52 protein-coding genes (1 of these 52 running past the window's edge) are annotated in these 57,671 nt (G+C 44.1%); 28 read left to right on the plus strand and 24 right to left on the minus strand.

The window, feature by feature from the left end:
- Positions 1-115: 115 nt before the first annotated feature.
- The 4 genes from ttcA to AB6D58_RS15545 all read right to left on the minus strand — a co-directional run bounded on the left by ttcA (position 116) and on the right by AB6D58_RS15545 (position 3,772).
- On the minus strand, positions 116-1,009 hold the full coding sequence (gene ttcA, locus AB6D58_RS15530) for a tRNA 2-thiocytidine(32) synthetase TtcA (RefSeq protein ID WP_017059635.1): 894 nt from the start codon (positions 1,007-1,009) through the stop codon (positions 116-118).
- Between the two features lie 320 nt (positions 1,010-1,329).
- Entirely contained in the window at positions 1,330-1,980 is a 651-nt protein-coding gene (locus AB6D58_RS15535; RefSeq protein ID WP_136982679.1) for a DUF2987 domain-containing protein, read from the minus strand.
- 123 nt (positions 1,981-2,103) lie between these two features.
- Entirely contained in the window at positions 2,104-2,952 is an 849-nt protein-coding gene (locus AB6D58_RS15540; RefSeq protein WP_136982678.1) for a glucosaminidase domain-containing protein, read from the minus strand.
- Positions 2,945-3,772, minus strand: coding sequence for a hypothetical protein (locus AB6D58_RS15545; RefSeq protein ID WP_136982677.1), 828 nt, complete (start codon positions 3,770-3,772; stop codon positions 2,945-2,947). Before AB6D58_RS15545 ends, AB6D58_RS15540 begins: the two co-directional genes overlap by 8 nt.
- A gap of 329 nt (positions 3,773-4,101) precedes the next feature.
- Here AB6D58_RS15545 and potA point away from each other — a divergent pair, with 329 nt between their 5' ends.
- The 5 genes from potA (at position 4,102) to AB6D58_RS15570 (ending at position 9,259) form a co-directional block, all read left to right on the plus strand.
- Positions 4,102-5,217: a spermidine/putrescine ABC transporter ATP-binding protein PotA gene (gene potA / locus AB6D58_RS15550; RefSeq protein WP_017059631.1), complete on the plus strand. Its 1,116-nt coding sequence runs from the start codon at positions 4,102-4,104 to the stop codon at positions 5,215-5,217.
- The gene (gene potB / locus AB6D58_RS15555; RefSeq protein ID WP_017059630.1) at positions 5,201-6,058 is read left to right on the plus strand and encodes a spermidine/putrescine ABC transporter permease PotB; all 858 of its coding nucleotides are present in this window, start codon (positions 5,201-5,203) and stop codon (positions 6,056-6,058) included. Before potA ends, potB begins: the two co-directional genes overlap by 17 nt.
- Positions 6,058-6,828 carry a spermidine/putrescine ABC transporter permease PotC gene (gene potC / locus AB6D58_RS15560; RefSeq protein ID WP_004733706.1) on the plus strand — a complete coding sequence of 257 codons (771 nt, stop codon included), beginning with the start codon at positions 6,058-6,060 and terminating at the stop codon, positions 6,826-6,828. Before potB ends, potC begins: the two co-directional genes overlap by 1 nt.
- 148 nt (positions 6,829-6,976) lie before the next feature.
- Positions 6,977-8,011, plus strand: a complete 1,035-nt coding sequence (locus tag AB6D58_RS15565; protein ID WP_017059628.1) for an extracellular solute-binding protein — start codon at positions 6,977-6,979, stop codon at positions 8,009-8,011.
- A 210-nt stretch (positions 8,012-8,221) separates the two neighbouring features.
- The gene (locus AB6D58_RS15570) at positions 8,222-9,259 is read left to right on the plus strand and encodes an extracellular solute-binding protein (RefSeq protein ID WP_017059627.1); all 1,038 of its coding nucleotides are present in this window, start codon (positions 8,222-8,224) and stop codon (positions 9,257-9,259) included.
- Between the two features lie 94 nt (positions 9,260-9,353).
- Here AB6D58_RS15570 and cobB read toward each other — a convergent pair whose 3' ends face one another.
- The 11 genes from cobB to AB6D58_RS15625 all read right to left on the minus strand — a co-directional run bounded on the left by cobB (position 9,354) and on the right by AB6D58_RS15625 (position 20,946).
- The gene (cobB, locus tag AB6D58_RS15575) at positions 9,354-10,088 is read right to left on the minus strand and encodes a Sir2 family NAD+-dependent deacetylase (RefSeq protein WP_017063867.1); all 735 of its coding nucleotides are present in this window, start codon (positions 10,086-10,088) and stop codon (positions 9,354-9,356) included.
- Positions 10,089-10,344: 256 nt separating this feature from the next.
- Positions 10,345-11,565, minus strand: a complete 1,221-nt coding sequence (locus AB6D58_RS15580; protein ID WP_136982676.1) for an ammonium transporter — start codon at positions 11,563-11,565, stop codon at positions 10,345-10,347.
- A gap of 376 nt (positions 11,566-11,941) precedes the next feature.
- Positions 11,942-12,358: a hypothetical protein gene (locus AB6D58_RS15585; protein ID WP_017112083.1), complete on the minus strand. Its 417-nt coding sequence runs from the start codon at positions 12,356-12,358 to the stop codon at positions 11,942-11,944.
- On the minus strand, positions 12,342-13,415 hold the full coding sequence (locus AB6D58_RS15590; protein WP_017068194.1) for a formate dehydrogenase subunit gamma: 1,074 nt from the start codon (positions 13,413-13,415) through the stop codon (positions 12,342-12,344). Before AB6D58_RS15590 ends, AB6D58_RS15585 begins: the two co-directional genes overlap by 17 nt.
- Before the next feature lie 13 nt (positions 13,416-13,428).
- Positions 13,429-14,037: a formate dehydrogenase FDH3 subunit beta gene (gene fdh3B, locus AB6D58_RS15595; protein WP_004742271.1), complete on the minus strand. Its 609-nt coding sequence runs from the start codon at positions 14,035-14,037 to the stop codon at positions 13,429-13,431.
- Positions 14,038-14,048: 11 nt separating this feature from the next.
- Positions 14,049-16,904: a formate dehydrogenase subunit alpha gene (locus tag AB6D58_RS15600; RefSeq protein ID WP_136982675.1), complete on the minus strand. Its 2,856-nt coding sequence runs from the start codon at positions 16,902-16,904 to the stop codon at positions 14,049-14,051.
- 10 nt (positions 16,905-16,914) lie between these two features.
- Positions 16,915-17,115: a twin-arginine translocation signal domain-containing protein gene (locus tag AB6D58_RS15605; RefSeq protein ID WP_008217926.1), complete on the minus strand. Its 201-nt coding sequence runs from the start codon at positions 17,113-17,115 to the stop codon at positions 16,915-16,917.
- Between the two features lie 78 nt (positions 17,116-17,193).
- Complete coding sequence (locus AB6D58_RS15610) at positions 17,194-17,832, minus strand: molecular chaperone (protein WP_017059621.1); 639 nt, start codon at positions 17,830-17,832, stop codon at positions 17,194-17,196.
- Between the two features lie 9 nt (positions 17,833-17,841).
- Positions 17,842-19,509 (minus strand): 4Fe-4S dicluster domain-containing protein, encoded by a 1,668-nt coding sequence (locus AB6D58_RS15615; RefSeq protein ID WP_102320203.1) that lies wholly within the window; start codon positions 19,507-19,509, stop codon positions 17,842-17,844.
- Positions 19,510-19,808: 299 nt separating this feature from the next.
- A complete protein-coding gene (locus AB6D58_RS15620) occupies positions 19,809-20,492 on the minus strand; it encodes a DUF3306 domain-containing protein (RefSeq protein ID WP_372157732.1) in 684 nt (227 codons plus the stop codon).
- Complete coding sequence (locus AB6D58_RS15625) at positions 20,482-20,946, minus strand: DUF3305 domain-containing protein (RefSeq protein WP_017063872.1); 465 nt, start codon at positions 20,944-20,946, stop codon at positions 20,482-20,484. The genes AB6D58_RS15620 and AB6D58_RS15625 overlap by 11 nt, the downstream gene beginning before the upstream one ends.
- Positions 20,947-21,343: 397 nt before the next feature.
- Here AB6D58_RS15625 and AB6D58_RS15630 point away from each other — a divergent pair, with 397 nt between their 5' ends.
- Positions 21,344-22,165 carry a formate dehydrogenase accessory sulfurtransferase FdhD gene (locus AB6D58_RS15630; protein WP_017068189.1) on the plus strand — a complete coding sequence of 274 codons (822 nt, stop codon included), beginning with the start codon at positions 21,344-21,346 and terminating at the stop codon, positions 22,163-22,165.
- A 222-nt stretch (positions 22,166-22,387) separates the two neighbouring features.
- On the opposite strand, the gene AB6D58_RS15635 is transcribed toward AB6D58_RS15630, so the two are convergent.
- Positions 22,388-23,971, minus strand: a complete 1,584-nt coding sequence (locus tag AB6D58_RS15635) for an ABC-F family ATPase (RefSeq protein ID WP_009846736.1) — start codon at positions 23,969-23,971, stop codon at positions 22,388-22,390.
- Between the two features lie 462 nt (positions 23,972-24,433).
- Between AB6D58_RS15635 and AB6D58_RS15640 the strand changes: the two genes are divergently transcribed.
- Both AB6D58_RS15640 and AB6D58_RS15645 read left to right on the plus strand, forming a co-directional pair.
- Complete coding sequence (locus AB6D58_RS15640; protein WP_136982673.1) at positions 24,434-26,779, plus strand: ATP-binding protein; 2,346 nt, start codon at positions 24,434-24,436, stop codon at positions 26,777-26,779.
- A 1-nt stretch (position 26,780) separates the two neighbouring features.
- Positions 26,781-27,668: a mechanosensitive ion channel family protein gene (locus AB6D58_RS15645; RefSeq protein WP_136982672.1), complete on the plus strand. Its 888-nt coding sequence runs from the start codon at positions 26,781-26,783 to the stop codon at positions 27,666-27,668.
- Positions 27,669-28,036: 368 nt separating this feature from the next.
- Here the strand turns inward: AB6D58_RS15645 and AB6D58_RS15650 are convergent, their stop codons facing one another.
- Together AB6D58_RS15650 and AB6D58_RS15655 are read right to left on the minus strand one after the other, a co-directional pair.
- On the minus strand, positions 28,037-30,064 hold the full coding sequence (locus AB6D58_RS15650) for a cache domain-containing protein (RefSeq protein ID WP_017059613.1): 2,028 nt from the start codon (positions 30,062-30,064) through the stop codon (positions 28,037-28,039).
- A complete protein-coding gene (locus tag AB6D58_RS15655) occupies positions 30,054-31,517 on the minus strand; it encodes a sigma-54 dependent transcriptional regulator (RefSeq protein WP_102393729.1) in 1,464 nt (487 codons plus the stop codon). The genes AB6D58_RS15650 and AB6D58_RS15655 overlap by 11 nt, the downstream gene beginning before the upstream one ends.
- 303 nt (positions 31,518-31,820) lie before the next feature.
- On the opposite strand from AB6D58_RS15655, the gene AB6D58_RS15660 reads away from it, so the two are divergent.
- From AB6D58_RS15660 to AB6D58_RS15685, 6 genes are all read left to right on the plus strand, one after another.
- Positions 31,821-32,627, plus strand: coding sequence for a substrate-binding domain-containing protein (locus AB6D58_RS15660; RefSeq protein ID WP_102393728.1), 807 nt, complete (start codon positions 31,821-31,823; stop codon positions 32,625-32,627).
- A gap of 231 nt (positions 32,628-32,858) precedes the next feature.
- A complete protein-coding gene (locus AB6D58_RS15665; RefSeq protein ID WP_017067174.1) occupies positions 32,859-33,557 on the plus strand; it encodes an ABC transporter permease in 699 nt (232 codons plus the stop codon).
- A 10-nt stretch (positions 33,558-33,567) separates the two neighbouring features.
- On the plus strand, positions 33,568-34,287 hold the full coding sequence (locus AB6D58_RS15670) for an energy-coupling factor ABC transporter ATP-binding protein (protein WP_017067175.1): 720 nt from the start codon (positions 33,568-33,570) through the stop codon (positions 34,285-34,287).
- The gene (mobA, locus tag AB6D58_RS15675; RefSeq protein WP_004733776.1) at positions 34,265-34,849 is read left to right on the plus strand and encodes a molybdenum cofactor guanylyltransferase MobA; all 585 of its coding nucleotides are present in this window, start codon (positions 34,265-34,267) and stop codon (positions 34,847-34,849) included. The genes AB6D58_RS15670 and mobA overlap by 23 nt, the downstream gene beginning before the upstream one ends.
- Positions 34,849-36,666: a bifunctional molybdopterin-guanine dinucleotide biosynthesis adaptor protein MobB/molybdopterin molybdotransferase MoeA gene (locus AB6D58_RS15680; protein WP_372157737.1), complete on the plus strand. Its 1,818-nt coding sequence runs from the start codon at positions 34,849-34,851 to the stop codon at positions 36,664-36,666. The genes mobA and AB6D58_RS15680 overlap by 1 nt, the downstream gene beginning before the upstream one ends.
- A 261-nt stretch (positions 36,667-36,927) precedes the next feature.
- The gene (locus AB6D58_RS15685; protein WP_017063882.1) at positions 36,928-37,194 is read left to right on the plus strand and encodes a DUF2960 family protein; all 267 of its coding nucleotides are present in this window, start codon (positions 36,928-36,930) and stop codon (positions 37,192-37,194) included.
- A gap of 186 nt (positions 37,195-37,380) precedes the next feature.
- Here AB6D58_RS15685 and nagK read toward each other — a convergent pair whose 3' ends face one another.
- Positions 37,381-38,289, minus strand: a complete 909-nt coding sequence (gene nagK / locus AB6D58_RS15690; protein ID WP_017068179.1) for an N-acetylglucosamine kinase — start codon at positions 38,287-38,289, stop codon at positions 37,381-37,383.
- A 163-nt stretch (positions 38,290-38,452) separates the two neighbouring features.
- Complete coding sequence (locus tag AB6D58_RS15695; protein ID WP_080582212.1) at positions 38,453-39,199, minus strand: tRNA-uridine aminocarboxypropyltransferase; 747 nt, start codon at positions 39,197-39,199, stop codon at positions 38,453-38,455.
- A 68-nt stretch (positions 39,200-39,267) separates the two neighbouring features.
- Between AB6D58_RS15695 and AB6D58_RS15700 the strand changes: the two genes are divergently transcribed.
- Positions 39,268-40,077 carry a sterol desaturase family protein gene (locus tag AB6D58_RS15700; protein ID WP_017070845.1) on the plus strand — a complete coding sequence of 270 codons (810 nt, stop codon included), beginning with the start codon at positions 39,268-39,270 and terminating at the stop codon, positions 40,075-40,077.
- Between the two features lie 115 nt (positions 40,078-40,192).
- Here AB6D58_RS15700 and AB6D58_RS15705 read toward each other — a convergent pair whose 3' ends face one another.
- Positions 40,193-42,238, minus strand: coding sequence for a methyl-accepting chemotaxis protein (locus AB6D58_RS15705; RefSeq protein WP_136982669.1), 2,046 nt, complete (start codon positions 42,236-42,238; stop codon positions 40,193-40,195).
- A gap of 104 nt (positions 42,239-42,342) precedes the next feature.
- On the opposite strand from AB6D58_RS15705, the gene AB6D58_RS15710 reads away from it, so the two are divergent.
- Positions 42,343-42,828 (plus strand): C40 family peptidase, encoded by a 486-nt coding sequence (locus tag AB6D58_RS15710; RefSeq protein WP_017059602.1) that lies wholly within the window; start codon positions 42,343-42,345, stop codon positions 42,826-42,828.
- A gap of 107 nt (positions 42,829-42,935) precedes the next feature.
- Here AB6D58_RS15710 and AB6D58_RS15715 read toward each other — a convergent pair whose 3' ends face one another.
- A complete protein-coding gene (locus tag AB6D58_RS15715; protein ID WP_010440912.1) occupies positions 42,936-43,280 on the minus strand; it encodes a DUF3802 family protein in 345 nt (114 codons plus the stop codon).
- A gap of 585 nt (positions 43,281-43,865) precedes the next feature.
- Here AB6D58_RS15715 and AB6D58_RS15720 point away from each other — a divergent pair.
- Both AB6D58_RS15720 and AB6D58_RS15725 read left to right on the plus strand, forming a co-directional pair.
- Positions 43,866-44,732 carry a fructosamine kinase family protein gene (locus AB6D58_RS15720; RefSeq protein ID WP_017059601.1) on the plus strand — a complete coding sequence of 289 codons (867 nt, stop codon included), beginning with the start codon at positions 43,866-43,868 and terminating at the stop codon, positions 44,730-44,732.
- A gap of 63 nt (positions 44,733-44,795) precedes the next feature.
- Positions 44,796-44,999, plus strand: a complete 204-nt coding sequence (locus AB6D58_RS15725) for a CPXCG motif-containing cysteine-rich protein (RefSeq protein WP_017059600.1) — start codon at positions 44,796-44,798, stop codon at positions 44,997-44,999.
- Between the two features lie 108 nt (positions 45,000-45,107).
- Here AB6D58_RS15725 and AB6D58_RS15730 read toward each other — a convergent pair whose 3' ends face one another.
- On the minus strand, positions 45,108-45,716 hold the full coding sequence (locus AB6D58_RS15730; protein ID WP_017063887.1) for a riboflavin synthase: 609 nt from the start codon (positions 45,714-45,716) through the stop codon (positions 45,108-45,110).
- A 453-nt stretch (positions 45,717-46,169) separates the two neighbouring features.
- On the opposite strand from AB6D58_RS15730, the gene AB6D58_RS15735 reads away from it, so the two are divergent.
- On the plus strand, positions 46,170-47,540 hold the full coding sequence (locus tag AB6D58_RS15735) for an MATE family efflux transporter (RefSeq protein WP_017063888.1): 1,371 nt from the start codon (positions 46,170-46,172) through the stop codon (positions 47,538-47,540).
- A gap of 101 nt (positions 47,541-47,641) precedes the next feature.
- Here the strand turns inward: AB6D58_RS15735 and AB6D58_RS15740 are convergent, their stop codons facing one another.
- Positions 47,642-48,484 (minus strand): DNA ligase, encoded by an 843-nt coding sequence (locus AB6D58_RS15740; protein ID WP_136978467.1) that lies wholly within the window; start codon positions 48,482-48,484, stop codon positions 47,642-47,644.
- 311 nt (positions 48,485-48,795) lie between these two features.
- Between AB6D58_RS15740 and AB6D58_RS15745 the strand changes: the two genes are divergently transcribed.
- The 9 genes from AB6D58_RS15745 to AB6D58_RS15785 form a co-directional block, all read left to right on the plus strand.
- Entirely contained in the window at positions 48,796-49,125 is a 330-nt protein-coding gene (locus AB6D58_RS15745; protein WP_050621341.1) for an STAS domain-containing protein, read from the plus strand.
- Positions 49,126-49,187: 62 nt separating this feature from the next.
- Positions 49,188-50,024, plus strand: coding sequence for an OmpA family protein (locus tag AB6D58_RS15750; protein ID WP_102320212.1), 837 nt, complete (start codon positions 49,188-49,190; stop codon positions 50,022-50,024).
- Positions 50,021-52,120 (plus strand): SLBB domain-containing protein, encoded by a 2,100-nt coding sequence (locus tag AB6D58_RS15755; protein ID WP_136982668.1) that lies wholly within the window; start codon positions 50,021-50,023, stop codon positions 52,118-52,120. The genes AB6D58_RS15750 and AB6D58_RS15755 overlap by 4 nt, the downstream gene beginning before the upstream one ends.
- On the plus strand, positions 52,120-52,809 hold the full coding sequence (locus AB6D58_RS15760) for a tyrosine-protein kinase family protein (protein ID WP_017059593.1): 690 nt from the start codon (positions 52,120-52,122) through the stop codon (positions 52,807-52,809). Before AB6D58_RS15755 ends, AB6D58_RS15760 begins: the two co-directional genes overlap by 1 nt.
- 554 nt (positions 52,810-53,363) lie before the next feature.
- The gene (locus tag AB6D58_RS15765) at positions 53,364-54,356 is read left to right on the plus strand and encodes an ABC transporter substrate-binding protein (protein ID WP_017059592.1); all 993 of its coding nucleotides are present in this window, start codon (positions 53,364-53,366) and stop codon (positions 54,354-54,356) included.
- A gap of 147 nt (positions 54,357-54,503) precedes the next feature.
- On the plus strand, positions 54,504-55,403 hold the full coding sequence (locus AB6D58_RS15770) for a proline/glycine betaine ABC transporter permease (RefSeq protein ID WP_017059591.1): 900 nt from the start codon (positions 54,504-54,506) through the stop codon (positions 55,401-55,403).
- A complete protein-coding gene (locus AB6D58_RS15775; RefSeq protein WP_017059590.1) occupies positions 55,396-56,628 on the plus strand; it encodes a glycine betaine/L-proline ABC transporter ATP-binding protein in 1,233 nt (410 codons plus the stop codon). The genes AB6D58_RS15770 and AB6D58_RS15775 overlap by 8 nt, the downstream gene beginning before the upstream one ends.
- Before the next feature lie 404 nt (positions 56,629-57,032).
- Entirely contained in the window at positions 57,033-57,437 is a 405-nt protein-coding gene (locus AB6D58_RS15780; protein ID WP_017059589.1) for an Hpt domain-containing protein, read from the plus strand.
- Between the two features lie 223 nt (positions 57,438-57,660).
- A protein-coding gene (locus AB6D58_RS15785; RefSeq protein WP_017059588.1) for a sigma-54 dependent transcriptional regulator crosses the window boundary here: on the plus strand, positions 57,661-57,671 show its beginning. The gene runs 1,501 nt beyond the window's last position; the window shows 11 of its 1,512 coding nt (coding positions 1-11); the start codon lies at positions 57,661-57,663; its stop codon lies beyond the right edge, outside the window.

The following is a 57,671-nucleotide window of genomic DNA, read 5'->3' on the forward strand; positions in this document are numbered from 1 at the left end:
GCTTGTACGGTGGTGTGAGAGGACGGAGGCCGTGAGGCCTCCTCCTACTCGATTATCTAGAGCAACGCCATTCCAAACACAGAATGGCAAACATCATCTTTATCCAATCTAATGGTTAAACATTCGTTACGTCGATGAACATTGACTCATCAATGTTAGATGATGAGATTTCAGCTTCTTCGAATTCGTATGCTTTGCGGTCTTCACTACGGTCCAGTGGAAGGTTCACGAAGTCAAACAGCTCGCGGTCAGCCAGTTGGCTTGGACTTACGTTCTGGATTGATTTGAAGATCTTCTCAACACGACCGGGCGTTTTCTTATCCCAATCAATTAGCATCGCTTTAATGTTCTGACGCTGTAGGTTCTCTTGAGAGCCACATAGGTTACAAGGAATGATTGGGAACTCTTTGTGTTCAGCGTATTTGATTAGGTCCGTTTCACGACAATAAGTCAGTGGACGAATAACAACGTTACGACCATCATCTGAACGAAGCTTTGGTGGCATAGCCTTTAGGCGCGCACCGTGGAACATGTTTAGGAACATGGTTTCAACGATGTCGTCTAGGTGGTGACCCAGTGCGATCTTAGTTGCGCCAATCTTCTCTGCGAATGAGTACAAAGTACCACGACGAAGACGAGAACATAGACCACACGTCGTCTTGCCTTCTGGCACTTTCTCTTTAACCACTGAATACGTGTCTTTATCTACGATGTAGTAAGGAATGTTCAGCGTTTCAAAGTACTCAGGAAGAATGTGTTCAGGGAACCCAGGTTGTTTTTGATCTAGGTTTACTGCCACAACATCAAATTTGATCGGTGCTGCTTCACGTAAACGTAGCAAAATGTCTAGCATCGCAAATGAATCTTTACCGCCACTAATACATGCCATTACTACGTCATTCTCTTCGATCATGTTGTAGTCGATGATGGCATTTCCAACATTTCTTCTCAGACGTTTCTGAAGTTTGTTGAATTCAAGTGTTTCTTTTCTATTATCGTTTTGGTTCATTGCGACTCTCACACCGTCGTATTACCGACTGTAGATTGCTAGTGGGACTGTTTTAGGGCGTGGATTATACGGATTTTTATTTAATGTTGAAATAGTAACGGCAGGATAAACAAGCTGAGTAATAGAAAGATTCTGCTTTTATTGTTCGATAAGCTCCCTAGCTGGTGGAGAAACGCGGCTTCACATGCTCTCGGTTGGTATCGCAGATAAAGAAAAGCAGCCTGATCTTATTCGATGAGGCTGCTTTAAGATATGTCGCAAAAACTTAGGGGAATGATTTCGCTAAGCTTTTACTTCACTAACAATGATTCCGTTAAAAATTATTGCGCGGGAATGTACGGCAATACGCGAACTGTTGGTTCTGGTAACGTGATGCTGTCACTTCCATTTAGTTCTTCTAAGGTGAATTTCGCTCGCCCTTCTTTGATTGGTAGTTGCTTACCATTTGAAAGCTCGATGTTACCTTCCAGCTTATTAGCGAATTCCAGCGTTAACCCTTGGATATCTGGCGTGAACCAACCAGAGAACATGCCGCTGACGTCTTCAAGCATCGCCTGCATCTGTGGCAATAGGTTTTCTATTTGTGCAACTTCTACCGTGCCAGCTAAAGGCTCTTGAGTCATCACAACCAAAGAGTACGCACACTCTTGTTCTTGTGTTTGTACAAAGATAAGAGGATTCGCCGAGCGTAGGTTTTTATCTACCGGTAGAAGCAGTTCATTGGCTGGAGAGACTTTTAGCTCTTCGTAATGTTCTTCTTTTTCCATCCAAGCTTTGCTGATGTGGCAGGTTTGCTGAGCTTGTTGATCAACAAAGAAGACCGCAACTTTGACATCATCATGCCCTTCTTTGGTGTTGTTTTTCAGCTGAGTATAAAGCTTAGAATACGTGAACATGTATTCTTGCGCTGAAGCAGGAAGAGAAACCCCAAGGCTTAATGAGGCTAATAAAGCGAGTGCTATCTTTTTCATTATTATAATCTTGTCGAAGTTGAGCGTTTATAAATAAAAAGAGCAGCCATTGAGCTGCTCTTTTTGTGGCATTACTTGGTATAAGCCGACTATCGAAGGCAACCAAGTTGGTATCAAAATGAGTTACTTTTTCCAGTATACCTCGTTGTGACGGATCATAGCTTGTAAATCAGTCACATAGTCGGAACCTCGCTCAGAATATTTTAACAAGCCATTGGTGAGCTCTGTCGCCGTTGAGGTTGTTAAAAGATCATCACCTTGGGCAGCAAGTTTTGCACGAATCGCTCTTAGATCGGCGTAAGCACGATTACGATTAAGGTTCATGAAGTAACGATGTACGGATTCTTGGCTTGAAGAGAATGTGGCGACTTCATGCGAGCTACCTTCGTTACGTTGTAGCGGAACAAGGCCACAACCTTTGGTGTAACACCAGTGTCCGAAATAGTTGTTGGCTTTAGTAGCGAAACGTGACGTTCCCCAAGCTGACTCATTCGCAGCTTGTGTCAGTACAAGCGCCTCTGGCAGCACATTCACGCGGTTAAGCATCTCTGTCAGCCATGCCTGATCCAAACCTTCACTAGGCACTGGCAAGCTGTATAACTTCCCTAACCTTTTTGCATAAGACGCGTCTTCAGAATCAATACTGCTTAAACCAGACTCAGAGAGCTTAGTTAAAAACGCGCGCTCTTTGGTGATACGCTTGTTTTCAATATTGATGCTTGGACGTAGGAACGAAAAGAACGTGTCCTTTTTCTCATTCACATCTTCGATGGCCGCAAAGTTTGGTGTGCTCGAAGAAACCGTCAAGTCACCAAACTGGTCAGCTGAATTGGAGGTCTGTTCTGTCGTACGTCGACGCTCTTCTTCTTGGTAAATATAAGGACCAATCAGTGAAATAGAGCCAACAAGAGCTAGTGCGGTCACTTTAAGCGCAAGTGATTTACTTGTGCCTGCCTGTGTGTCTTTATGCATCGAACACCTGTGGATTTTTGTTATTGTCGTCGTTATTGCTGTCGTTGTTATCGTCATCGCTCTTTGGACGAACTGAAGCAATCAGTTTCAACTTGATGCCAAACATCTCACGGTAAAGAATACCTTTCACGTGGAAGAAGAACGGAAGAACGAAGATTAAGCCAATGCCGTACATCATCGCAGCCACGATGAACATCAACATAACCATTAGGTAAATAGACGCGACTACAAATATCTTCTTGTTTACCGCTCTTAATGAAAGCAGCAGCGATTGCATTGGCGGCACTTTCTTATCACAAATCAGAAGAATTGAATGGCTGAACGCCAGTGAGAAGTAGATAGACAAGAACGGCAGAATCATACCTGCGATGCCTTGAAGCATTAGGCTAAACAAAGTCACTAGAATCACCGGAACCGTAAACTGCAAACCTTTACCGATGTGGCGTACTTTGGTTTGTAGGCCAGCTGCGTGGCTCATTGCCATTAAACAAATACCGGCATAGATAGGCGCGCTGATCACTTCATAGCTAAAGTTCGCAATAAAAATCGATTCAACGATTTGTGGCGTAAACGACTCTGGGTCGATAACCGCATCCAAGATAACCGCAGGATCACCAAGCTGTAGTTTTAGTGCGATATAAAAGATAGCGAGCTGGACAAACATCAAAGCAATAATCGCTGGGGAAAACGAAAGAAAGTGACTTATTGTATGTTTCCAAGCTTCTTGGAATACAGCCGTTGCTTTGAGCTCATAATCGCCAGAAAGTGCACGGTTGATACTACCGCCCAAATTAAAATCTTTTTCGATGTCGTTGTTCATATTGATACCTAGGTGTGCCGATTAAGCGAAGCCACCTAACTTATTGATAAAAAATTACCTTCATTATACTCATATGTCGGATACAAACTAAAATATGAATCTGTAACAAGGCTTGCTTTTGCGTCTTAATGGTTAATAATTAGACACTTGTTAGGGTGTAAACCCAGTAAATAACAGTATGGTAAAGGATGTTTACTTTTACCTGCGAAATTTTTTATCTTCGAAAGGTAAAAAATGCTTTGAATTCACGTTTTTGGTGATTATGATGCGCGCCTTAAAGGTGTATAGCAACAGGTCTCAAATAGAACCAAGGTGGAGAAAAACAGACGTTGAACGCTAAAAAATCAGTAGGAAAGCCAGTAGTACAGCTAACTGGCATCAGTAAAAGTTTCGATGGTAAGGAAGTCATCGGCAATCTGGATTTAAACGTAAATCATGGTGAGTTTCTCACGATTTTAGGCCCATCAGGTTGTGGTAAAACAACCGTGCTAAGAATGATTGCGGGTTTTGAAACGGCAGATAGTGGTCAAATACTATTAGCTGAACAAAACGTAACCCAAGTTCCTGCTGAACAAAGGCATGTAAACACTGTATTCCAAAGCTATGCCCTATTCCCGCATATGACCGTTTTCGACAATGTGGCATTTGGCTTACGCATGCAGAAAGTTCCAAACAGCGAGATTGAACCTCGTGTAATGGATGCTTTGAAAATGGTGCGTCTAGAACAAATGGCACAACGAAAGCCACACCAGCTATCTGGTGGCCAACAGCAACGTATCGCAATCGCTCGTGCTGTCGTTAATAAGCCTAAAGTTCTTTTGTTGGATGAATCTCTATCTGCTCTGGATTACAAACTACGTAAACAGATGCAAATTGAGCTGAAACAATTACAACGCCAACTTGGTATTACGTTCATTTTTGTAACGCATGACCAAGAAGAAGCGCTGTCTATGTCTGACCGTATTATTGTTATGCGTGATGGCGTGATTGAACAAGACGGAACGCCAAGAGAGATCTACGAAGAGCCTAAGAACCTATTTGTAGCGCGTTTCATTGGTGAAATTAACGTATTCGAAGCGACAGCGAAATCTCGTCAAGATGAAAAACGCATTGTTGCGACAATCGAAGGTGAAGAGTCCATTATCTATCACGATAAAGACGTCACACCGGGTCAAAAACTGCAAGTATTGCTTCGCCCTGAAGATCTTCGTATCGAAGAAATCAAAGAGTCTGAGCAACGCGGTATTGTTGGCCACATTGTCGAGCGAACCTATAAAGGCATGACATTAGATTCAGTTGTAGAACTTGAATCTGGTATGCGTGTCATGGTTAGCGAATTCTTCAACGAAGATGACCCTGATGTTGATCACTCACTGGGCCAAAAAGTTGCAGTAACTTGGGTTGAGAGCTGGGAAGTGGTATTAGAAGATGAGCAAGAAGTTTAATTTACAAAACGCAATTGTTGCTTTAATCACAGGTTGGTTAGTGCTGTTCGTGATGATTCCAAACATCATGATCATCGGTACTAGCTTCTTAACTCGTGATGAAGCGAACTTGATCGAGATGACCTTCACCCTCGATAACTACGTGCGTTTGGCTGACCCGCTGTATTTTAAAGTGTTGATGCACTCTTTCTATATGGCAATTGTCGCAACCCTACTTTGTTTAATTATTGGTTACCCGTTCGCTTACATCGTGGCAAAAATGCCTGCGAAGTGGCGTCCAATCATGTTGTTCCTAGTGATTGTCCCATTTTGGACTAACTCTTTGATTCGTACTTATGGATTGAAGATTGTACTGGGTACGCAAGGTGTCTTGAACAAAAGTTTGTTAGCGCTAGATATCATTGATAAACCGCTACGTATCATGTACTCAGAAACCGCAGTAATGATCGGTTTAGTGTACATCCTACTTCCGTTTATGATTCTGCCGCTGTATTCAGCGATTGAAAAACTGGACGATACGTACTTAGAAGCGGCTAAAGATTTAGGTGCGAACAAACTGCAAACGCTATTGAAAGTTGTACTACCACTAACAATGCCGGGCATTATTGGCGGCTGTTTATTAGTACTACTGCCAGCGTTAGGTATGTTCTACATCTCTGACTTATTAGGCGGAGCTAAGAACCTATTGATTGGTAACGTGATTAAGAGCCAAGTGCTCAACGCTCGAGACTGGCCGTTTGGTGCAGCGACGAGTATCGCACTGACTATGGCAATGGCTGTGATGCTGTATGCCTACTACCGAGCAGGTAAGCTATTGAACAAGAAAGTGGAGCTAGACTAATGGGGCGCACAGTTAAGTTCAGCTTTATGGCGCTGGTATACGCCTTTTTATACCTACCTATTATCGTATTGATCGCTAACTCGTTTAATGCCAATAAGTTTGGTATGAAGTGGGGTGGCTTCACCACTAAATGGTATGACGCGCTTATTAACAACGACAGCCTAATGCAGGCTGCGTGGCACTCGATCAACGTAGCGGTGTTCTCTGCAACAGCCGCAACGATTGTCGGGAGCCTTACAGCAGTAGCCCTATTCCGTTACCAATTCAAAGGTAAAGGCATCGTAAATGGCATGCTGTTCATCGTAATGATGTCTCCGGATATTGTAATGGCGATTTCGCTTCTTGCGCTATTCTTGGTAATGGGTGTGCAACTTGGGTTCTTTACCCTACTTGCTGCTCACATTACCTTCTGTCTACCGTTCGTTGTGGTAACGGTTTACAGTCGCTTGAATGGTTTTGATGTGAAGATGCTAGAAGCCGCAAAAGACTTAGGTGCAAGTGAATGGACGATTCTAAAACAGATCATTCTACCTCTTGCTAAGCCAGCGGTTGCTGCGGGTTGGTTATTGAGCTTCACTCTGTCTTTGGACGATGTGATCATTAGCTCTTTCGTAACCGGCCCAACGTATGAAATCTTACCACTGAAGATTTACTCAATGGTTAAAGTGGGTATCTCTCCTGAGGTAAACGCCCTAGCAACAGTGATGTTAGTGGTGTCGTTAATACTGGTGATCATTTCTCAGTTATTAGCGAGAGAAAAAATCAAGTAAGTCTCCTACTCTATACAGAGACTGGCTTGATTAAGAAGTTAAGAGACTTCAAGTTCAATAAAGTGTTAATCATAAACAGAATGGTAAATTGCCATTCTGTTTTTCTATCTACTGCCTTCGGGCAACGTTTAGTTTGGAGCTAACGTCAATGAAAAAATGGGCTACTCTATTAGCTGGTAGTGCATGTGCGCTTTCAATGTTATCTGCACCATCATTTGCAAAAGATAACAAAGAATTGGTATTCATGAATTGGGGACCTTACATCAACAGTGAGATTCTAGAACAGTTCACTGATGAAACTGGTATCAAGGTGATCTACTCGACTTACGAGTCGAACGAAACCCTGTACGCAAAGCTAAAAACACACAACAAAGGCTATGACCTAGTTGTGCCGTCGACTTACTTCGTATCTAAGATGCGTGACGAAGGTATGCTACAAAAGATCGACAAAACTAAGCTGAACAACTTCAAGAATCTAGATACTAACTATCTAGATAAGCCGTACGACCCAAGCAACGACTACTCTATTCCACACGTAGTTGCGATCACAGGTCTTGCTGTTAACACTGACATGTACGATCCAGAAGATTTCCAAAGCTGGGCTGATCTATGGAAGCCAGAGCTTGAAGGTCAACTGATGATGATGGACGACACTCGTGAAGTGTTCCACATCGCACTGCGTAAGTTAGGTTACTCTGGTAACACAACCAACGAAAAAGAGATCGACGAAGCGTACGCTGAGCTACAAAAGCTTATGCCAAACGTTCTAGTATTTAACTCAGACAACCCAGGCGCGCCTTACATGTCTGGTGAAGTGGGTCTTGGTATGCTGTGGAACGGTTCTGCTGCTGCAGCGCAAAACGAAGGTCTACCAATCAAACTGGTTTTCCCTAAAGAAGGCGGTATCGGTTGGGTTGATAACTTTGCGATTAGCTCTGGTGCGGTAAACGTAGAAGCAGCTCATAAGATGATTGATTTCCTACTTCGCCCTGAAATTGCTGAGCAAATTTCTCGTGACACAGGCTACCTAACGGCCGTTAAAGCGTCTAACGAGAAGTTCAAAGATAGCCCTGCGCTATTCCCATCGCAAGAAGACCTTGATCGTGTTGAATGGCAAGCTGCGGTTGGCGATAAGACAGTGAAGTACGAAGATTACTTCATGAAACTTAAAGCAGGTCAGTAATTTAGCTTATTATCTAACTGTGGCTAAGTAACCAGTTTACTTAACAGGTCAACGTAGATAATCAATAAGTTAAAAATAAGAATATCAATGAATAGGCAGCTTAGGCTGCCTATTTTATTATATCGCTGCTATAATATAGCGCGATTTTTCGAAATCCTTTACCTTGGGTTCACTACCCAGCTCCAAATCAAACAAATGAACGGAACAGTAATGAAAAAAACACTGTATACCGGCGCATTGTGTGCTGCTACTTTACTTTCTACACCCTCTTTCGCAGCTGACCAAGAACTGTATTTTTACAACTGGTCTGAATATATTCCAAATGAAGTACTAGAAGACTTCACAGAAGAGACGGGCATTAAAGTCTACTACTCAACTTATGAGTCTAACGAAAGCATGTACGCTAAGTTAAAAACTCAAGGTACGGGTTACGACTTAGTGGTTCCTTCTACTTACTTCGTTTCTAAGATGCGTAAAGAAGGCATGCTTCAAGAGCTTGATAAAACCAAGCTAAGCCACTTTGCAGATTTGGATCCAAATTACTTAGATAAGCCATTTGACCCAAATAACAACTACTCAATCCCATACATCTGGGGTGCGACGGGTATTGGTATCAACTCAGACATGCTAGACAAGTCTTCAGTTAAAAACTGGGGCGATCTGTGGGATACGCAGTGGGAAGGTCAACTGATGATGATGGATGACTCTCGTGAGGTTTTCCATATCGCTCTATCTAAACTGGGCTACTCTCCAAACACGACTAACCCTGAAGAAATCAAAGAAGCCTACGAAGAACTTCGTAAGCTAATGCCAAACGTATTGGTATTTAACTCAGATTTCCCAGCGAACCCTTACCTAGCAGGTGAAGTGTCTCTTGGTATGCTTTGGAATGGTTCTGCTTACATGGCACGCCAAGAAGGCGCAACGATTGACATTATCTGGCCAGAAAAAGGCGCTATCTTCTGGATGGACAGCCTAGCAATTCCAGCAGGCGCTAAGAACACTGAAGCGGCTCATAAGATGATCGACTTCCTTCTTCGCCCAGAGAACGCTGCGAAAATTGCTCTAGAGATCGGTTACCCGACACCAGTTAAAACCGCTTACCCTCTTCTTCCTAAAGAATTTGCTGAAGACAAGAACGTTTTCCCACCACAATCAGTGATGGATAACGGTGTGTGGCAAGATGAAGTTGGTGAAGCGAGCGTTATTTATGACGAGTACTTCCAAAAACTTAAAGTAAACAACTAAGTTATTGTTAGTTAAGAAGTTAAGTAAAAAAAGCGGCGTAAGCCGCTTTATTTTTTCAGATTCAGAAACTGATGTGTGTTATTAAAGACAAGGCTTAGGCCGTTAAAGAACCTTTCTCTGTACATAATAACTCGCCAACCAGTTTAGGCACCTCGATACTCGCCTTGCCGTAGCGCTTCTCTTCAAATTCACTTTCAACCGCACTTGGTTCGAGGTTTATCTCGATAGTATGTGCACCATGCATTTTCGCATCGTGAACAAAGCCTGCCGCTGGATAAACAACACCTGAAGTTCCGATAGAGATAAACAGATCCGCTTCTTCCAGTGCGGAATAAATGTCGCCCATTCTTAGTGGCATTTCGCCAAACCAAACAATATGTGGACGCATTTGTGCAGGGATTTGGCAGCAATGACAAAGTTCACCCGTTTCAATATCGCCTTTGTGCTCTACAACTTGATTGGATTCACTGCAACGCGCTTTTAAAAGTTCACCATGCATGTGAATAATGTTGTTGCTACCGCCTCTCTCGTGCAAATTGTCGATGTTTTGAGTAATGATGGTAACTTTGCCATCAAGCTTGTCTTCGAGCTCTCCTAGCGCCTTGTGGGCTGAATTGGGCTGAATGCTCTCACTTTGCAGGCCGTGACGACGCTTGTTATAGAAGGCTTGTACCAAGTCAGGATCTTTTGCGAACCCTTCAGGCGTCGCTACATCTTCGATTTTGTGGTTTTCCCATAGCCCGTCTTGTGCTCGGAATGTTTGTATCCCCGACTCTGCAGAGATGCCAGCGCCAGTAAGAATTACGATATTTCGATATGGGAAATGCATATAACGTCCTTTTAGATATGTCACTTTGTAACAGCTTAGCACTGTTCAAATTCCAACAATAGTTTTGGGGATTAGACCATAGTCTTAGGCAACTGAATTCATTGGCTATTTGTGACATAACTCGCTTGATAGTTGTGGTTGTTGTTACTCAAATTCTCTGTTTTGCTATCCATAGAAACAAAAAAGCGACCGAAGCCGCTTAGTTCTGTTCAACAGTTGTCTACTTGATGTGCTTTACCCCACCAAGTGAACAACGTTAGTCTTCGTTGATAGAAGAGATCTTATGGATAGAAAGATCCGCACCGTTGAATTCATCTTCTTCACTTAAGCGTAGGCCTGTTAGTTTGCTCAACACACCGTATACGATTAACGCGCCGACGAAAGCAACAACAACACCTGCGACTGTACCAATCAACTGAGAAGCAAAGCTCACGCCGCCTAGACCCCAGAAAGCTTGTTGGCCGAAGATACCAGCAGCAACGCCACCCCAGGCACCACATACGCCGTGTAGAGGCCATACACCCAGTACATCATCGATCTGTGTTTTGTTTTGCATATAAGTAAATAGGTAAACAAACAGCGCACCTGCCACACCGCCCGTCACCAAAGCGCCAAGTGGGTGCATCAAATCTGAGCCCGCACAGATAGCGACGAGACCAGCCAAAGGACCATTGTGGATGAAGCCCGGGTCATTTTTACCTGCAATTAGAGCCGCAAGAATACCGCCAACCATGGCCATGAGAGAGTTCATTGCCACGAGACCGCTGATGCCATTGATCGCTTGAGCTGACATCACGTTAAAGCCAAACCAACCCACACATAAGATCCAAGAGCCTAGTGCTAAGAATGGGATATTCGATGGTGCGAAGTTGGTGTGTTTGCCTGCACGGATTCGACCTTTACGCATCCCTAAGAAGTAAACTGCGACCAAAGCAATCCAACCACCTACGCCGTGAACCACTACCGAGCCTGCGAAGTCATGGAACACGTAACCAAACTGACCTTCTAGCCAATCTTGGAATCCAAAGTTGCCGTTCCAAATGATGCCTTCAAAAAATGGATAGATGAAACCAACCGTAAACAGTGTCGCAATCAAAATTGGATAGAAACGAGCACGCTCTGCGATACCACCAGAAACAATCGCAGGAATTGCCGCTGCGAATGTCATTAGGAAGAAGAACTTAACCAGTTCATATCCGTTGCCTTGCGAAAGTGTTTCTGCGTCTGCAAAAAAGTGTGCACCGTACGCAACCCAGTAACCGATAAAGAAGTAAGCAATGGCGGAGACACCAAAGTCGGAAAGGATCTTAACCAGCGCGTTGACTTGGTTCTTCTTTCGAACGGTACCGACTTCTAGAAATGCAAAGCCAGCGTGCATCAAGAAAACCATGATGGCGCCGAGTAATAGGAATAAAGTATCTGAACTTTGGGTAAGGGTTTGTACTGCACTATGAACTTGAGTCACCGTTTCACTCATTAAAGCATTCTCCTTCGCTTTATCTGATTTGCACTGATATCGTGCGATTCAATGTTGTAATTAATTAAAGACTCAACAGTGAACGCAAGATGCGTTCCAAGTGTGTGGTGTAATTTTCGTGCAACAGTTTTTGCTTTTAACTTACTGATTAATTGATAATAAATTTATCGGTGCACTTTCTTGGTTCTTAATGAGCGTGAAAATGGAAACAAGAATTGCACCAATTAAGGGAGTTGCACCATATTGAAGCGGTCAATACTATGCTTCATTAAGTTTCGTTGCTGATTAGAAACAAAAAGCCCAATGACCGAAATCATTGGGCTTTCAAAAGGACTATTGTGCTAGATAATTCGCTATCTAGTGAGCCGATACTCGACTACAAGTTTGGACCTGTTGTCGGGTTTTGCGGTAGGTTTTGACTTAAACGCTGCATACCTTGATACATACGAATAAACCAAACCACAATCGCAACACCACCAAACAACATGCCTACATACGGGATGTAGTAAGCGATGTCATCGATAATGTGGTTTTGATACCAGTAATCGTTCACACCAATCAACACCCCATTAGAGGTCGCAACCGTCACGATAAGCACAACAAAGAACGTCAGGTTCAAGAAGAACGAGCGAATCAAGCCGTAGTAATGAGTATCCACTACTTCACCATCTTCGCCTTTGTCTAAACGATAACCCGCGTAGATAATCGCAATCACACCAGAGATAAGACAAGTAAATGGCGTAAAGCAGCTTAGTATGTAAGCGACCCAAATACCTTTATGAGGTTTGTTCATTCTTATTCACCCCTTCCGTTTTCTCTGTTGCTGCGTTAGCGCTTTGTTCAACGCCGTTTTTCTCTTGTTCCATCACTTCTTTGTACCAAAGATCATGGTGCTCTTTAGCCCAAGTCTCATCAACTTCGCCTGTTACCATGCCTTCTAGTGCCCCTTCCATACCGAACAAGCCGATGTAGATGTGGAACACAAAGCCACAGATAAGGATCAAAGCAGCCAACATGTGGACTAGGTTTGAAAGCTCCATATCACGACGCGTTTGACCGAAGATTGGGAAGTCTAAAACCAAGCCACTGATCGCAGCCACACTACCCATTACAATCAATAGCCAGAACAGCGCTTTTTCACCCGCGTTCGAAAACTCTGCAGATGGATGAGAACCTTTATGTTTCCCAACCATACCGCCCAGTTTCATGAACCACTGTACATCGACCATCTTGAAAATAGACTTGCGCCACCACTTGATGAGAACAGCCATCAACAGCACATAGAAAATCGGGCCGATGTAGTTGTGGTATTGCTTCGCCAATAGAACGATGAAGCCCCAAAGGTCTGTTGGAATGTACGGCTTCAAGAAGTGCTTACCGTAAACCAACATCAAACCACTGAACGCCAGTGTTAAGAAGGTAAACGCCATACTCCAGTGCAATGCACGGTCTAGTCGAGACCAACGTTTGATCTTACGGCCTGTTCTTGGCGCGCTTAGCATTAGCGGGCCAATCACAACGTACATCAAAGTCACGAAAGCAATACTGCCAAAGATAGCGACGGCACCGGCTGGTGACATCCACTTCTCTTTCAATATGTACCACGTTTGACCTGGAGTACTGATCAACACACCATGCTCAGCTGATTGAGATGTGGTGTAACCTTCCTCACCGTTTCTCACTTGTCGCCAAAAATCGGCGCCAGCAAGTTGTGTGATTTCTCGTTGAGCAGAGCTCGATTGAGTTTGTGATGAGTTCGTCTCAGATGCATGACTCATAGGAGAAAGCATTGTTAGTGCTGCCAACATTGGCAGCACTACAAGGAAGAGACGCTTAAACATTGTAAGCATATGTCTCTCCTACTTAGCTCTTAGTCGCATCGTAAGAAAGGTCGTTGCCGTCTGTCCAACCTGCACCTTTCGCACCACGTTCAACAACACGCTGACGGAAAACATCAGAAACTTTCTCTGCGTCACCCGCTAGCAGTGCCTTAGTTGAACAAAGCGAAGCACACATTGGCAGTTTGCCTTCAGCAATACGGTTCGCACCGTATTTTTGACGCTCTTCCACAGAACCTGGCTCTGTTTCAGGGCCGCCAGCACAGAAGGTACATTTGTCCATCTTACCGCGCTCACCAAATGCTTCCTGTTTAGGGAATTGAGGTGCGCCAAACGGACAAGCAAACAAGCAGTAACCACAACCGATACATAGATCTTTATTGTGAAGTACGATGCCGTCTTCTGTATGTTCAAAACAGTCTGCAGGACAAACTGCCATACATGGCGCATCAGTACAGTGCATACATGCTACAGAGATAGAGTTTTCACCCGGCTCACCGTCGTTCAGTGTGACAACGCGGCGACGTTGAATACCCCATTCCAGAGCATCATCATTTTCATTCTTACATGCAGTGACACAACCGTTACATTCGATACAACGTTTGGTGTCACAAAGAAATTTCATTCTAGCCATTTTAAGACTCCTTACGCTTTACGAATATTACAAAGGGTTACTTTCGTTTCCTGCATCAACGTGACAGGGTCGTAACCGTATGTGGTTGCTGTATTGGCTGCTTCGCCAATAACGTAAGGATCAGTGCCTTCTGGGTATTTAGAACGCAAATCTTCGCCTTGGAACTTACCACCGAAGTGGAATGGGATGAATGCCAGACCCGGTTTCACACGACGTGTAACCATCGCTTTCACCTTGATACGGCCTTTCTCTGCACCCTCAACCCAAACATCATCGCCATCTTTAAAGCCAATGTCGTTTGCATCTTTAGGGTTCACTTCAACAAACATCTCTTGTTGTAGCTCTGCTAGCCAAGGATTAGAACGTGTCTCTTCACCACCACCTTCGTACTCAACCAAACGACCAGACGTAAGAATAATCGGGTATTCACCAGACTTATCTTGGTCTTGAATGGATTTGTAAAGCGTAGGAACACGGAAGATTGCTTCCTTGTCATCCCACGTTGGGTAGTCAGCAACTAGATCTCGACGTGGTGTGTAAAGTGGCTCACGGTGTAGTGGCACTCTGTCTGGGAATGTCCAAACAATCGCACGTGCTTTCGCATTACCAAATGGGATACAGCCGTGTTTAATTGCCACACGTTGGATACCACCTGAAACGTCAGTCTTCCAGTTTTTGCCTTCAGCAGCCGCTTTCTCTTCTGCAGTTAGATCATCCCACCAACCCAGTTGTTTCAGTAGTTTGTCACTGAACTCTGGGTAGCCGTCTTTGATCTCACAGCCTTTCGAGTAGCTGTCTTCTGCCAGTAGGCTTTGACCTTCAAACTCAACACCAAAACGAGTACGGAAGTTACCACCACCTTCAGCAACCGTCTTAGACGTATCGTAAAGGATGTGTGTACCCGGATGTTTCATCTCTGGTGTGCCCCAACATGGCCAAGGTAGACCGTAAGTCTCGCCATTTGCTGGACCCCCTTCTGCTTCTAGAGACGTTTTGTGGAATGTGTGCCAATTCTGTTGGTGTTCTTTCAAACGCTCAGGGCTTTGGCCTGTGTAGCCGATTGTCCACATACCTTTGTTGAATTCACGTGTAATATCTTCAATCAGTGGTTGGTTGTTCTCAACACGGATGTTTTTGAACAGCTGATCAGAGAAACCAAGCTTCTTAGAAAGCAGGTACATGATTTCGTGGTCAGGTTTAGATTCGAATAGAGGATCAACAACCTTGTCACGCCACTGTAGAGAACGGTTTGACGCCGTTACACTGCCGTAGGTTTCAAACTGAGTCGTTGCTGGTAGCAGGTAAACGCCGTCGGTACGATCATTCATTACCGCTGCAACCGTTGGGTATGGGTCAACAATAACCATCATATCCAGCTTCTGCATCGCTTTTTTCATCTCTGGACCACGAGTTTGAGAGTTCACCGCGTGACCCCAGTAGAACATGGCACGGATGTTTTCGCGTTGGCGAATCTTGTCTTTGTCTTCAAGTACGCCATCAACCCAACGAGATACAGGAATACCTGCACTGTTCATTGGTTTTTGACCGCCGTATGCGTTGTCGTCGAAACGGCCTTTCACCCAGTCAAAGTCGATATCCCAAACTTTTGACCAGTGACGCCAAGAACCTTCAGACAAGCCGTAGTAGCCTGGAAGTGTGTCTGACAGTACGCCAAGGTCAGTTGCGCCCTGTACGTTATCGTGACCACGGAAGATGTTTGCACCGCCGCCTGATTTACCGATGTTACCTAGCGCAAGCTCAAGTACACAGTAAGCGCGTGTGTTGTTGTTACCAGTCGTGTGCTGAGTACCACCCATACACCAAACGATACAACCCGGACGGTTTTCAGAAAGTAGTTTCGCGGTGTGGTATACGTCTTTTTCACTAACACCAGTTACGCGTTCAACTTCTGCTGGGTTCCACTTCGCGACTTCTTCACGGATCTCGTCCATGCCGAATACACGTTGTTTAATGAACTCTTTGTCTTCCCATTGGTTTGCAAAGACGTGCCATAACACACCCCAGATAAACGCAACGTCAGAACCTGGACGAAGAGAAACGTAGTGATCTGATTTCGCAGCAGTACGCGTACGACGAGGATCCGCAACAACGATCTTACAGTTGTTCTTCTCTTTCGCGATCAAGATGTGTTGCATCGCTACTGGGTGAGCTTCTGCTGGGTTTGAACCAATGAACAGCATCGATTTACAGTTGTGCATGTCATTGAACGAGTTTGTCATTGCACCGTAACCCCAAGTGTTCGCAACTCCGGCTACTGTGGTTGAGTGACAAATACGTGCTTGGTGGTCAACGTTGTTGGTGCCCCAAAGCGAAGCCATCTTACGGAATGCATAAGCTTGCTCGTTACTGTGTTTCGCACTACCTAGGAAGTAAACTGAATCAGGGCCAGACTCTTTACGAAGTTCTAGCGCTTTGTTACCGATCTCTTCAATCGCTTGTTCCCAAGAAAGCTTCTTCCACTTACCGCCTTCCAATTTCATTGGGTACTTAAGACGACGTTCACCGTGGCCGTGCTCACGAAGTGCTGCACCTTTCGCACAGTGTCCACCAGCGTTGAATGGGTGATCGAATGCAGGCTCTTGACCTGTCCATACGCCATTTTGAACTTCAGCGTAGATACCACAACCCACAGAACAGTGAGAACAGATAGTACGTTTCACTTCTGTTTTCGCTTCTGGATCGACTGATTTAGCCTGTGCTTTCTTCATCATACCTGGTGCAAATAGACTTGCGCCTACCACTGCGCCACCAGCAGCTAATGAAGTGTTTTTCATGAAGGCACGTCGAGACACACCTAGCTGATTGGTTTCTTTGCTCACACTATCGGAGCGTTTGACAAGTTTCATCCGTTATCTCCTAAAGTGTGTCGTAGTAATCGCGAATGTGTTGCGTCTCACGATACCCTGTCTTCTTCACGTCTTCTTTCGAAATTTCAACAGTTTCTGAAGCGGTTGCCACTTTAGTTGTACCAGCGACAACGGCACCAGCAACGGCTGCAGTCGTCAAGCCTTTGAGTAGATCCCTACGGCTTGTATTTATATCTTTATTATCTTTCATCATTGCTTCCTTACCTTACGGTAGATCTTTTTTTGGAGGCTTAATGCCCCTCTATCGATATAATCGCGTACTGCTCGATTACTCGTAATCAGTGACGTTTTTCACATCAATCTTTAATTTGTGCTTACTGCTTTTTGTATTCACGCTAAAACGCACTTGTTCTAACGTTAAGAATGCTTCACATAGTTGAGCGGCCGATTTGTAGAAGTTCGCGCTTTCTGCCCCTTCAAGCTGACGCGTGAAAGAGTTAAACCAAGGGCCAAGGTGCTTATTGAATACCGCCTGTTGCAGTGCTTCTTCTTCAGCCGTTAGCATCGCCATCACTTCACACAGTGCTGCGATATGATCTTCCGGCTCTTTCACTTGATCGTCACGCTCAATGCCTAAAAGCTCTAAGTCATGACGAATCTCTGCCAATGGTTTTTCCATCATGGCGCCAGTGCGATGCCAAGAACCAAATGGAACGACTTCTCCACGCCCAATACCGATGAACAAATCTTGATATTCGTCTTCAAGAGCTTCACGGTTTGATTCTGTTGCCGCTTGTTGAATGGCAATCCAAGCCTTTTGCATTGCGCTTTCAGACGCTTCAATATCGAGTGTTTTTAGAAAGTCGATCACCTCTTCAGAAGGTGCGCTGCGAAACAGTGCGGATAGAACCAAATAGATCTCAGTTCTTAGTGTCTGTTCTTGTGCCTGATCCAAATTCGTTTCCAAGGCTAACTCCTAGTATTTCAATTGTTTCAATGGGTCTTGAGCCATTGAATCGAACATATCCACCACACGGCAGTCTTCACACATAGCAATACGATTAATCGCTGCTTCATCTGAAAAGTGAGAGTGACCGCGTAACTTGTTCTGTAACATGTCAATCATAGACTGAGGTGCGAATGGCTTATGACAACGAATACATTCCGCTGCTTTCTCTTCATGAATTACAACAGCCTTCTGACGCTCTTCTTTAACCCAATTCATGCGAGGCGTTAGAGTCAGAACATTTTCAGGACATGCTTTTTCACACAAGCCACATTGAATACAGTCTTGTTCTACAAACTTAAGTGATGGAGACGCGCCGTCGGTATGAAGCGCACGTGTCGGACACACAGCCACACAACTCATACACAAAGTACAATCTTTGCTTTCACACGAAACGTTGCCGTAAGGTGCGTTTGACGGAAGCTCAACAATATTTTCAACAGGAATACGAGCTGAAGACATCGCATCAAGTGCTGTAAATAGACGTTGGCGCTTGTTGCCTTGAAGATCGCCAAGTGCAAGGTCGAATGAATCCACACAAAGTGTTGGAGGACCTTCACGTAGAGATTCTAAGTACAGAATATCGATGGTTTCTTTTGGAATACCGATTTGGTCTAGCAGTTCTTGTGCGATCCCTACTTCGTTATTCAGAACTCGAATGATCGTTTCTGGCATAAAGCGAGATGCGGCAAACAGAACCTGAGTTGCGCCATTAACTAAAGCTGCAAACCAAGTATCGATACCAATAGATGGCAGTTCTTCTACGACAATTGGAATCACGTTATCTGGTAGCGCTTTAAGAGCCATCACGTTGTAAGTCTCATGACGTGAGCTACAGATAAGTACGATTGGATCCAGACCACCCGCTTGCTCGTAGTTAGCTAGCGTACGTTCAATGAATTTTTGAGTATCGTCAGGGTTAGGTAATGCGTAAGAGATAGCTTCTGTCGGACAGCTCGTTGCACACGTACCCACGCCTTGACATAGGTAAGGGTTAATCTCGATCTTATGACCCGTCTTATCTGAGCCTTCACTTGAAAGTGCACCAGCAGGACAAGCATCAACACAACGCTCACAACCTTTAACACCACGAGAACTGTGTGCACATAGGTCTGTGTCCAAACGGAAGAACTTAGGCTTATCAAACGTGCCCATTAACGTAGGAATTTCTTCTAACGCTTCAGCCAGTTTTGGATAACCACGACCTACTGGGTAATAACCAGGAACAGGCACTTCTTCAGTCATGCAGCTATTCAGACATAAGTCCAAAACCACATCAAAACAGTCATGATTGATTGCTACTTTTGCAAGGTTATTGGTTCGGCCTTTGTTTTCGATTAGAACTTCGAACGTACCAAGGAACCCTGAAACCTGAACAGCATTTGCGTAGTAAAGCTCTGACTCAGTATTCGTTGCCTTCACACCATCTGTCGAAAGCAGTGTTAGGCTTGTTAACTGAGGTAATTGAGCCGCAGCACTTTCAATGATCGCAGTTGGACCAATAACAAGTGTATTACCGCCGCTTTCGTAGCTAACAGTAGGTGGAATCAGATTTGTTAACTCAACTGTATTTTCAAATGCATACAGTCTTGCTTTAGCGTTATTTGAATTTGCTTGTTCTAATAATTGTTTAAGCATTGCTCAGTTCCATCTTTGGACATGGATAATCTGTTCAACCTTTATTGTAGTAAGCGAGAGAGAACTTGCTGAGTAATCCGTTAACAACTAACCCTTTAGCCAGTGTGTCGTTCGTCAGACCGTGAACTCGTCTATCTACAAAAAAGTTGATAATGAACGTTATTTTGCAAATGCCATGCCAATTTAATATACATTATATTTCAGTGATTTAATCCTATATAACGTTTATTGTGCGTATAAAAAAACCGCTTGAGACATTTTGTCGCAAGCGGCTCATTGAGTGTTTAGTCAAAATGTACCTATTCTTTGTGTGGTATATTTTGTCCCATCTTTTTCAGGTCAGCTTCGTCTGACATTGTAGCGTCAACATCTGATACTGTATTTTTATACAGTTTATTTTCTTGTTCTGTTATTTCGTCAATTTCTGACGTTTCAAGTTCATTATCAGATACCTCAATATCGCTTTCAGAATTTTCTAAAACTTCACCTTCGTCTTTATTATCAATGATTTGCTCTTCTTCTGGCGCAGTTTCTTCTTCCGTTTTGTCTTTAACCCAATCACGCAAGGTTTCCGCAACCCCTTCAGAAAGAGACTTTAAATTACTGTAATCGTCGTCGTAATCATCTAAACCATCACGAACGTTGAACTCTTCTGAGAGGAATAATTTACGCAATGCCGCTTTTTTTACGCTTTCTGAAGCTTCTGACACCAATAATTGAGCAACAGACAAGTCTTCAGTCGTTTCTGATGCTATCTCCTGAGAGTCAATAGTTTGAGAATCGACAGCGTGTTCTGGAGACTCTTTTTCCAAAGTTCCACGTTCTAGTGACTCCGATGTTTCTGCGTCTATAGATGAAGCAGCAAACGAAGTCTTTGCGGAAGTAAGCTCAGTTTCCTCAAGCGTTTGTTGCGCTTCTATAGGTTGGTCGGTTGATTCATCAAGCTTTCGTTGAGACCAACGGCTAAAAAAGTTAGTTGCCATTTGATCGACCCGCGCCTTTACGTTTCTTACGTCTTGCTTCTAATAACTCACCATGACGACCGATGAACGCTTCCATCCAAGCTTGTACAGGTAACGGAATGTCGTATGAAAGGACTTGGTTGTCACCGTCCATGTATTGCCCTGCAACGGTTTGTGATGCTGTAAGTAACTGAATGACGGGCTTAACGCCTGAATCGACATTATCCATCACTAAGAAAAGCTTAGGTTGCTGAGAGCTTAGATTGAAGCGGTAGTCGGTACGTTCGTCTTTGTGTAACTGAAGCAAACATACGTCTGGGGTTTCATGTTCAGGTGATAATTCAAAACCGATGAGTTCCCATTGAGTTGTTACCCAAATGCCAGTTTTGATCTCTTTCTCTATTCTTTGGACACCTATTGGCCAAGCTGATTCTGTTTTTTCGTAGTGTTCTTGGAATTCTTTTATCTCAGACATACTGCACCCAATTGATTTTCTTTATTCTGATCGTACGTAGGACATTTTGTACTTCGCATAATCATATACCCTCTACAAAGCAATAAACACGCCAATACATTTTAAGTCCTGCTCCGTCTTTAGTGCGTTTGTCGTAAAGTTACCCCTATAACGTTAGTCGATCGCGCTGGTTTGAGACAGTTAGTCTCGGTGAACTCTCATATTTTGCGCTATTTTAATCGAATGCTTCATGTTTTCTCGAATAGCCGCTATTTTGGAATGAGAATTGCTAAATGCTTGAGTTAAAGCTAAGACTGACTAAGTGACAGAGAACGCATGTATTCTAAAGAGTCGTATGATGACTCTTGCCTAACTTCTTATCCCTTATAATCGCTATCTCATTAAGTAGGACGTGACTGTGGTAAAACCAAACATAATAAAAACCAGTGAAAACCCACTTCAGACCATCGAAGTTGAAGTGTTTGATGAATATGGCGAAAAGCTAACGAAACAAATTGCGTGCGAGCGCCCTCTTACCGTTATGTTGAACTGGAAAGAGATCGTAACTCTAATGACATTGGGTTCACGCCCGGAAGCATTAGTCTTGGGTTATTTGAAAAACCAAAGCTTCCTTTCTGATCCAGAAGCCGTTGAATCAATCATCATCGACTGGGAAACCAGCTCAGCAGCGGTTATCACCAAAGAAGATACGAGCCAACTTGAGCAAGCGCTTAAGAAGAAGACAGTTACCTCTGGCTGTGGCCAAGGTACCATGTATGGCAACGTGATGAAGCAATTGGAAGATTACCAAGTGCCTCAAACCAAGATTAAGCAATCTGAAATCTATACGGCTCTAGAAGCGCTGACTCATTATAACGACACCTACAAGAAAGCGGGTGCGGTTCATGGCTGTGCTGTTTGCAAAGACGACAAGGTTCTATCGTTTGTTGAAGATGTTGGCCGACACAATGCCGTTGATACATTGGCTGGTGAGATGTGGCTTAACAAAGAGACAGGTGAAGATAAGATCTTCTACACCACAGGCCGTTTAACGTCTGAGATGGTGATTAAGGTTGCGCAGATGGGAATCCCTGTTCTACTGTCACGCTCTGGCGTTACACAAATGGGCTTAGATTTAGCGCAGAAGTTCGGCATCACTACGATTGCTCGCGCTAAAGGTTTACGCTTCCAAGTGTTCACGGGTGCAGACAAGATTGACTTTGATGTGAAAGGTGAATAATCAGCAGTCGGAAAAAAGCGTAGGTTTGATTGGTGATTCACTAACCGCTTCTAATTGTAAAGTTCTGATGTAAATAGTTAGTGACCCATCAAGGATAAATACATAGAAACTTAGCTAGATACAAAAACGCCGTCATGCTTTTTAGTATGACGGCGTTTTTAATTTTCAATTTATAGCTTAATTTCCAACGCATAGAGTTGAAAACTAAGGCTAACTTAAAGCTTAGCCGCGTGCTTTCAAGAACTCAGCGTAAGTACCGCGGAAATCGTTGATCTTGCCATCTTTGATTTCAAGGATACGAGTTGCAAGCGAGTCTACGAATACACGGTCGTGAGATACGAAGAACAATGTGCCTTTGTAGTTCTCAAGAGCCAAGTTAAGCGCTTCGATAGATTCCATATCCATGTGGTTTGTTGGCTCATCCATTAGCAGGATGTTTGGTTTATGCATCATGATCTTACCAAGAAGCATACGACCTTGCTCACCACCAGAGATAACCTTTACAGATTTCTTAATGTCGTCTTGACCAAATAGCATACGACCTAGGAAGCCACGAACAACTTGCTCGTCTTCGCCTTCTTGGCGCCATTGGCTCATCCAATCAAACAAGTTCATGTCTGTCTCGAAATCGTGTGCGTGATCTTGAGCGTAGTAACCGATGTTTGAGTTTTCAGACCACTTGTACTCACCTGTGCGAGGCTCAAGAGCGCCAGCTAGTGTGTTAAGTAGTGTTGTTTTACCCACACCGTTCTCACCGATGATAGCAACACGCTCACCTACTTCGAAAATACCGTCGAACTTGTTGTATAGGTCTTCTTCAAAACCTTGAGATAGGTTTTCAACCACAAGTGCGTTACGGAATAGCTCTTTAGACTGTTCGAAACGGATGAATGGGTTTTGACGGCTAGACGCTTTAACTTCGTCTAGTTGGATCTTATCGATCTGCTTAGCACGTGACGTTGCTTGCTTCGCTTTAGATGCGTTAGCAGAGAAACGAGATACGAACGTTTGAAGTTCAGCAATTTGTGCTTTCTTCTTAGCGTTGTCAGACAGTAGACGCTCACGAGCTTGAGTCGCAGCCGTCATGTACTCATCGTAGTTACCTGGGAATAGACGAAGTTCGCCGTAATCAAGGTCAGCCATGTGTGTACAAACAGAGTTTAGGAAGTGACGGTCGTGCGAAATGATGATCATTGTGCAGTTACGTTGGTTTAGCGTGTCTTCCAACCACTTGATGGTGTCCATGTCCAGGTTGTTCGTTGGTTCGTCAAGAAGCATGATATGCGGGTCTGCAAACAGTACTTGAGACAATAGAACACGAAGTTTCCAACCCGGTGCTACTTCGCTCATCAGACCGAAGTGCATTGATTCTTCAATACCTACCGCTAGAAGAAGCTCACCAGCTTTAGCTTCTGCCATGTAACCGTCCATTTCAGCGAACTGAACTTCAAGGTCAGCCACTTTCATGCCGTCTTCTTCGCTCATTTCTGGCAAAGAGTAAATGCGGTCACGCTCTTGCTTAATAGCCCAAAGCTCTTTGTGACCCATGATAACCGTGTCGATTACCGTGAATTCTTCGTAAGCAAACTGGTCTTGGTTTAGCTTAGCAACGCGCTCGTTTGGATCGTAGCTTACGTTACCAGCACTTGGCTCAAGTTCACCAGATAGGATCTTCATGAACGTCGATTTACCACAGCCATTCGCGCCGATTAAACCGTAGCGGTTGCCTTCGCCGAACTTAACTGAAATATTTTCGAAAAGTGGCTTAGCGCCGAATTGTTGGGTGATATTTGCTGTGGAGATCAATGCCATTACCTTTTTAATGTGAAAAACGCCGCAACGTTACTTGTTCAGGGCTTTAACTGCAAGTATTGATTGCAATTACTGGCCATTAAGTGAGTGATAACCTAGCCAAATCATAGTTTGAACTGACTCACATTTTTGGTTTTCTATTTATCGCCGTAAAACCGTCGATTTTAAGGAAAAACAAAATATCGAACAGCGCACCATAATGGGCGGTATATAACGTCCCAAATCATGCCAACCATTGAATATATCGTATGCTGATTGGTCACAGTAAAAGCCAACCCGATCAACGCAACAGAAGACATAATAAAGATGCTCAAATACTAGCCTAATCCCTGACAATTTCATGACAAAATCGCTCGAAACAGGAATAAAGTACTCGCCCCCGACACGGGGTTGGATTTCACAAAGTCAGATTATCTAACTATAGTAATCCTAACCTCATAATTCTAAGAGACTTTTATGCGTTCACTATCGCGCTTCTTAATCCTCACTTTGGCCATTCTCTCTTGGCCTAGTCATGCCAACTTGGAATATGACTTACAATCTCAGCCGCAGGTATCCGATTCTGCTGTTGATCTCGATGATCGAATTGATTCGTTACCCGACCCCCTCTTTATGGAACCGTCGGACAGACGCCAAGTCAATATATTGCTCGCTGAAGTGCTACAAGTTCAAAAGCAGGAAATCAAAACCTTCGAGCAACAGATAAAAGCCTACAGAGCGAACAACGACGCCGATCAATGGTTTGCCGTTCAAACCAGTTACGTCACTTTGAATAGCTTGAATGTGAGCAAGCAACACCTGTTAGAGCAGACGAATTCCGCTAATAAAGAGCGCCTAACGGGTTTTGGCCCCTACGGCGTAACTCAATTTAAGCAAGAGTGGGAATTAACCAAGCTCAACATTGAGTATCTTGTTTACTTCCAAATTCGTAGCTTTAAAGCGCTCGTTAAAGACATCTTTATTTCGCCAGTGCCTGTGATTGGTGCATCGTTAAAAGTGTTGTTTATCTATTTTGGTTTAGCGTGGTGGCTTGCCAATAGCACTCGTTTGATTGAGTTGTTCAGAATTAATTTTCTTGAAGCGAAAACGAACCCTCCATTTTTAGTACGTGTGATCTGGTACATCAGCCGCGCTGATCGTGCGATTGCTTGGTTAATTGCGATTACGCTTTCTCTAAGAGTGCTCTCCAGCATCCCTAGCCTGCAACACCTGATTTTCCTTGAGATCTTCACTTGGTGGATTCTAGGTGGTTCGATTGCTATCAGCTTTATTTTGGAATTTGCGTATCGTTTGGGCCGCACATCTAATCAAGAAGTGATTGCGCTGCGCCTATCGACCATTCGCCGTTATGTTTGGAGCTTCATTGTTGCGGGTGTGACTTTGCAAATATCGAGTATCACGCTAGGCAAAGGCACTATCTATAGCTGGATCTACAGCGCCCTATTTTTCTGGTTTGTACTGGTTACCATTTCAGTGCTTAGATTATGGCGTGCGAAAGTCTTCGATACGCTGCAACACATCTCTGATCGTCCGGTATGGGTGAACTGGGCAGTAAACCGCAAGGATACCTTCTTACTTAATATATTGGCGACGGCCATTGGCATCGTATGGTTGAGTGTTTACAACTTCCAACACCGCATCATGGCCTTACTGTCTAATTACACACTGTTTAGCCAAGCTTTGGCGTACCTGTTTAGAATTGAAGTGGCTAAGCAGTCTGACCTTGACAAGAATCAGCAAAACTTGGTTCGAATCAAAGGCGATCAAACCTATGAATACATTCTTCCGGGTAATATCGACAGTACGTTGATAGATTACGCGGGAGATGAAATTAAGCAGTTATCACGCTACTTAATGTCAGACAGCCCGGCTATCTGTATTGTGTCTGGCGAACGTGGTGTCGGCGCGACAACGCTGCTATATACCTTACTGCACAAAGTCTTTAACGCTGAGCCTGTATACGTGAGTTGCCCTTATGCGGGTTACCAAGAGCTTTTAGCGCATTTAGCCGTGAGCATTGGCTTGGACGAAGAAGCGACTGAAATTCAAATATTAGCGCATCTTCGTAAGAGCAATACCACTTACCTTATCGCGATTGATAACGCACAACGACTGGTGCAACCAATGGTCGGTGGCCTGTCTGATTTGATTCGTTTGACCAACCTTCTGCGTCGTTCTAAAAAGAACCACCGTGTCGTGATATCGATCGCCAAATCAAGCTGGCGGTTTGTCGATCGAGCGCGTGGCGAACGTTTGCTGTTTGACTTGGTGTGTTTCCTTCCGCGTTGGACAGAGAAACAAGTCGGTGAGCTTCTAAATAGCCGTATTAATACGGAGCTTGAGAAGCCGTTATCGTTTGATGGTTTGGTGGTGCCTAAACAGTGGGACCAAGATGACATGAGCGAGGAAGATCGCGCACGCCAAGGCTTCTACCGAATCTTGTGGCATTACTCTGATGGTAACCCTACCGTTGCGTTGCGCTTCTTCCGACTCTCATTGAATCGAAACAAAGAGACAGATCAAGCCGTGGTGCGCTTGTTCCATGTACCAGAAGCACAAGAACTAGAAAACATGCCAAAACCTATGCTGGCTGTGCTTCGTTCTATCGTGCAGTTGGAAATCGCGTCTCCGGAAGTCTTGTCTGATTGTACGCAGCTAAGCACGGCTGAGATAACCGGCATTCTGCGTTACTTTGAAAGCCGTGGTTATATTGGTTGGCATGAAGAAAAGGCTCGAATTTCCGAGCATTGGTTCCGCCACATTACTAACGTTCTCGACCGTCAACATCTACTGGTGAAGTAAAATGAAGAAGTTATTTATCCTACTATTTGTTGGCTTGGCAAGTGCTGTCAGTTTCCCGATCTTTGCGACGGAAGAGTTAGCCAATGTAGAAAACATCTCAAAGATAGCGAGTCTAGTGCGATGGAGCGGCGTGTTCTTCTCCATGATCGTTATTGCTGCGATGTGGTTACTGCTTAAGTTTATCAACTCGATGGTGACCAGTTTTGGTAGCCAATTCGTGCAATACCGAATGCTGCTACAGAAACTGCAGTCGTTTACTCAGTTCTTTATCTATGTGAGCACAGGTCTTATCGTGTTCATGATGAGCTTTAGAATCAACGACCAAATACTGGCTTTGATTGGTGGTACCCTCGCCGTGTCAGTCGGCTTTGCGCTTAAAGATTTGGCAGCTTCATTCATCGCGGGCATCACGGTAATGATTGATAGGCCCTTTCAAGTTGGTGACCGCGTCACGTTCGAAGGCAACTACGGTGATATCATTACCATTGGTTTGCGTTCAGTGCGAATGAGAACCCTGAACGATGACATCATTACCATTCCGAACAACAAGTTCTTAAATGAAGTGACCACCAGTGGTAACTACGGTGCGTTGGACATGCAGGTGGTGATTCCGTTTTACGTTGGTATGGATGAAGACATCACCCTAGCCCGCGATCTGATTCAAGAAGCGGCGTCTTCAAGTCGTTATATCCACTTGCCGAAACCTGTAACGGTTTTGGTTAAACAGACGATTACCGATAACTACCTAGCAATACAGCTAACTTGTAAGGCTTACGTTGTGGATACTGCGTATGAGAAGCTGTTTGAAACCGACATTACTTTGCGTGTGATGAAAGAGTTTAAGAAGCACAACATCAACCCACCGAAAATTTCAGTAGCGGCGTATTAGGCTTGATGCTTTAGACGTTTGTTGCTTATAGCAAATGACTAGCCATAAATAAAAACACCTCCGAACTTATCGCAAGTGCGGAGGTGTTTTTTATGAGCTTTTTATCTTTAAGCTAATAGTCCTATTGATGCTAAACCTTAAAGTATTTCAATTGCTCGGTAAGGTGTTCTGTAATGTTCGCCATTTTCTGACTGTCTTCTGCGAGCGATTGTGAGGCTTGGAGTACCTCATTTGCAGCGAGTTGAGATTTGGTTTGCGATAGATTAGTAGTGCAGAATTTTCGTGCTTGGGCTAAAACGTTCGTGTAATAGCCCAAGCGCGTTAGAAATATTATCAGATGATAATATCAGTGAATGAGTTCTTAGAACTTATAGGTTTGATACAAGCAATTGAGGTGTCGCTTTCTGTTGAAGATAGATACTAAAGCAACTTCCCTTACCTACCTCAGATTCAACTCGGATCTCGCCGCCAGTTTGGCTCAAGATACTCTGAGATACTGACAACCCTAAGCCCGTGCCATCTCGTTTGGTGGTATAGAAAGGCGAGAAGATACGTTTCAGTTGTTCTTCCTTAATACCGCAGCCTTCATCTTGAACATGAACGATAGCGCCATGAGACACACCATTTTCAACCCAGTCTTCACTCGAAATGGTTAACGTGCCCTGACCGTCCATTGCATGAATCGCGTTCATTTGTAGGTTAACCAGAATCTGTAGCAATTGGTTTCGATTGACCTCGACTGAGGTTTTAGCGTTCAGCTGCGATACGTACACAATGCCTTTCTTCTTCGCACCTGTTTTTACGAGCGTAATACTTTCATCCACTATTGGGTTGATATGTTGCCACGTAATTTCGTCTTGTACGCCGCCGTGACGGCTGTATTGAAGCAGGCTTCGTGTGATATTTCGAATTCGGTCAATCTGCTCCATGATCGCGTGGACTTCCTCATCTACACGGCTCACTTCATCGCCCAGTTCAAACTTCATCAGTTCAACGTTGCCAAGAATCACGGCGGTTGGGTTATTGATCTCATGAGCAATACCTGCCGTTAATTCACCTAACGCGGCCAGTTTTTCATTGACCACCAGCTTATCTCTGGCTTGATTGAGAAGCTTGATGTGCAGTTCAAGTTCTTCAGTTTTCTCTTTCAAACTCGCGGTACGAGAATGCACTTTGCACTCTAGTTCAGACGCCGCTTGTTGAATCTCTTGATTACGCTCGTGCAGTAGATCCAACATCTTATCGAACTGTTTAGCGAGCAGTGTCAGTTCGTGTTGATCATCCAAACCTAGCGTACCAATTCGCTTGTCTTGCCCCATCTGTACTAGCTTCACCACTTTATGAATGCGTTCGATTGGGTTGAAAAGATCACGTGCGCCACGGTGAACGATCAAACCGGATGCCAACAGAAGCAACACAATGGTAATGCTAATTTCGCCAAGGTTGGTTAAGTACGTTTCTATCAGCGGCCAAATCAAATAACCGGTGTAAAGCATACCAATCACATTATTAAACTGGTCATGGATTGGTTGGTAAGCTGTGATGTACCAAGCATCGTAAACATACGCTCGATCTAGCCACTCTTTACCTTCATTCAAGACTTTCGAGTGAACCTCGTGAGAAACACGTGTACCAATGGCGCGCCCTACACTGTCTTCACTGCTCAAAGGCACGTTGGTGCTAACACGAAGATCATCAAGGAAAACCGTGACCGTTCCTATATGACGATTAAAACCTTCTCGTTGTGGATAGATAAGGTTACTGATTTGGTCAACAAGTTGAGTACTGTTATTCAGTAAGATCCCACCATCCAGAAAACCAATCACATGATCATGTTCATCTTTGATGGATACAACGGTTCGGCTTACCAATCCGCGAGTCTCGACCTCTTGCCCGTTGAGCATCGGAACTTCCGCTTTTTTAGCGAGGTCACGATCGAGATAATTGAGTTCATTACGGCTTAAGACACTGAAAAATGAAGGCTTGTGAGTTAAGTTTAGATATTCGAGTTTCTTTTCCATGCTCTCGACACTGCGCCAGCGCAGAAAATCGAGCTCATAGCGAGATTTGTTCTCAGACACCCAGCGAGTTAGCTCTTCGTGTGAAAGATCACTCGCGAGTTTGGTTCGAAAGTTATAAGACTCGGCGAACGCACGAACGTTGTATGCTTGCTGATTTTGGATCAGGTGAATACTGTTATCGGCAACATCCAAGCGTTCATCAACATCAATCAGAGCGCCCTGCCACGTGTAATGTATTGACCAATACAGTGTGATAGCCACAAGCGCGCACAAGGTCAGAATGATCGGAGCTGATGTTAGGAATAATAATCGGTAGCGAACCATGGTTTTGAATCGGAACGCCCACTTTGACCACCAACGACGTCTAATCGGCATATTCAGAGCCTTCTGTGTTCCAATCTTTGTACTTACGCTCTAGCGTTTTACGTGCGACGCCAAGATCTCTTGCAGCTGCCGATTTATTGCCATCATGAAAACTAACCAGCTGTTCTATATGAGATTTTTCTACTTCTTTGAGTGTCCAAGTGTTTGGATAACCCTCGGCAGCGTCTGCATTATTCAAGTTTGGCATTTCCGCACCATGTGACACCGTCACTGAAATGCTAGCGGGAACAGGATCACCATTAATCTCGCGCCAATAGTGTGCTGGTGGCTTGTCTAAAAGAATGCATCGTTCGACTAAGTTTTTAAGTTCACGAATATTTCCCGGCCATTCGTATTCGTTCAACGCCAAGATGTCTTCATGTGCCCAATTTGGAACTGGCATGCCAAGCTCGCTCGATAAAAGACGAGTAAAGTATGGAACAAGTTCAATCAGGTCTGACGGGCGCTCTCTCAATGGCACCACATCAATCTTAAGTACATTGAGTCGGTAGAACAGATCGCGGCGGAAGTGCCCTTTATCGACCTCTTCTTGAAGATTTCGGTTGGTCGCCGCCACCACTCGTACGTCAACGGAAATTTCCTTCTCGCTACCGACTGGACGAATGGTTCTTTGCTCTAACACGCGTAACAATGCAGCTTGCATTGGCAGTGGCATTTCACCAATTTCATCAAGGAACAAGGTGCCACCACTTGCGACTCGGAAAAGACCTTCACGGTTTTTCTTCGCACCAGTAAATGCGCCTGATGTATGTCCAAACAGTTCACTTTCTAGAAGCTCTGGAGCAATCGCACCACAGTTGATTGGCACAAATGGACCTGTGCGTTTACTGGCTTCATGTACACCACGAGCAACCAGCTCTTTGCCGGTACCCGACTCACCTTCTATCAAGACGGACGCTCGAGACGGTGCAAATTGACTGATCAGCAATTTAAGTTGTTTGGTCTTGTCTGAATTGCCAATCAGTTCAGTCTTGATATGACGACTCACATCACGCTTCAACGCGTACTGCATTCTTTGGTCGAGTCGCTTATCCATACAACGCAGAACCGCTTGTATCATCTGTTCGAGGTTGAATGGCTTAAGAATAAAATCTGAAGCACCAAGCTTAAGCGCAGATATCGTCATCTCTAAATCAGCATAACCTGTCATGAAAATCACATCGGCACGTTTGTCGTTGTCGTTAAACGCCTCTTCCCACTCAATACCAGACCGACCTGGCAGATTGATATCAAGAACAATGAGATCAAAATGCTCGCTCGAACGCAGTATTTCGGCTTCTTCAACCGACCCCGCACTCGATACCTTGCCAAAGAACTTACCCAGTGCTTTCTTTAAAATAGCCTGCATACCCATTTCATCATCCACAACCAAGACGGAAAACGCTTGATATTGAGTCAATGTGTTCGGGTTGAGGTTGGGTGCAGATGAACTAGGTAAAGACATAATGATTAGCCGGTGGGGAAAGTTGGGACAGAGTGTACCAATTAACCTTTTGTGCAACAGGGACAATGTGCGACATTTTGTCCTAGCTCATGTTTTGATTCATTTTAGAGGGCTAAATGACGCAGTTTTGTCCGAAATAACAGCAATTTAATGAGATCTGATGCATGATTTATTGGCATTAAGATTGCTTATAAGGTGTAGATTTCTAATTACAACAATTAGCGTCTTATGCACATGCCCTTTTTTGAGCCCTTTAAAACTGAAGGCATGTCATTCATTTATAACAGAATGGACATAATAATAATGAAAGCAATTCCCCTAACTATTGCAGCTCTATCTATCGTCAGTTATACGGCTAGCAGCGCGGAAGACACCATCCATATCAAATTGGCAACAACCACAAGTACCTATCACTCTGGTCTACTTGACTACTTATTACCTGAGTTCGAAAAAGATTCTGGTATCAAAGTTGATGTTCTAGCGGCGGGTACAGGTAAATCACTTCGTATGGGTGAGAATGGCGATGTAGACCTAGTGATGACTCACGCACCAAAGGCTGAAGCGAATTTCGTTGAACAAGGTTACGGGGTTCTACCTCGCAAGCTGATGTACAACGACTTTGTCATTGTTGGTCCTCAAAGCGATCCGGCGAAGATTGAATCTCAAAAAGCAGTGACTGATGTGTTCAAAGCAATCGCGAACAATAACGTGACCTTCGTTTCTCGTGGTGACGATTCTGGTACTCATAAGAAAGAGATGGGTATTTGGGCACAAACTAAAATGGAACCAAACTTCGGTGGTTATCGCAGTGTTGGTCAAGGCATGGGCCCTACTCTGAACATGGCGTCAGAGATGCAAGGCTACACCATGACAGACCGTGGTACTTGGTTGGCTTACCAAAACAAATTGGATCTTAAAATCCTTTTCCAAGGTGACAAGAACCTGTTTAACCCTTACCAAGTGATTCTTGTTAATCCAGAACGCTACCCGAGCATTAACTACCAAGCAGCGAAAGTATTCAGTGATTGGCTGGTTAACCCTAAAGGTCAGAAACTGATTAACGACTTTAAACTGCACGGTAAACAGCTGTTTGTTGCGAGCGCAGAATAGTTTGTTGCGAGCGCATAACAGTTGATTGTAAGCAATGAGTCGTTGGTTGTAAGTAAAGCGTAGCGTTGAAGGTGTAGTCAAAACCAACAAGCACTACACTTAGCTAACCAGTTAACTGAAGCATTTAAAGAAACAATAGCTGACCAATACACACTCAAATAGTTTGGGTCAGCTATGATTAACATCAGTCATTACCGATAAAACCTATTATCGATTTACACGAGATACTTCATGACCCTATGGCAAACAACGATTGATGCAATGAATCTACTGGTGAGTTTTGACCACGAATTGTGGAAAATCGTCGCGGTATCCTTCAGCGTATCTTTGTCCGCCATTTCATTGGTGATTGTTCCTGCAATCCTTATGGCTTTCTTATTGGCTTACACCGAGTTCCCCGGGAAATGGGCTCTGCTTTCAGTGATCAACACCCTGCAAGCGATCCCTACTGTGGTTATCGGTTTGTTGATGTACATGATGCTTTCTCGCTCTGGCCCGTTAGGTGATTGGCAATTGCTGTTCACCCAAAAGGCGATGATTCTAGGTCAGATGGTGATCTGTTTCCCTATCCTAGTTGCGATGATGCACGGTGCTCTGCAGGCCAGTGACCGCCGAGCGGTAGAAACAGCGCGCACACTTGGCGTATCAACGACTCGTGTGGCGTGTACGTTAATTTGGGAAACGCGCTTCCCTCTTTTAGCTGCAACTATCGCTGCCTTCTCTCGTATCGTCACTGAGGTTGGTTGTTCAATGATGGTCGGTGGCAACATTATGGGGATGACAAGAAACATCCCAACAGCTATCGCTATGGAAAGCCACAAAGGCGCATTCGCTCAAGGCGTCGCCCTCGGTATGGTGTTATTAGCATTGGCATTAGCCCTTAACTTTTTCCTTTCCAGTGTGAGAGGAAAAGGCTATTTAAGAACTTAGGAACGCTGTCATGAGTATAAAAATAACAACGCAGCAAATTTCAATGCGCTACAAAGAGCGTGTTTTGTTCCATATTCCCGAATTGTCGATCGGCCCCAACGATGCCATTTATCTCAAAGGAGATAATGGTGTGGGTAAAACGACCCTACTTAAAATATTGTCTGGATTGATTCAGCCGAGCTCTGGCCGCATTCAATCTCCAACACAGAGCTGGCAACAAAGATTATTCCCACGGCTCAAGTTCAAAGACATCATCTACCTGCATCAAACCCCCTATCTTTTTGATGGCTCGGTGTACCAAAATGTCGCTTATGGCATTCGCTTTAACAAAGAGAGCCAAAAAGATAAGCGAGCTCAAATAATTAATGCATTGAGAATGGTAGGTTTAGAAACCTTGGCAGATGAACACATTTCTGTGTTGTCTGGTGGTGAGCGTCAACGCGTTGCAATGGCACGAGCCTGGATTCTTAAGCCGTCAATCTTGCTTATGGATGAACCAAGTGCCTCTTTAGACAAAGAATCTATTGAAAGATTGGTTATAATGGCCGAAGATCTTCTTCAAAGAGGCGCGAGTTTAGTCATCACTAGTCACCAAACTAACGCGTTAACCGACTTATGTAAGAAGCAATGGTGGATCAAAGACAATACTTTGACCGAATCGCCGCTTCTGCAAGTTATTCAGAAAGATAAAGCACAAGAGAATATTTATGCTGCTTCCAACGCAAACTAGTTGGGTTATTTTGGCTGGCGGACAGGCCAGCCGCATGGGCGGAAAAGATAAAGGACTTGTTGAGCTCAACGGTTCTCCGCTTATTCAATACGTTATAAACAAGCTGTCACAACAAGATGTCAGCATCACCATCAATGCCAACCGTAACTTAGACAGTTACCAAGCATTTGCTCCGGTTGTTTCCGATTCCTTCCCTGACTATCCAGGTCCATTGGGCGGCATTCATGCTGGCCTTAAAAACGCGAGTACAGACTGGGTCGGCTTTGTCCCTTGCGACAGCCCACAAATCAGTGACGACCTTGTTGAGCGTTTTTGTTCTGCAGTTAAAGAAGACAGTGACATTCTTGTCGCGCATGATGGCGAATTTAAGCAACCTGTATTCACCCTATTCCACAAACGTGTTCTGCCAAAGCTAGAAGCGTTTTTGGAACGTGGTGATCGTAAAATCATCTTGCTATACAAAGAGTGTGTTACCGAATACGTTGATTTCAGCGATTCTCCTAACTGCTTTGTTAATCTCAACACGCCAGAAGAACTCACCCAATTCGGAACGCTTCAATAATGAAAGATTCTAAACAACGCCCTAACCTTCCTTTATTGGGCTTTGCTGCTTATAGCGGTACAGGCAAAACGACCGTACTTGAAGCCCTGCTTCCTCTGTTGACTGATGCGGGTTTAAAAGTTGGCGTGTTAAAACATGCTCACCACGATTTTGATGTCGATAAGCCGGGTAAAGACAGTTACCGCTTACGTAAAGCGGGCGCGAACCAAATGTTGATTGCTTCTCGTAATCGTCACGTGATGATGACAGAAACACCAGAAGCCGAAGCAGATTTTTATTACCTGCTGACTCGATTTGATACCAACACGCTTGATCTGATTTTGGTTGAAGGCTGTAAGAACATCGCCTTCCCTAAAATTGAACTGCACCGAGATGAAGTGGGCAAACCTTGGTTATATCCAAACGATAACAACATTATTGCTATCGCGGCAGACAGCCAAGTTGAATCAGAGCTGCCACAAATGGCGATCAGCGACTTAGAAGCGATTCGTGATTTCATCATCGATTACGCGCAGTCCTTTGACCTTGTCTCTACAACAGGCAGAGCCGTGTCATGCTCATCTTCAAAAGACGCAGCGCCCGCGGTGTGTTGTGATTCGTTCTCTCCAGCAGTTTTAACCGTAACTCAGGGCCAGCAAAAGATTGTTGATAGCATTGACGCGCTCGATCTCACAGAGAGTGTTGAATTACTGCAAGGCTACGGCCGCGTGCTGGCTGAAGATGTGATTTCACCAATCAACGTTCCTCAGAATACCAACTCTGCAATGGACGGTTATGCGATTCGTAGTGAAGATCTTGAATTGGACAGCTACAACATCGTTGCTGAAGTCATGGCGGGGCACAGCTACGAGCAAAATGTTCAACAAGGTGAAGCTGTTAAGATCATGACCGGCGCACCAATGCCAGAAGGCGTTGATGTTGTCGTGATGCGTGAACAAGCCGTCCAAGATGGCGATAAAGTTAGCTTCCCTGATGCTAAAATCTCGGTTGGACAAAATGTCCGAATGGCAGGTGAAGATTTAGAAATCGGCCAACCTGTCTTTACACGTGGCACACGTATCGAAGCACCAGAAATGGGCATGATGGCGTCGTTAGGTTTTGGTACCTGCCCTGTTCTGCGTAAAGTGAAAGTGGGTGTGTTCTCTACGGGTGATGAAGTTCAAGCGCCGGGTAGCGAGCAAAAACCAAACTCTATCTATGACTCAAATCGTTTTACTATTATCGGCATGCTTCAAAAGCTTGGCTGTGACATCGTCGATTACGGCATCATTGAAGATGACGAACAAAAGATGATGGATGTGCTCCACTCTGCGTCGCTTGAAACTGATATGGTGCTGACTTCTGGTGGTGTGTCTGTTGGTGATGCGGATTACATCAAGCTTGCGTTAGATAAGCTGGGTGAAATCAACTTCTGGCGTATCAACATGCGTCCAGGTCGCCCATTGGCTTACGGTAAGATTGAGAACAAGCCGTTCTTTGGTTTACCGGGTAACCCTGTTGCTGTGATGGTGTCGTTTATTAACTTTGTTGAGCCTGCGATCCGCAAGCTTCAAGGTCAAACGAACTGGACGCCAGTAAAAGCAAATGCTGTAGCGACGGAACAACTGCGCTCACGCCAGGGCCGTACTGAATTTAGCCGTGGTGTGTTTTCGATGAATGAATCTGGCGTGCTTGAAGTGAAAACAACGGGCAAGCAAGGTTCAGGTATTCTGCGTTCAATGAGCGAAGCGAACTGCTTAATCGAGATCTCACCTGCGGTTGATACCGTGAAAGTTGGCGAGACAGTGACGATCATTCCTCTGCAAGGTCGCGTTTGATTCAAAGCTCAAACAACTAAATTGACTTAGAAGATCTTCGCCAAAACATAAACGAAGCCCCTATATAGATTTTTCAATGTTAAGGGGCTTTTTGTTCTTTTCGTTTCGAGAAAAACAACCTGTTCGTTTCCTAAAAGACAAATAGCTTAAATTACGCTAAACGTTTAGAACGATAATCTTAAGATTTCTTACCATTACCTTGAGCCACGTACGGTTTTTATGTAGAGTGCGCGCAAAGTAATAATTCTATTGGAGAGCACCATGGCTCGTACCATTCTGTACACTTACAAAGACGAAGACAAAGAGTTACTGTTTTCAAAACAAGAACACCGCACGATCCAAGAAGCTGTTGCTGCAGCTGAAGGCATCGATATCTCTGAGTATCTAAAAACTGAGCAACAGCTTGAGTTGATTTCTGATACTAAAGCGGTTCGCAACTACCAAGACAACTACTTCCGCAAGCTTGGCTTTACTAAGCTTACGTTGAAGCAAAAAGACAATCTTGGTGTTGGTAAAAAGAAGAAGTAAGCCCTCTTGGCTCTTTTCTTGATATGTCGTTTCTAGCTTTTCGTTTGTAGTTAACAGCTAACAGCTAACAGCTAAAGAAACGAAAGCTCCGAACAATAAAAAATGCCGCAACCTCTTTCGAGATTGCGGCATTTTTATTTGTACTTTTTAACTATCTAACCTTAGCTAGCTTAACTTAAGTCACGATTACTTAATGTTAAGGAATGCAGCGCCACGAACGCCGCCTGAATCACCGTGCTTCGCTTTGATGATCTTTGGACATTTCGCTACAGACAGTAGGTATTTAGGGATACGCTTTGGCATCTCTTCGTAGATAAGTTCGAAGTTTGAAAGACCGCCACCCAATGCAACTACGTGTGGATCAAGACCGGTAAACAGGTTCGCGAAACAGATAGCCAATAGCTCCATGAAACGATCAACGTGCTCAGCCGCTTTTGCTTCACCTTCGTTGTACGCTTGAATGATCTCGATTGCTTTCTTCTTCTCGCCGAAGTAGTGCTCGTAAATCAATTCAAAGCCACGACCTGATAGGTAGCTGTCTAGACAACCTTTCTTGCCACAACCACAACCGAGTAACGGTGCGTTGTCGCCAAGGTGGAACCAAGCATCAATAGGAAGACGCATATGGCCCAGTTCACCAGCAACGTGGTTACGACCAGAGAACACTTTGCCTTCGTAAACTAACCCGCCACCAAAACCAGTACCTAGAATTAGGCCTGCTACTGATGGTTCGTCTTTAAGCTCGTCATCCCACGCTTCTGAAAGCGCAAAGCAATTCGCATCATTTTCAATTTTCACACTACGACCAATAAGTGCTTCTAGGTCTTTACGTAGTGGTTTCCCCGTTGAAGCTGGCACGTTAACAACCAGCATTGTGCCGTCGTCAGCATCTTCCATACCAGGAAGACCAAGACCAATTTTACCTTCGCAAGAAAATTCACTGTCGTACTTCTTCACCAAACCGGCAATCGTATCAAGTAGCAGTTGATAATCTTCAGTAGGCGTTGGTACGCGTTCTGTTGCTACTCGCTCAAGTTTTTCATTGAACGCACCAAATTCAATTTTTGTGCCGCCAACATCGAAGCCGTAATACATGAAATCTCTCCAATTTTTCCCTAAATTCGGGCAAATAAATTTTTCAAATTAAACATCTAGGACGCATTATCCATAACACTCCCCCTACAAACCGTGATGGATAACAAACTTATCTCGTGTTCGAATCTGTTTGAACAACAAGTCAGCACAAAGCGGTTAAAGGTTAGAGTGACGTCTCATTTTTAGTGTGCTCTATGAAAGCGTTCAGGCTTGGTTTGGTTGGATCGGACTTATAACGCGTCTTACTTAGCATGTAGCTTTCACGAAATGTCTCAAACCACAGCTGTAAAGTCTTTGCGCCCTGCTCTTCACCAGCCTGTTTCAAAACCAAGCTCGCTACTTCTGCAGTCGAGAGATGTTGTTCGTTGTCTGACTTACGCATCATGTATTGCGAAACCGATTCTGGTTCGATCGACAACACCGGTAAGTCTTGCAGATACTCTGAACGACGGAAAATACGTCGTGCTTCACGCCAACTACCATCAATAAAGATCAGCAGCAACGTCTTGTTCGAATCTCGCATTTCAGCAAGATCTGCAACCACACGCGATTTGTCATCGGTATAATCTTCAGGAAAGACCACGACTGGCTGATATTTATCGTCTTTCAGCACATCAAGCATCTCTTGATTCGGTTCAGTGCGGTGCCAAAGGTAGGCATAGCTGTCTTTAACGGTATCAAGGATTAAACGGCCGGTATTACTTGGTTTGAGTATTTCGTTGTCCGATAAGATCAACATGGTCGCGACGTTCGTATTTACGTCTGGTTGATGTTCACAGATACAGCTGTCTTGTTTGATTTTACAGAACTGACATCGAACCACTTTACACCCGCGCGCGTTAAACGGCTTGGTAGAAAGAGACAAACGGTGTTGATATAAACGGTGAAAAGCGTGGATTCTCATGGACAATAACGATAAATCTAGAAAAGTGGCACGATTGTACTTACAGTGTCCCTAGAATGATAGAAGGAATTCCCATGCAAGACCCATCACTGCTTCGCCTTGTTTGTTTTATTGTCGTTTTCGGACTGTGTGCGCTTTGGGAATACCGTTTTCCACGTAAGGCACTGACTCAAAGCAAATGGTTTCGCTGGGGAAACAACTTTGCGTTAGTCGCTTTGAACAGCTTTCTATTGGCCACTATAATTCCTATCGCAGCATTTCAAGCGGCGGTTATCGCACAAGAAAACCAATGGGGTCTGTTCAATACCCTGTCACTTCCGAAAGAATTGACCATTCTGATCTGTGTATTGCTCTTGGATTGTGCCATTTACCTACAGCACTTGGTGTTTCACCGTGTTCCTTGGTTGTGGAAGCTACATCGAGTTCACCATGCGGATCTAGATATCGATGTCACAACCGGAACGCGCTTTCACCCTATTGAGATGATTCTTTCAATGCTCATCAAGGTGAGTTTGGTGATCGCACTTGGTGTGCCTGTCATTGCTGTCGTGATCTTTGAAATTGTTCTTAATGCGAGCGCGATGTTTAACCATAGCAATGCACGTCTTCCGCTATGGTTCGATAAACGATTGAGAAAAGTGATTGTGACACCAGACATGCACCGCGTTCATCACTCGGTCATTGTTAAGGAAACGCACTCAAACTTTGGCTTCTTTTTATCAGTGTGGGACATCTGGTTTAAGACTTACCGCGCCCAACCCAAGCTTGGTCATGACAAGGTGCATATTGGTGTTCCCGAGATTCAAGATGGTAAAGAGCAACGGCTAGATTTAATGTTACGCCAACCATTCGCTTCCTTCCCTCATTCGAAAGACAAGACCTAACGCCTCAAGAAAATAATAAAAAATGGCGCAAACTCATAAGAGATTGCACCATTTTTATATGCGTAGCTTCTCACCTTTCAGCGGCAATTCCCACTTCCGGACGACGTTGACACACTTACTTCAATACGTACTTATGAAGCATGGCTTGTTGGTGCCCTGCTATCTCTCCGACTTGCTCTGAACTCTCGATCATAGATTCAAGTTGCAGCTTAGTATTCTCGCCCTGCTCAGATACTCGAGTGATTGAATGGGTAACATCGACAGTTGCACGAGCTTGTTCTTCGGTAGCCACCATGATTTGCTCAACACGCCCTTTGATCTGGCTAACCGCAAATTCGATTTTCTCGAAGGCTTGTCTTACATCGCCACTGGTTTCCAGTGCATTGGCCATCTCACTTCTCGATTCCGTTACAGAAGCACGTGAGCGATCGGCTGCCGCTACTAGTTCGTTCATCATGCTACGAATATTGGTGGTTTGCTGGGATGTGCCGCTCGCCAATTTACGCACTTCGTCTGCAACTACCGCAAAACCTCGACCTTGTTCACCTGCTCGCGCCGCTTCTATCGCAGCGTTCAGTGCCAATAAGTTGGTGTTTTCAGCGATACCACTGATCATGTCGACCATTTCACGAATCTGTTTCACTCGACCATCCAAGTCAGCCATCGACTCTTCACTCATGCTAAGAGAGTGCTCAAGCGCTTGTAATCGTTGTTGGTTAAGGCCAACCACTTGGCTGCCATTCACTGACTCATCTTCTGCTATTTGAGCATCGTCGTTCGATGCGTTAGAGATACGAGCAATCTCACCAATCGATGCTTCCAGCTCCGTAATGGTGGTGATCATATTCTGAAGTGATTCGTTCTGCTCGTTCAAGCTCGAATTGGTTTGCTCTGCAGCGTCATGGCTTACTTCAGCCGTTTGATAAAGCGTCTCACAGTTACGCGTTACTAAACGAACCGAGTCCGCGGTGGAATCAACGACCGTATTGAGTTTTGAAGTGATAACTTGAAGCTCCAGCGGCCCAAGCAATTCACTCTGTTTAGAGAAGTCATGATCTGCCAGTGAACTCAACTGTTGAGTTATGTTTTTAAGCCCTTTATTCATCCAACGGCGTAACACGAACCATGAAATCACAATGATTACGGCAATCACTAGCCCGCTGATAAACAACACACGATCAATATTGGTGATGGTTTGATTTACAACCAGTTCACTTTCATCAATCAGGTGGGAAGCGGTGGAAGACAGCTGATTCAATGTGCTAATGACGGTGTTCGCTAAGTTAATGACTTGCGTTAAGTTTTGCTCTTGCTGCTGAACCAGTTCGAGTTTCAAGAGGATTTGTTTGATTACGCCTTCTTCGGTAAAGCCTTCTTTCACCATCTCGTAAGGCGCCGTCAAGCTCGCGAACTCAGCGATATCTGGGTGCCAATCGGCAAAATCGCTGTAAGCCAAGTTCAGACCTGCGATTCGGTTTCTCAATTGACGGTATTCGTCTTGTGCTTTATCAATGTCAGATTGCATCATCAGCATCAAGAAGGTGTTCGCCATAGCAGACGCGCTGGATGTAAATCGGTTCGCTGCATCGCTCGCTTCTGGGTTGTCTTCAACCAAGAATGAGCTGATTCGATTCATTTCTGGTCCGATAGATCCAACGCCATAACGGAACTCGCCCATTTTACTGTCGATCAGATTTTGCTTACTTTGAATCTCAATCTGCGCCAGCAGTACCGTGTTGGTCATAGCTTGCAGTTGCGCCATGTCATCGACAAGGATTTGTTGTTGCTCTAAAGAGATCGCATCAGGAAAAGATTGGGAAATAAAAAGAAGTTCCTCTAGCGTGGTATTGCTCTCTGTCGCGAGTTGGTCAATTGAGCCCCTTGTGGCATTCAGTGTATCTAAGTCGGTTGATTGGGTGCTGTAAGTGAGAAGTTTTACTTGTTCTAATACGCTTTGCGTTAATTCGGCGTTATGTAGAGCAAGGGGTAATGCTTGTTCCGAGAGTGCATCAAAATGTCTCCCGACCCGTTCAACGCCCCGAATGCTAACCATTGATAAAAAACTAACAAGTAAAAGAATGGAAATAAATACAGCAGTGACGGTTTGAATAAGCGAGAATGTATAACGTGAGGGTTTTATTGATAAATTTGTGTCGGGCATGTGAAATCCAGTTTGACTACGAAAAGAGATATCCTTAAGTTAGGTCGTATACTAGAAGTCCTTGATGACGTTTTTATTTCAGTTTTTTGTCAGAAGAGTTACATATGAAAATCAGAAAAATGGCTGTAGTTACAATAACTTTAGCAACATTGGCTGCTTGTAGCTCGTCACCTTCGCCTTCTCAGCTTAGTCAAACCGCACAGAAACCCCTATCAAAGTCAGAACAATTGACTACAAACGCTTATATGAGCGTGTATGAACAGTGGAAAGGCGTGCCATACCATTTCGGTGGGACCTCATTTCGAGGTATAGATTGCTCTGCTTTTGTTCAAATCGCCGTGCAAAATGCGACTCAACAAGCTCTACCAAGAACCACAAAAGACCAGAGTAAAAAGGGAAAAGAAATTGCGTATGGGCAGGCAACAAGCGGTGACTTGGTGTTTTTCAAGACTTCGATGACGGTGCGACATGTAGGCGTTTATTTAGGAAACAACCAATTTCTACATGCCTCGACATCGAAAGGTGTCATTATTTCTAGGTTAGATAACCCTTACTGGGCATCCAAGTTTTGGCACTTTAGGCGTTTATAGCGGTTCGAAAGATAAACCGCTGAGCGAGGTAACTCTAGAAAGATACGACTTAAACGCCCGTTGTTATTATGCTGATTAATTACGACGATAAATGAGCAAACAAACCGTTAATCGTATTTAGCAACAGCAGTATCAAACAGGTTCTTCACTAACGCGATGTACTCATCGAGGAATACAATTTGTTCGTTAGTCGCTTTCTTAGCCCACACACCCGCTAATACTTCACCAAGATCCGCTACTACGGCATCTGCTTCTTTCAAAAGTTGAAAACGAACGCTCGAATGCAACTCTGGGTTTTGCTCGAAAATAGCCATGATGTTTGTTGAAATCATGTCGGTAACAATGTCTTCGACACTTTCGTTTCCAGTATCACCATTACTATTGGTAAACACATCAAGGTTGAATGATAGGTGCTCGATTAAAGCCAAATAGCCATCGGTTTCTACAACCACAATAATTCTCCGTTTTAAGCTCTAGAGCAGATTAATACGTACTTGCCTAATACTATGTAAATGAAGCTATTTGTCATCACTTTATTGCCCAAAACTACATTTAAATGATCCTAGTTAGTATTTCAGCTTAAAATTAAATCGATATAGCTTTATGTGGTATACCTGCCTACTTACGACATAAGTAAATTCACGCTAAAGAAGTGTAAGACAAACTTTGAAGCAAAGTATTGCGCCAGTTAACAATAGCCCTTTCAACTTACTCTAAAAGCTCATTTGATTTAGTCGCTAGACAATAACAAGCTCAAACCTCTTTTCCAGTTTGTGGCGTTCAAAACCGTTTCGATTGTGAGACCAGTTCCAAACTATTTCATCACGTCAGGTTTTCAATTTATGTTTGTATTTCAAAGAGCTTGAATCAGTTCGAGTTCACAATTCGGCCAATTGATTCTACGTAAGATGAAGAAGAGCTAAGAACATTGACGAGTGCGTCTATAAATTGTTCAGATTTATCCTAAACTATTGCTATTAAACAAACAGTATTTCTAACCTTCAATCTTTTTAACTTTCAGTCTTTGAGGATTTCCTATGTGGCAGGCCATTTCTCAACAACTTTCAGATACTCTTCTATTTAACTTTCAGATTACTGAACGTACCAAGGTTTCTGGTGGCGACATTAACGATTGCTATATGATCAGCGATGGTAATGAGCGTTACTTTGTGAAAGTGAATCAGCGAGAATTTTTACCTAAGTTTGAAATTGAAGCTGAGAACTTACGCTTGTTAAGAGAAACCTCCACTGTTTACGTTCCTGAGTTGGTGCTTATTGGCAAAACCAAAGAGTGCTCGTTCATTATTCTGAATTACTTGCCGACCAAACCGCTCGAGACGGGCAACAATAGCTTCGATTTCGGCGTTCAGCTTGCGCGGCTTCATCAATGGGGCGAGCAAAAAGAGTTTGGTTGCGACCAAGACAACTATATCGGCAGCACACTTCAACCCAACCCTTGGCATAAGAAATGGGGTCGCTTTTTCTCTGAGCAACGCATTGGTTTCCAACTGCAACTGCTCAAAGAGAAAGGCATCGAGTTTGGTGATATCGATGACATCGTTGATGTGGTAAATATGCGTCTTGCTGGCCACAACCCTCGCCCTTCTTTGCTTCATGGGGATCTTTGGAATGGCAATGTTGCTAACTCTGCGTTTGGCCCAATTTGCTACGACCCTGCTTGTTACTGGGGGGACCATGAGTGTGATTTGGCGTTAACTGAATTGTTTGAAGGTTTCCCTAAAGAGTTTTATGAAGGTTACCAGAGCGTCAATCCACTCGACGTTGGCTATACTGATCGGAAAGACATTTACAACTTGTACCATCTTCTTAACCACTGCAATCAATTTGGCGGCGAATATTTAGCACACACTGAAGCATGCATTCAGAAGATACAGGCCGTTTAATACCAATTACAGCTGTTTATAACCGAATACGATTGGTATCAGTTACAGTGAGGAGAATTTGCCATGCATAAATACACAGAGAAACATGTCTCCTGTCCGCATTGTGGGCACGGTATTAACATCACGCTTGATGCATCTAATGGTAGCCAAGACTTCTATGATGATTGTCCAGCGTGTTGCAATGCCATTCATTTGGATATGCAGGTTGACGAAGTAAGAGACAGAATCAACCTTTCGATTGATGCCGATGATGAACAAGTATTCTGACAATCAGTTTCTCGTTTAAACCATGATCAAAAAAGAGCACCTCACGTGCTCTTTTTTAATTTGGTCATCGGTGTGATTTTATTGCCACCGATTCAATGCGCTTAGTGGCTATTTCTGGTTCGCTAATACACGCTCGACAGTATCAACAATTGCCTGCGTTTGTGGATCGAACTCAATGTTCACTTGGTCGCCTACTTCACGGCCGCCAAACAGAGTACGATTCAGAGTTTCTGGGATCAGGTGAACAGAGAAACGGTTCTCTTCCACTTCACCAATCGTCAATGAACAACCATCAACACCAATGTAACCCTTACTCAATACGTACTTCATCGATTCTTCTGGTAGTTCGAACCAAAGTGTACGGTTGTTTTCTGTTTTAATCACATCGACTAGGTTAGCCATCAGAGTAATGTGGCCAGACATGCTATGCCCGCCAATTTCGTCACCAAACTTTGCTGCACGCTCAACATTCACTTTGTCACCAACATTCAGTTGGCCTAAGTTCGTCAATCGCAATGTCGCTTGCATTAAATCAAAAGCAATCTGGTTACCTGAAATTTCCGTTACCGTTAAGCAACAACCGTTATGAGCTACTGAAGCACCAATGGCTAATCCTTCAACCATTTCATCGCTTAGCTCAATGGTATGAGTTTGAAACGACTCTTTTTTGTTGATAGCAACCAGTGTTGCCATGCCTTGAACGATACCTGTAAACATAAGATTCCTATTTAGTATTCTAGGGCGTGTTGACCTTTCGCGGTTAAATTTTGTTCGGATGGGGACGCCTAGTCAAAAACGTTTTAATCGCGGCGAGGGGGAAGTAGCCTAGCATCCTAAGCAAATCTCCCTCAACAAAGAGTAAAACGCTTTTTGCGGGGGCGCCCAGCTCGAACCCTTCGGGCAGCGTTTGCTGGTCATTTTTACTACGTTATCGGCTTCTCATGTAGGCTAGCTACACATCAAAGCCTCTGCCTTGTAAAAAGGCCCAGCAACTCGCTGCAAAAATCAGCTCGAAAGATCAACACGCCCTAATAACAGTTTTTCATAGCAGTTATTGTGACATTTCTTTATGATTCGTCCAGTGGAAGCTTAAGATCATTGTCTCTGATTCCTTCAGAATGTCCTTTCCTACACTATTATTCTAATTTTCCCTCTTATTTGGAGTTGTTTGTGCATCGTTACAAAGAAGAATCCTCGAATCTAATTAAACTTGCGACCCCAGTATTGATCGCATCCGTTGCACAAACTGGAATGGGTTTTGTTGATACCGTAATGGCCGGTGGCGTAAGTGCTATCGATATGGCGGCGGTTTCGATTGCAGCAAGTATCTGGCTACCATCAATCCTATTTGGTGTTGGTCTATTGATGGCGTTGGTTCCTGTCGTTGCACAACTGAATGGTTCTGGTCGACAAGTAAAAATTCCATTCGAAATTCAACAAGGCGCATTTTTAGCGCTCGTCATCTCCCTTCCAATCATTGGTGTGCTTTTTCAAACACAATTGATATTGGAGTGGATGGACATTGAACAACTCATGGCGGAAAAGACCATCGGCTATATGAATGCGGTGATGTTTGCTGTACCTGCATTTTTGTTGTTCCAAACATTGCGAAGCTTTACCGATGGTATGTCTTTAACCAAGCCTGCGATGGTGATTGGTTTTATTGGCTTGCTATTAAACATCCCGCTGAACTGGATGTTCGTATACGGAAAACTTGGTGCTCCTGCTCTGGGTGGTGTTGGCTGTGGCGTTGCAACGGCTATCGTATATTGGGTGATGTTTGCTCTGCTGTTCGCTTACGTTTTAACATCAAAGCGTTTGGCGAAAATTAACATCTTCGGTACGTTCCATAAGCCGCAGCTTAAAGCTCAAATTCGTCTGTTTAGACTTGGTTTCCCAGTGGCGGCCGCTATCTTCTTCGAGGTAACTCTGTTTGCGGTGGTTTCTCTGTTAGTTGCACCATTAGGTTCATTGATTGTTGCCGCGCACCAAGTCGCGATCAACTTCTCTTCGCTGGTTTTCATGATTCCGATGAGTATCGGGGCAGCCGTGAGTATTCGTGTTGGCCATAAGTTGGGCGAAAACAACACCGAAGGTGCGAAGATCGCGACACACGTGGGTATCATTGTTGGTTTAGTGACAGCCCTTATGACAGCGGCGTTAACGATTCTGTTTAGAGAACAGGTTGCATTACTTTACACAGAGAACACGGCAGTAATTATGGTTGCAATGCAGTTGCTGTTGTTCGCGGCGGTTTATCAATGTACTGACGCCATCCAAGTTATCGCTGCGGGTGCTCTGCGTGGCTACAAAGACATGCGTTCAATCTTCAACATCACCTTTGTGGCTTACTGGTTGCTTGGTCTTCCTATCGGTTACATCTTGGGTATGAAAGATTGGATTGTTGACCCTATGGGTGCGCACGGCTTCTGGATTGGTTTCATCGTCGGTCTAACGTCAGCCGCGATTATGCTGGGTATGCGTCTACACTGGATGCACAAGCAGGACGATGACGTTCAGTTAGAATTTAGTTCTCGCTAGATTCGTACTCGCTAAGTCGGTCTATCTGATTTCGAATAAAAAAAAGAGCTCTGATTTTCAGGGCTCTTTTTCGTTTAATGGTCAGGTAGATCGTATCTGCCTTAATATTCACTCTTCTCTCGAACAAAGCGCGCAAACTTGGGTTTTCCGTTTTGAGTAAAACCATTGTAACGAAAGGTAATACGGCTGCCGATCTCTGGCGGTGCGAGTCTCATTTGGTCACTGAACCCGCTGCCTATATAAAATTCCACACCCTCTTCTGTGTGAACCAAGATTGAACCCATCATCCCTTTATACTTCCCTGTCCCACCCTTGTAGCCAATAACTGTGGCTTCGGCATCATGATGCCTTTTCAGTTTTAACAAATCATTACTTCGGCCTGCTTGATAACGACTGGTGATTTTTCTAAGCATCAAACCTTCGCCATTACGCTCATCGACATTATCAAGTTGATGAAACAAAGCCTCTTCACTGTGAATTGGTACATGTTCTATGTAGCTGACATGAGATTCTCCAATCACGCTTACCCAATGCAAAATGTTGTAATAGCGCTTTTGATAATCTCCCGCAGCGCCTGGCATATCAAACAGCATGAAATCGATTTGGCGCCATGCTGTGTCACTCGGCGTATGATCGAGAACGGTAGATTGAACAAGGTGGAACTTGCCCCTTCCTGCCCACAACTCTCCTTCGAGATGGACCTTAGGCAAGTTTTCAGTAAACCACTTCGGTGAGTAAATGCGATTACCATTGCGTGTATAAAGATGTTGTCCGTCCCAAAGAGCCCGAATCCCATCAAGCTTTTCACTCTTCCAGTATTCAGAAACATCAATGCCTTGCTGGTAGGAGTTTGCAAGCACCAAATAGTCCGGAGGTAAATAGGATGAATGAGATGAAAGCGAACACACCCATAGAGTGGCTAAAGCCAGTTTGGTTAATCTCATCATCTTCTCCGTATTAATAACTGTAGTGGTCAACAAATGCTTTTAATCGTAAGTGCTCTAACACGCAGTTAGACAATCTTTGCTAGAAGATGCGATCCACTCATCAACCTTATCTAACCCTTGCATCTATTCATTAAATTAATGACTTATGGCTCTCATATGATCCGCCGTTTTTAGTTCTCAAATTGAGAAATGCCTTTTCTCAATTTGAGATGGGAATTCACGATAAACATAAGCCATTGAAAAATAACAACATAAAAGTTGGCACATTCAGTGCAATTGTCCATACATACTGAAAAGGAGATATCGCTATGGAACTACGTAAGATTGATTTAAACACAACGACACTGACACTTTCTATTTTCGGTGATCTGGATGCAGCAGGCAGTCGTGATGCACAAACCGACATCGATGATGTGATTTCTAACGATGGTCACCCTGAAATCGAAGTTGATTTTAGTCAGGTTGAGTTTTTAGATTCATCTGGTGTTGGCGCGATTGTTTATATGTTCAAACGTCTGACTGAACGCGAGCGCAACATGCGACTTGAAAATGTGACGGGTCAACCTCTTGAAATTATGAACTTGCTGCGTATTGGCCACGCTATCCCAGTAAATTCAAAAAATCCTGCAAATTCATGAAGACCCACTAAGCTAGAAGTAACAAAAAATAATAAGAAAAATTAGAAACATAGGACGTTGGCATGAAAATACTGAAAAACTACATAGCCCTTTCTCTGTCCGCTCTCGTTCTGGGTGGCTGTACTAGCTATCCTGAACAAGGCACAGGGGGTTTGGCTGAAAGTTACGATTCTATTAACTATCAAAACTCAGACTTCTCTCCTGTCATGCCAGACGAGCCTCTTGGTCCGGAACATGGATTACGCTTTGATTGGCAGCTCGCTAAATTGCACCTTGATGCTTTGATTCAAGAAGGTGCTCGTTGGTGTTTCCCCGCTGCTGTTGTTCAAGCAATCGAAAAGCAAAATCGTATTGCTCGCGAACTTCAAGGTGGTCTACTACTGGATGCAGCCAACGACTTAGTAATCCAAAGAAAACGCCTAAATGAACTTGAGGTCCAACTGGATTACGTAACTTCACAAGCCCGCTGTGAGCCACCACAAAATGAAAATCAATTTAGAATGCAACTGTCGGTTATTGAACAGTTGTATGACCTACTTAATGTTGACAACCAATTTGCGGAAAACTCGACTGAAGTAAATCCTAAGTATATGGGAAGACTGGCCGAGGCGACCACTTTACTTAAAGAACACAAATCCCTAGACCTTGTTGTTACCGGCCATGCTGATGCAACGGGTGCCGAAGAATACAACGACAAGTTAGCACTTGGACGAGCGAAACAAGTCGAACGCTACCTGACTATTTTTGGACTAGGCGCTCAACGAATCAAAGCCGTATCTGTTGGCGAAACCGTCCCTCTTTTTGAAGGCGAATCTGACGGCACACGTTTAACTAACCGCCGAGTAAGTATCGAAGTTATCTCGCCTAAGAATGCCGAGAAAATGGGAGGTGGAATATGAAATCCTTAATCGCTTTTATCATCACCCTGTCGTTGAGCTTTGCGAATGTTGTCAATGCTAACGACGAGTTTTCAGACGCGGTTCAAGTCGGTGACCTTATCCAAGTTAATGTACCCGGTGAAAGCACCTTAAACACTGGTTTCCAGGTGGATAAGCGTGGACGTATTACCCTTCCTGAAGTAGGCGCTGTGTTTGTTGCAGGTTACGACAGCGAACAGCTTAACAAAGTCGTTCTAGAGTCGCTGGCAACCGCTTATAAAGATCTTTCGAACGCTTCAGTGTATGTAAAAGAGCAGCAAATCATTATCTATGTGCAAGGTTATGTAGAACAGCCTGGCGAATACACTCTCGCATTAGGTTCTAGCATCCAAATGGCACTTTACGCTGCGGGTGGTTTACGCCCGGGCGCGCAACTGGACAAGCTTATTCTTAAGCGAGGCGCGGATAAGAAAGAGTTTAACTACAAACGATTCCTTGATTCAGGAGACGAGTCAACATTACCTACTCTTCAATCACTGGATTCACTATTCGTTCCAGCTTCTCCATTAGTCGGTAACATCGAGCAAGAGTTCGATGCAGCAAAGCTTGCTAACTCAGGTGACAGTGCTGATTCTCGTAACTCCATCAAAGTGTTTGGTGAGGTGAACGCGCCGGGTTCGTTCACTTACAAAGAGAACACCGACCTTGTCGACGTACTTATGCGTTCGGGCGGCGTAACTCGTTATGCCAGTGTTGAGCAAATCCGAGTGATTTCGAACAACACCCCAACGCTATTCAACCTAAAACGTTACTTAGATTCTGGTGACGAAAGTCTGCTTCCAATTTTACGCCCGGGTGCGACCATTTTCGTTCCCAAGCAAGAAGAAGAGATCAAATCCGGCGCCAACATGGTTTACGTAATGGGCGAAGTCGCAGCCCCTGGTGCTTTTGAAGGCAAAAGAGACGCGACCTTTATGGATATCTTGGCGAATGCGGGCGGCCCAACTCGATTTGCAGAGTCACGACAAATCCGTGTTATCAAAGCAGATGGCAGAGTGCTTAAATTCGATTTAGCGGCTTACACTGAAGGCTTACCTAACTCTAACCCTCCTAGCATCAAAGCTGGTGACGCGATTTTCGTTCCCGAGAAAACCGACATGAACGAGAAGTCTTGGTTGAAAATCACGCCAGACAGAGCAGTTAACGTAATTGGTGAGGTGAATCGACCTGGTCGTATTGAATGGTCAGATGAAATGAATTTCATGGGATTATTGGCACACGTCGGTGGCCCTACGCTACGCGCTGACACATCGAAAATCGAAGTTGTTACTGGTAGAAAGCTAGTTGTGTTTAACCTTGATGATTTTATTCGAAATGGTGCGCCACGTGACCAAATGCCACAAATTCAAGCGGGCTCTATCGTGCGTGTTCACGACTTGCCACAAGATCCTTCAGACAATAAATCACAATGGGTTCGTCAAAGCTCTGATGCTTCGATCTACATCTTTGGACAAGTGAATGCACCCGGTCGTTACCGCTTCACCAAAGACATGCACTTCCTTGATATCTTGTCTGCGGCTGACGGTCCAACAAAGGATGCCGACATCCACAACGTTCGAGTAACGCATCGTGACAAAACCTATTCGCAAGTAAGCAAACTTAACTTATCACTGTACTTTGAAACCGGTGACGAATCGTTACTGCCAAACGTAACCACTGGCGACACGATTTACATCCCAGAGAAAGGCAAAAACTGGTTAGATACACCGAAAGAAGAAACCGTTCGTGTGCTTGGTGCGATTAACAATCCGGGGCGTTATGTGTTCAACGACAACATGACCATTCTAGATATTCTGGCAGAAGCAGCAGGCCCTACCGACAATGCTTATGTAGAAAAAATTACCATCGTCAATATGTCTTGCTGCCAAGGTCAGGCTCGTACTTTTGACCTTGTTGAATTCAGCAAAACGGCGAACATTTACAACTTGCCGGTGCTACGCGCTGGTGACACGATTTACATCCCAGACCGTCGCGAAAGCTTTATTGAAAAAGCACGCGTCGGACTTGATGACATACTGCGTATCACCACCACCATCGTATTAATAGGAGCTTTATAATGACAATTTCAGCGACCCATGCCGAAGTCGAGCAACTGTATTTAGCTTCTGAACTTAACGGCCAAAAATCAATATGCGTCACCGCCTGCCATTCAGGTGACGGCGTAACATCTATTGCAACCGCATTAGCCGAGCGTTTTCTTCTTGCGGGTCATTCAACACTTTATGTTGATCTCAACTTATTCAACCCTGCTTTCAAAGATTTGAATATGCTAGAAGATAATCAGCAAGGTCAATTGATTGAACATGTTGAATCTCAGCGTACGTTTATCGGTGTCCCTGCTCCACAAGTTGCTTCAACGCAATTGGCTTATAAAGATCCGACAACGTTACAAAACGTGGTCAACAAATGGTTAGAGAAATACGACAGAGTCATCATTGATACCTCACCGCTTCTCAACATAAACAAAGGCAACATTCCGGCTCAGTCTGTGGCGAGTGCTTGTGACAGCACATTGATGGTTGTCGCCTATGGTGAAACGTCGAGTCACCACCTAGAACAAGCGAAAAAGCTGCTTGATGCACAAAGTATCAACCTAATGGGCTGCGTGATGAACATGAAACAAAAGCCTAGCTTTGCACAAGAGATGGTCAGACAAATCAATCGAATGAAATTCATCCCCGCTAAGCTTCGCGATAGCTTGGCAAACAAGCTGTATCAAAATGAGTTTTTGAACCTTCCGATGTAACTTTCTTTTGCTACTTTCTGGCTGTCATTAAACCATGACAGCTACCTATCCTATTAGACTTCAAGCTCCAAAAGCTCTGAATAACTCAAAACCAAATTGGGTATTTTTGGCGAAGTTATTATTAAAAATAAGATTTTAAAAACCATTCAACGCATTTCACACACATCAATCATGGTCTTACCCCCTTTAAATTCCTTCAAAAATCAACAGCCCCACGCCTAACTTTAGCGGTAATGTGACACAGACGGTTAAAGTGCCATGTAAATCGCATCAAAGATGGAATTCGTACGATTATTCCCTAAGATTATAAATAGAGGTGGTTTTTGACGAATTTGTAATAGTTTGACAAAGTTATCCGATGGCTGTTGAAACACAGTGGATGAATTGGCAAATCACACTTCACTGACTTTGCACGTTTATCTATTCAAACTTCACCCATCCCTCCTTCTGCTCAAATGGTTCAAATACACGGAAAGGATCACCATCGAGCAATTTAGATAATCAATTTACCTTGGTTACCTTAGTTGTATTATTAAAGAGAAAGGAAACTCAATATGAAATACAAGTTAAGCTCCGTATTTTTGTTAGTAGCAGCAGCCAGCGGTAATGCTAACGCTGGAGAATGTGGCAGCGTAACAATCGCAGATATGAACTGGAACTCTGCAACACTGATCGCCAATATCGACCAATTCATCCTTGAACATGGTTATGGGTGTGATGCTGAACTTATCCCTGGCGACACTATGCCAACAGGCACGTCTATGATCGAAAAAGGCCAGCCTGATGTTGCACCTGAACTTTGGAGCAACAGCTTAAAAGACGCATTAGATAAAGGTGTTGAAGAAAAACGTCTTCGCTACGCAGGTAAAGCACTTGTGAACGGCGGCGAAGAAGGCTTTTGGGTTCCAGCTTACCTAGTAAAACAGTACCCTGAAATGGCAACCATCGAAGGCGTACGCAAAAACGCAAGCTTATTTAAACACCCTGAAGACCCAGATACATCTGCATTCTACAGCTGCCCTGCAGGCTGGAACTGTCAGATCAGCGCCGGAAACTTGTTTAATGCTCTTGAGCTAGAAAACAGCGGTTTCACGATTGTTGATCCAGGCTCGAGTGCCGGCTTATCTGGCTCTATCGCAAAAGCTTATGAACGTGAAGAAGCTTGGTTTGGTTACTACTGGGCACCGACCGCTGTTCTAGGTAAATACGACATGGTTAAAGTCGACTTTGGCAGTGGCGTTAATGAGGAAGAGTTCCTTAACTGTACCACCAAAGAAGATTGTGAATCGCCAAAAGCAACCATGTACCCGCCTTCACCTGTCCACACGATTACCACTGAAAGTTTTGCGTCACGTGCTCCTGAAGCGTACGACTACTTTACTAAACGTGGTTTCACAAACGACAAAATGAACTCGCTACTTGCTTGGATGGAAGACAACCAAGCTGATGGCGAAGAAGCGAGTCTACATTTCTTAAGTGAATTCCCAGAAGTATGGCACCCATGGGTTTCTGAAGAAGTGGCTAAGAAAGTTGAAGCTCAGCTGTAAGAGCTTGATTTAATAACAAGTAATTACGCTTCAACAATAAAACAGAAATAACGTCGCTATACTTGATGTTATTCATGATTCGGAGCCCTTTTCATTAGCGATTTTCTTATCGCATGGACAAGTGGCTCCGAACTATAAGGATATAAAATGGCTGACAGCAATTGGTTATCAAGCTTTCCAGAGATGGAACGCGGTGATTTACGAACCATAAAAAAGACGCTAGATGGCGCATACCGTGAATTTTCCCGTGAATACGGCGAAATGATTGAATCTCTCTTTGACCCTCTTCTTTCATTCCTCGTTTGGTTTGAAAAACTCCTTATCTCAACACCTTGGATTATAGTCCTGGCTGTGTGTACCAGCCTTGTCTACGCAGCAAGCCGTTCTTGGAAACTGGCTCTAGGCTGTGTTGCTTCTCTACTTCTCATTGGTTACTTTGGAATGTGGGAAGACACCATGCGGACGCTCAGTATCATCACTGTATGTACCTTGGTTTCAATATTCTTGGGCATTCCGATTGGTATTGCGATGGCTCGTTCAAATCGAGCTCAGTCAATTGTTACGCCGATGCTCGATATCATGCAAACCATGCCTGCGTTCGTTTATTTGATTCCAGTGGTAATGCTACTGGGCATCGGTAAGATTCCAGGGCTAATCGCCGTGGTTATCTACGCGATTCCACCTGTAATTCGTCTAACTAACCTAGGCATACGCTTAGTTGATAAAGAAGTCCTTGAAGCCGCTACCGCTTTCGGTGCGAGCAAAAAGCAACGCTTATGGGGTGTTCAACTTCCTCTAGCAATGCCAACGATCATGGCGGGTATTAACCAAACCATCATGATGGCGCTGTCTATGGTTGTTATCGCATCCATGATTGGTGTGAAAGGCCTAGGACAACCGGTTCTTAAATCGATCACCAACCAATACTTCACATTAGGTTTGATGAATGGCTTCGCCATTGTGGCCCTCGCAATCCTTTTTGACCGCGCTTCACAAGCGTACGCAAGAAGAACTAATGCGCATTTAGGAGGATTCAAGCATGACTAAACCATTGATTGAAATTAGTGGTCTGTACAAGGTGTTTGGACCGAAACCAATGTCTGTTATGAACCGAGTTCAAAACGGCGAACACAAAGATCAGATTCTTGCGGATACGGGTCATACCGTTGGTTTGAAAGAGATCAACCTTGAGATTAACCGTGGTGAAATCTTCGTTATCATGGGGCTTTCTGGCTCGGGTAAATCGACGCTGATTCGCCACTTCAACCGTTTGATTGACCCGACTCAAGGTAAAATCATGGTTGAAGGCATTGATGTGATGAGCCTCAACACTAAACAGCTAGAAGAGTTCCGTCGTCATAAAATGTCGATGGTATTCCAACGCTTTGGCTTAATGCCTCATCGCACTGTGGTTGAAAACGTTGCGTACGGGTTGGAAGTACAAGGCATCAAAAAAGAAGACCGTTTAGCAAAAGCCAACGAATGGTTAGAAACCGTGGGCTTGAAAGGTTACGGCAAGCAATACCCTGCGCAACTTTCAGGTGGTCAGCAACAACGTGTTGGCCTTTCTCGCGCTCTGTGTACTAACGCTGAAATCTTGTTAATGGATGAAGCCTTTTCGGCACTCGACCCTTTGATTCGAAGTGAAATGCAAGACCAGCTTATTGAACTTCAAGAGAAGCTTCATAAGACGATTGTTTTCATCACACATGATCTGGACGAAGCACTCCGCCTAGGCGATAGAATCGCAATTTTGAAAGACGGCGAGTTAGTACAACAAGGCACACCACATGAGATTCTGCTAAATCCAGCCGATGATTACGTGGAAGCGTTCGTGAAAGACGTAAACCGTGCTCGTGCACTGACCGTTGAAACCGTTATGCAGCCTCCTCTGTATCGAATCACATCAGAAACAATTGAAGGTGCTTTGGCACAAATGAAGATGCTTAAAAACGATTACGCTTATCACGTAACAGATGACGGCTATCAAGGCCTAGTCACACAAGAAAGTCTACAAGACGCCGTTGAAGATTCATCGGTACATGATTTTAGTGATGAGATATACGAAGAAGTCCCTGCCATCTTACCAGATGCGGTGATTGAAGAAGTGCTACCGGACACTATGTCTTGTGACTACTCTCTTCCAGTTGTTGATGAAGACGGTAATCTAAAAGGTGAACTCGAGAGAAGCGCTGTTGCTGATATCTTCTCAGAAAGTAGCGAGGAAGAAGTAGAAGCCGACCCAAAGCCAAAAATTGATAAAGCTTCGTAGTCCTACTTTTCGTGATTTAAAGCACGGCTGTTTAAATTATCATTGTTTGGGTTATCGTTATTTGAGTTCTTGCTATTTAGATTAGCCTAAACTACATAAACCGCTCTAAGACCACTGTTGTTAGTAACTGCAGTGGTCTTTTTTATGTGTATCGGCCTCGCTTTGTCCTGCACTCTCCCCTTTAAGCTTATAAGTACCCAGGCTAATGGGTGCCTAAGTTTATATTTCATAAGAGAAAACAAAATAAAATCAGTCCGTTAGGTTTGTCACAAACCCAATAGCAAGATGAGTGAGATGCCAATTAAATGCTCTATTTGTACGGCAACCAGTTGAAATTATTCTAGAAAATGACTAAAACTTAATAGTATTAACAGATATTAAGCTCAATAAAAGGACTTAGTTTGATGAATTCTACTTTAGCGTCAGACGCAGCTACAAATCTAAACTCACAACAAGTGAGCGAGCTTGTCGATGAAAGCGTTCTGGAGCAAATGATTCGCGATACAAGTGCGGACATTATCCCTATCTTGATCGACCATTATGTCGAAGAATCACAAACACGCTTGGTCGCCATAAAAGAGGCTGTCACGCAGAAAGACGCTCAAACACTTGAGTTCGAGGTCCACACTCTCGGCAGCACAGCGCTTTCGTTAGGTAATCGCCCTTTGGGTGAATTAGCTCGAGCTTTAGAAAAGCTATGTTTAGAACAGAGTCATGATGCGGCATTTCGACAAGTTGATGAATTACTAGAGCTCGCAGAGCGTTCAATAAAAGCCTTGCTTGAAAGGAAAGAGGCAGGCTTCAGCTAGCTTTGCATGTTCATTATCGGTATCAGATTAAAAACTCAAAACAGTCGTTATTAATATAGTCGCCATAAGATGGGCTCCATCATGAACAGCAATGCGAGAAGTTATACAGGCCGCTTCTTAAAAGATTGCATGTGGTAGATAACAAATACACAAGACTCGTATTGATGGTTGCATATCACTATGTTATTGATTGGTTAGGATAAAGTTTCAAAAGGAATACACAATGCGCCCTAA

Origin of the sequence: Vibrio sp. 10N.239.312.D08, assembly GCF_041466145.1 — a bacterium.
Lineage (GTDB): Bacteria > Pseudomonadota > Gammaproteobacteria > Enterobacterales > Vibrionaceae > Vibrio > Vibrio crassostreae_C.

Excerpts from the sequence above, each read along its gene's own strand:
- AB6D58_RS15660 (WP_102393728.1), top strand. The coding sequence starts at position 31,821 with ATGAAAGCAATTCCCCTAACTATTGCAGCTCTATCTATCGTCAGTTAT.
- potB (WP_017059630.1), top strand. The coding sequence starts at position 5,201 with ATGAGCAAGAAGTTTAATTTACAAAACGCAATTGTTGCTTTAATCACA.
- AB6D58_RS15745 (WP_050621341.1), top strand. The coding sequence starts at position 48,796 with ATGGAACTACGTAAGATTGATTTAAACACAACGACACTGACACTTTCT.
- AB6D58_RS15620 (WP_372157732.1), bottom strand. The coding sequence starts at position 20,492 with ATGGCAACTAACTTTTTTAGCCGTTGGTCTCAACGAAAGCTTGATGAA.
- fdh3B (WP_004742271.1), bottom strand. The coding sequence starts at position 14,037 with ATGGCTAGAATGAAATTTCTTTGTGACACCAAACGTTGTATCGAATGT.
- AB6D58_RS15665 (WP_017067174.1), top strand. The coding sequence starts at position 32,859 with ATGACCCTATGGCAAACAACGATTGATGCAATGAATCTACTGGTGAGT.
- nagK (WP_017068179.1), bottom strand. The coding sequence starts at position 38,289 with ATGTATTACGGCTTCGATGTTGGCGGCACAAAAATTGAATTTGGTGCG.
- AB6D58_RS15765 (WP_017059592.1), top strand. The coding sequence starts at position 53,364 with ATGAAATACAAGTTAAGCTCCGTATTTTTGTTAGTAGCAGCAGCCAGC.
- AB6D58_RS15545 (WP_136982677.1), bottom strand. The coding sequence starts at position 3,772 with ATGAACAACGACATCGAAAAAGATTTTAATTTGGGCGGTAGTATCAAC.
- AB6D58_RS15580 (WP_136982676.1), bottom strand. The coding sequence starts at position 11,565 with ATGAGTGAAACGGTGACTCAAGTTCATAGTGCAGTACAAACCCTTACC.
- AB6D58_RS15670 (WP_017067175.1), top strand. The coding sequence starts at position 33,568 with ATGAGTATAAAAATAACAACGCAGCAAATTTCAATGCGCTACAAAGAG.
- AB6D58_RS15730 (WP_017063887.1), bottom strand. The coding sequence starts at position 45,716 with ATGTTTACAGGTATCGTTCAAGGCATGGCAACACTGGTTGCTATCAAC.
- AB6D58_RS15625 (WP_017063872.1), bottom strand. The coding sequence starts at position 20,946 with ATGTCTGAGATAAAAGAATTCCAAGAACACTACGAAAAAACAGAATCA.
- AB6D58_RS15780 (WP_017059589.1), top strand. The coding sequence starts at position 57,033 with ATGAATTCTACTTTAGCGTCAGACGCAGCTACAAATCTAAACTCACAA.
- AB6D58_RS15650 (WP_017059613.1), bottom strand. The coding sequence starts at position 30,064 with ATGCCGATTAGACGTCGTTGGTGGTCAAAGTGGGCGTTCCGATTCAAA.
- AB6D58_RS15770 (WP_017059591.1), top strand. The coding sequence starts at position 54,504 with ATGGCTGACAGCAATTGGTTATCAAGCTTTCCAGAGATGGAACGCGGT.
- AB6D58_RS15750 (WP_102320212.1), top strand. The coding sequence starts at position 49,188 with ATGAAAATACTGAAAAACTACATAGCCCTTTCTCTGTCCGCTCTCGTT.
- AB6D58_RS15540 (WP_136982678.1), bottom strand. The coding sequence starts at position 2,952 with ATGCATAAAGACACACAGGCAGGCACAAGTAAATCACTTGCGCTTAAA.
- AB6D58_RS15705 (WP_136982669.1), bottom strand. The coding sequence starts at position 42,238 with ATGCCCGACACAAATTTATCAATAAAACCCTCACGTTATACATTCTCG.
- AB6D58_RS15600 (WP_136982675.1), bottom strand. The coding sequence starts at position 16,904 with ATGAAACTTGTCAAACGCTCCGATAGTGTGAGCAAAGAAACCAATCAG.
- AB6D58_RS15535 (WP_136982679.1), bottom strand. The coding sequence starts at position 1,980 with ATGAAAAAGATAGCACTCGCTTTATTAGCCTCATTAAGCCTTGGGGTT.
- AB6D58_RS15710 (WP_017059602.1), top strand. The coding sequence starts at position 42,343 with ATGAAAATCAGAAAAATGGCTGTAGTTACAATAACTTTAGCAACATTG.
- AB6D58_RS15685 (WP_017063882.1), top strand. The coding sequence starts at position 36,928 with ATGGCTCGTACCATTCTGTACACTTACAAAGACGAAGACAAAGAGTTA.
- AB6D58_RS15775 (WP_017059590.1), top strand. The coding sequence starts at position 55,396 with ATGACTAAACCATTGATTGAAATTAGTGGTCTGTACAAGGTGTTTGGA.
- AB6D58_RS15565 (WP_017059628.1), top strand. The coding sequence starts at position 6,977 with ATGAAAAAATGGGCTACTCTATTAGCTGGTAGTGCATGTGCGCTTTCA.
- AB6D58_RS15700 (WP_017070845.1), top strand. The coding sequence starts at position 39,268 with ATGCAAGACCCATCACTGCTTCGCCTTGTTTGTTTTATTGTCGTTTTC.
- AB6D58_RS15570 (WP_017059627.1), top strand. The coding sequence starts at position 8,222 with ATGAAAAAAACACTGTATACCGGCGCATTGTGTGCTGCTACTTTACTT.
- AB6D58_RS15645 (WP_136982672.1), top strand. The coding sequence starts at position 26,781 with ATGAAGAAGTTATTTATCCTACTATTTGTTGGCTTGGCAAGTGCTGTC.
- AB6D58_RS15590 (WP_017068194.1), bottom strand. The coding sequence starts at position 13,415 with ATGCTTACAATGTTTAAGCGTCTCTTCCTTGTAGTGCTGCCAATGTTG.
- AB6D58_RS15655 (WP_102393729.1), bottom strand. The coding sequence starts at position 31,517 with ATGTCTTTACCTAGTTCATCTGCACCCAACCTCAACCCGAACACATTG.
- AB6D58_RS15640 (WP_136982673.1), top strand. The coding sequence starts at position 24,434 with ATGCGTTCACTATCGCGCTTCTTAATCCTCACTTTGGCCATTCTCTCT.
- AB6D58_RS15585 (WP_017112083.1), bottom strand. The coding sequence starts at position 12,358 with ATGAACAAACCTCATAAAGGTATTTGGGTCGCTTACATACTAAGCTGC.
- ttcA (WP_017059635.1), bottom strand. The coding sequence starts at position 1,009 with ATGAACCAAAACGATAATAGAAAAGAAACACTTGAATTCAACAAACTT.
- AB6D58_RS15605 (WP_008217926.1), bottom strand. The coding sequence starts at position 17,115 with ATGAAAGATAATAAAGATATAAATACAAGCCGTAGGGATCTACTCAAA.
- AB6D58_RS15725 (WP_017059600.1), top strand. The coding sequence starts at position 44,796 with ATGCATAAATACACAGAGAAACATGTCTCCTGTCCGCATTGTGGGCAC.
- potC (WP_004733706.1), top strand. The coding sequence starts at position 6,058 with ATGGGGCGCACAGTTAAGTTCAGCTTTATGGCGCTGGTATACGCCTTT.
- AB6D58_RS15720 (WP_017059601.1), top strand. The coding sequence starts at position 43,866 with ATGTGGCAGGCCATTTCTCAACAACTTTCAGATACTCTTCTATTTAAC.
- AB6D58_RS15680 (WP_372157737.1), top strand. The coding sequence starts at position 34,849 with ATGAAAGATTCTAAACAACGCCCTAACCTTCCTTTATTGGGCTTTGCT.
- mobA (WP_004733776.1), top strand. The coding sequence starts at position 34,265 with ATGCTGCTTCCAACGCAAACTAGTTGGGTTATTTTGGCTGGCGGACAG.
- cobB (WP_017063867.1), bottom strand. The coding sequence starts at position 10,088 with ATGCATTTCCCATATCGAAATATCGTAATTCTTACTGGCGCTGGCATC.
- AB6D58_RS15755 (WP_136982668.1), top strand. The coding sequence starts at position 50,021 with ATGAAATCCTTAATCGCTTTTATCATCACCCTGTCGTTGAGCTTTGCG.
- AB6D58_RS15615 (WP_102320203.1), bottom strand. The coding sequence starts at position 19,509 with ATGCTTAAACAATTATTAGAACAAGCAAATTCAAATAACGCTAAAGCA.
- AB6D58_RS15740 (WP_136978467.1), bottom strand. The coding sequence starts at position 48,484 with ATGAGATTAACCAAACTGGCTTTAGCCACTCTATGGGTGTGTTCGCTT.
- AB6D58_RS15760 (WP_017059593.1), top strand. The coding sequence starts at position 52,120 with ATGACAATTTCAGCGACCCATGCCGAAGTCGAGCAACTGTATTTAGCT.